The sequence below is a fragment of the Vibrio sp. TBV020 genome, assembly GCF_046056895.1.
In the GTDB taxonomy this organism is placed as follows: Bacteria; Pseudomonadota; Gammaproteobacteria; order Enterobacterales; family Vibrionaceae; genus Vibrio.
This window is the reverse complement of sequence record NZ_JBEEAQ010000003.1, coordinates 3,055,947-3,113,617: the sequence shown is the minus strand read 5'-3', so window position 1 is coordinate 3,113,617 and position 57,671 is coordinate 3,055,947. Positions and strand designations below refer to the sequence as shown.

At 44.1% G+C, this 57,671-nt stretch carries 49 protein-coding genes and 1 pseudogene (2 of these 50 cut by a window edge); 26 read left to right on the top strand and 24 right to left on the bottom strand.

Features of this window, described 5'->3' with window-relative positions:
• The 8 genes in view from AAFX28_RS22245 to tldD are tightly spaced (at most 56 nt apart) and all read left to right on the top strand, a layout consistent with a single transcriptional unit that may run on beyond the window.
• Positions 1–15, top strand: the 3' portion of a protein-coding gene (locus AAFX28_RS22245; protein ID WP_004415753.1) for a rod shape-determining protein. It extends 1,029 nt beyond the left edge of the window; 15 of the gene's 1,044 nt are visible here — the last part of the coding sequence; the start codon falls outside the window, past its left edge; it ends in the stop codon at positions 13–15.
• A 56-nt stretch (positions 16–71) separates the two neighbouring features.
• Positions 72–941, top strand: a complete 870-nt coding sequence (gene mreC / locus AAFX28_RS22240; protein ID WP_408690697.1) for a rod shape-determining protein MreC — start codon at positions 72–74, stop codon at positions 939–941.
• 6 nt (positions 942–947) lie between these two features.
• Positions 948–1,436, top strand: a complete 489-nt coding sequence (mreD, locus tag AAFX28_RS22235; protein WP_408690696.1) for a rod shape-determining protein MreD — start codon at positions 948–950, stop codon at positions 1,434–1,436.
• A 3-nt stretch (positions 1,437–1,439) separates the two neighbouring features.
• Positions 1,440–2,000 (top strand): Maf family protein, encoded by a 561-nt coding sequence (locus tag AAFX28_RS22230; protein WP_408690695.1) that lies wholly within the window; start codon positions 1,440–1,442, stop codon positions 1,998–2,000.
• A 21-nt stretch (positions 2,001–2,021) separates the two neighbouring features.
• Positions 2,022–3,491 carry a ribonuclease G gene (gene rng / locus AAFX28_RS22225; protein WP_408690694.1) on the top strand — a complete coding sequence of 490 codons (1,470 nt, stop codon included), beginning with the start codon at positions 2,022–2,024 and terminating at the stop codon, positions 3,489–3,491.
• Positions 3,492–3,500: 9 nt separating this feature from the next.
• Positions 3,501–7,370: a YhdP family protein gene (locus AAFX28_RS22220; RefSeq protein WP_408690693.1), complete on the top strand. Its 3,870-nt coding sequence runs from the start codon at positions 3,501–3,503 to the stop codon at positions 7,368–7,370.
• Between the two features lie 11 nt (positions 7,371–7,381).
• Positions 7,382–8,200: a carbon-nitrogen hydrolase family protein gene (locus AAFX28_RS22215; RefSeq protein WP_408690692.1), complete on the top strand. Its 819-nt coding sequence runs from the start codon at positions 7,382–7,384 to the stop codon at positions 8,198–8,200.
• Positions 8,201–8,209: 9 nt separating this feature from the next.
• A complete protein-coding gene (tldD, locus tag AAFX28_RS22210; protein WP_408690691.1) occupies positions 8,210–9,655 on the top strand; it encodes a metalloprotease TldD in 1,446 nt (481 codons plus the stop codon).
• Between the two features lie 67 nt (positions 9,656–9,722).
• Here the strand turns inward: tldD and arcA are convergent, their stop codons facing one another.
• Positions 9,723–10,943, bottom strand: a complete 1,221-nt coding sequence (arcA, locus tag AAFX28_RS22205) for an arginine deiminase (RefSeq protein ID WP_408690690.1) — start codon at positions 10,941–10,943, stop codon at positions 9,723–9,725.
• A gap of 565 nt (positions 10,944–11,508) precedes the next feature.
• Between arcA and rraB the strand changes: the two genes are divergently transcribed.
• A complete protein-coding gene (rraB, locus tag AAFX28_RS22200; protein ID WP_053437933.1) occupies positions 11,509–11,919 on the top strand; it encodes a ribonuclease E inhibitor RraB in 411 nt (136 codons plus the stop codon).
• Between the two features lie 128 nt (positions 11,920–12,047).
• A complete protein-coding gene (locus tag AAFX28_RS22195; protein ID WP_408690689.1) occupies positions 12,048–12,848 on the top strand; it encodes a glycosyl hydrolase 2 galactose-binding domain-containing protein in 801 nt (266 codons plus the stop codon).
• On the opposite strand, the gene AAFX28_RS22190 is transcribed toward AAFX28_RS22195, so the two are convergent.
• The 5 genes from AAFX28_RS22190 to argR form a co-directional block, all read right to left on the bottom strand.
• Positions 12,845–13,237 carry a DUF2061 domain-containing protein gene (locus AAFX28_RS22190; protein WP_408690688.1) on the bottom strand — a complete coding sequence of 131 codons (393 nt, stop codon included), beginning with the start codon at positions 13,235–13,237 and terminating at the stop codon, positions 12,845–12,847. The genes AAFX28_RS22195 and AAFX28_RS22190 overlap by 4 nt on opposite strands.
• A 169-nt stretch (positions 13,238–13,406) precedes the next feature.
• Complete coding sequence (locus tag AAFX28_RS22185) at positions 13,407–13,844, bottom strand: universal stress protein (RefSeq protein WP_408690928.1); 438 nt, start codon at positions 13,842–13,844, stop codon at positions 13,407–13,409.
• 101 nt (positions 13,845–13,945) lie between these two features.
• Positions 13,946–16,525 (bottom strand): TRAP transporter permease, encoded by a 2,580-nt coding sequence (locus tag AAFX28_RS22180; RefSeq protein WP_408690687.1) that lies wholly within the window; start codon positions 16,523–16,525, stop codon positions 13,946–13,948.
• Between the two features lie 227 nt (positions 16,526–16,752).
• Positions 16,753–17,721, bottom strand: a complete 969-nt coding sequence (locus AAFX28_RS22175) for a TAXI family TRAP transporter solute-binding subunit (RefSeq protein WP_408690686.1) — start codon at positions 17,719–17,721, stop codon at positions 16,753–16,755.
• A gap of 332 nt (positions 17,722–18,053) precedes the next feature.
• Positions 18,054–18,524 carry a transcriptional regulator ArgR gene (gene argR, locus AAFX28_RS22170; protein ID WP_004415727.1) on the bottom strand — a complete coding sequence of 157 codons (471 nt, stop codon included), beginning with the start codon at positions 18,522–18,524 and terminating at the stop codon, positions 18,054–18,056.
• 330 nt (positions 18,525–18,854) lie between these two features.
• On the opposite strand from argR, the gene mdh reads away from it, so the two are divergent.
• Entirely contained in the window at positions 18,855–19,790 is a 936-nt protein-coding gene (mdh, locus tag AAFX28_RS22165; protein WP_408690685.1) for a malate dehydrogenase, read from the top strand.
• Positions 19,791–19,888: 98 nt separating this feature from the next.
• The gene (locus AAFX28_RS22160; protein WP_171760455.1) at positions 19,889–20,080 is read left to right on the top strand and encodes a hypothetical protein; all 192 of its coding nucleotides are present in this window, start codon (positions 19,889–19,891) and stop codon (positions 20,078–20,080) included.
• A gap of 67 nt (positions 20,081–20,147) precedes the next feature.
• Here AAFX28_RS22160 and AAFX28_RS22155 read toward each other — a convergent pair whose 3' ends face one another.
• The 5 genes from AAFX28_RS22155 to AAFX28_RS22135 all read right to left on the bottom strand — a co-directional run bounded on the left by AAFX28_RS22155 (position 20,148) and on the right by AAFX28_RS22135 (position 24,838).
• The gene (locus tag AAFX28_RS22155; protein WP_004747250.1) at positions 20,148–20,537 is read right to left on the bottom strand and encodes a RidA family protein; all 390 of its coding nucleotides are present in this window, start codon (positions 20,535–20,537) and stop codon (positions 20,148–20,150) included.
• A 136-nt stretch (positions 20,538–20,673) separates the two neighbouring features.
• Complete coding sequence (pyrI, locus tag AAFX28_RS22150) at positions 20,674–21,135, bottom strand: aspartate carbamoyltransferase regulatory subunit (RefSeq protein WP_408690684.1); 462 nt, start codon at positions 21,133–21,135, stop codon at positions 20,674–20,676.
• Positions 21,136–21,152: 17 nt separating this feature from the next.
• Positions 21,153–22,082 carry an aspartate carbamoyltransferase gene (pyrB, locus tag AAFX28_RS22145; RefSeq protein ID WP_408690683.1) on the bottom strand — a complete coding sequence of 310 codons (930 nt, stop codon included), beginning with the start codon at positions 22,080–22,082 and terminating at the stop codon, positions 21,153–21,155.
• A gap of 256 nt (positions 22,083–22,338) precedes the next feature.
• Positions 22,339–23,343: an ornithine carbamoyltransferase gene (locus AAFX28_RS22140; protein WP_408690682.1), complete on the bottom strand. Its 1,005-nt coding sequence runs from the start codon at positions 23,341–23,343 to the stop codon at positions 22,339–22,341.
• Between the two features lie 118 nt (positions 23,344–23,461).
• Positions 23,462–24,838: a PhoH family protein gene (locus AAFX28_RS22135; RefSeq protein ID WP_408690681.1), complete on the bottom strand. Its 1,377-nt coding sequence runs from the start codon at positions 24,836–24,838 to the stop codon at positions 23,462–23,464.
• Between the two features lie 473 nt (positions 24,839–25,311).
• Here AAFX28_RS22135 and rapA point away from each other — a divergent pair, with 473 nt between their 5' ends.
• From rapA to AAFX28_RS22120, 3 genes are all read left to right on the top strand, one after another.
• Positions 25,312–28,221, top strand: coding sequence for an RNA polymerase-associated protein RapA (rapA, locus tag AAFX28_RS22130; RefSeq protein WP_408690680.1), 2,910 nt, complete (start codon positions 25,312–25,314; stop codon positions 28,219–28,221).
• 234 nt (positions 28,222–28,455) lie between these two features.
• Complete coding sequence (gene rluA / locus AAFX28_RS22125) at positions 28,456–29,193, top strand: bifunctional tRNA pseudouridine(32) synthase/23S rRNA pseudouridine(746) synthase RluA (RefSeq protein ID WP_408690679.1); 738 nt, start codon at positions 28,456–28,458, stop codon at positions 29,191–29,193.
• A 37-nt stretch (positions 29,194–29,230) separates the two neighbouring features.
• Positions 29,231–30,193, top strand: coding sequence for a D-2-hydroxyacid dehydrogenase (locus AAFX28_RS22120; RefSeq protein ID WP_408690927.1), 963 nt, complete (start codon positions 29,231–29,233; stop codon positions 30,191–30,193).
• A 29-nt stretch (positions 30,194–30,222) separates the two neighbouring features.
• Here the strand turns inward: AAFX28_RS22120 and AAFX28_RS22115 are convergent, their stop codons facing one another.
• The 4 genes from AAFX28_RS22115 to pepA all read right to left on the bottom strand — a co-directional run bounded on the left by AAFX28_RS22115 (position 30,223) and on the right by pepA (position 36,104).
• Positions 30,223–30,954, bottom strand: a complete 732-nt coding sequence (locus AAFX28_RS22115; protein WP_408690678.1) for a substrate-binding periplasmic protein — start codon at positions 30,952–30,954, stop codon at positions 30,223–30,225.
• 137 nt (positions 30,955–31,091) lie between these two features.
• Positions 31,092–33,965 carry a valine--tRNA ligase gene (locus tag AAFX28_RS22110; RefSeq protein WP_408690677.1) on the bottom strand — a complete coding sequence of 958 codons (2,874 nt, stop codon included), beginning with the start codon at positions 33,963–33,965 and terminating at the stop codon, positions 31,092–31,094.
• Between the two features lie 111 nt (positions 33,966–34,076).
• Positions 34,077–34,526, bottom strand: coding sequence for a DNA polymerase III subunit chi (locus AAFX28_RS22105; protein ID WP_408690676.1), 450 nt, complete (start codon positions 34,524–34,526; stop codon positions 34,077–34,079).
• A gap of 69 nt (positions 34,527–34,595) precedes the next feature.
• Positions 34,596–36,104: a leucyl aminopeptidase gene (pepA, locus tag AAFX28_RS22100; protein ID WP_408690675.1), complete on the bottom strand. Its 1,509-nt coding sequence runs from the start codon at positions 36,102–36,104 to the stop codon at positions 34,596–34,598.
• 191 nt (positions 36,105–36,295) lie between these two features.
• Here pepA and lptF point away from each other — a divergent pair, with 191 nt between their 5' ends.
• Both lptF and lptG read left to right on the top strand, forming a co-directional pair.
• Positions 36,296–37,408: an LPS export ABC transporter permease LptF gene (lptF, locus tag AAFX28_RS22095; protein WP_408690674.1), complete on the top strand. Its 1,113-nt coding sequence runs from the start codon at positions 36,296–36,298 to the stop codon at positions 37,406–37,408.
• Between the two features lie 3 nt (positions 37,409–37,411).
• Positions 37,412–38,482: an LPS export ABC transporter permease LptG gene (gene lptG, locus AAFX28_RS22090; RefSeq protein ID WP_408690673.1), complete on the top strand. Its 1,071-nt coding sequence runs from the start codon at positions 37,412–37,414 to the stop codon at positions 38,480–38,482.
• 68 nt (positions 38,483–38,550) lie between these two features.
• On the opposite strand, the gene mutS is transcribed toward lptG, so the two are convergent.
• Positions 38,551–41,088, bottom strand: coding sequence for a DNA mismatch repair protein MutS (mutS, locus tag AAFX28_RS22085; RefSeq protein ID WP_408690926.1), 2,538 nt, complete (start codon positions 41,086–41,088; stop codon positions 38,551–38,553).
• 126 nt (positions 41,089–41,214) lie between these two features.
• Here mutS and AAFX28_RS22080 point away from each other — a divergent pair, with 126 nt between their 5' ends.
• The 5 genes and pseudogenes from AAFX28_RS22080 to AAFX28_RS22060 all read left to right on the top strand — a co-directional run bounded on the left by AAFX28_RS22080 (position 41,215) and on the right by AAFX28_RS22060 (position 44,627).
• Positions 41,215–41,706 carry a CinA family protein gene (locus AAFX28_RS22080; protein WP_408690672.1) on the top strand — a complete coding sequence of 164 codons (492 nt, stop codon included), beginning with the start codon at positions 41,215–41,217 and terminating at the stop codon, positions 41,704–41,706.
• 192 nt (positions 41,707–41,898) lie between these two features.
• Positions 41,899–42,393, top strand: a pseudogene (locus AAFX28_RS22075) (ATPase domain-containing protein); the annotation flags it as partial.
• A gap of 200 nt (positions 42,394–42,593) precedes the next feature.
• Entirely contained in the window at positions 42,594–43,634 is a 1,041-nt protein-coding gene (gene recA / locus AAFX28_RS22070; protein ID WP_239945067.1) for a recombinase RecA, read from the top strand.
• A 68-nt stretch (positions 43,635–43,702) separates the two neighbouring features.
• Entirely contained in the window at positions 43,703–44,155 is a 453-nt protein-coding gene (gene recX, locus AAFX28_RS22065) for a recombination regulator RecX (RefSeq protein ID WP_408690671.1), read from the top strand.
• 97 nt (positions 44,156–44,252) lie between these two features.
• On the top strand, positions 44,253–44,627 hold the full coding sequence (locus AAFX28_RS22060) for a hypothetical protein (protein WP_408690670.1): 375 nt from the start codon (positions 44,253–44,255) through the stop codon (positions 44,625–44,627).
• A gap of 126 nt (positions 44,628–44,753) precedes the next feature.
• Here AAFX28_RS22060 and AAFX28_RS22055 read toward each other — a convergent pair whose 3' ends face one another.
• The 7 genes from AAFX28_RS22055 to AAFX28_RS22025 all read right to left on the bottom strand — a co-directional run bounded on the left by AAFX28_RS22055 (position 44,754) and on the right by AAFX28_RS22025 (position 49,318).
• A complete protein-coding gene (locus AAFX28_RS22055; RefSeq protein ID WP_408690669.1) occupies positions 44,754–45,476 on the bottom strand; it encodes a hypothetical protein in 723 nt (240 codons plus the stop codon).
• A gap of 77 nt (positions 45,477–45,553) precedes the next feature.
• A complete protein-coding gene (locus AAFX28_RS22050) occupies positions 45,554–45,781 on the bottom strand; it encodes a hypothetical protein (RefSeq protein ID WP_408690668.1) in 228 nt (75 codons plus the stop codon).
• Between the two features lie 187 nt (positions 45,782–45,968).
• Positions 45,969–46,601 (bottom strand): hypothetical protein, encoded by a 633-nt coding sequence (locus AAFX28_RS22045; RefSeq protein WP_408690667.1) that lies wholly within the window; start codon positions 46,599–46,601, stop codon positions 45,969–45,971.
• A gap of 82 nt (positions 46,602–46,683) precedes the next feature.
• Positions 46,684–47,268, bottom strand: a complete 585-nt coding sequence (locus tag AAFX28_RS22040; protein ID WP_408690666.1) for a hypothetical protein — start codon at positions 47,266–47,268, stop codon at positions 46,684–46,686.
• Positions 47,269–47,414: 146 nt separating this feature from the next.
• The gene (locus tag AAFX28_RS22035) at positions 47,415–48,050 is read right to left on the bottom strand and encodes a TIR domain-containing protein (protein WP_408690665.1); all 636 of its coding nucleotides are present in this window, start codon (positions 48,048–48,050) and stop codon (positions 47,415–47,417) included.
• Complete coding sequence (locus tag AAFX28_RS22030) at positions 48,043–48,522, bottom strand: hypothetical protein (protein WP_408690664.1); 480 nt, start codon at positions 48,520–48,522, stop codon at positions 48,043–48,045. Before AAFX28_RS22030 ends, AAFX28_RS22035 begins: the two co-directional genes overlap by 8 nt.
• Positions 48,523–48,553: 31 nt before the next feature.
• Positions 48,554–49,318, bottom strand: coding sequence for a DUF1883 domain-containing protein (locus AAFX28_RS22025; protein ID WP_408690663.1), 765 nt, complete (start codon positions 49,316–49,318; stop codon positions 48,554–48,556).
• 358 nt (positions 49,319–49,676) lie between these two features.
• Between AAFX28_RS22025 and AAFX28_RS22020 the strand changes: the two genes are divergently transcribed.
• The 4 genes from AAFX28_RS22020 (at position 49,677) to AAFX28_RS22005 (ending at position 57,155) form a co-directional block, all read left to right on the top strand.
• Positions 49,677–51,380, top strand: a complete 1,704-nt coding sequence (locus tag AAFX28_RS22020; protein ID WP_408690662.1) for a type I restriction-modification system subunit M — start codon at positions 49,677–49,679, stop codon at positions 51,378–51,380.
• On the top strand, positions 51,370–52,644 hold the full coding sequence (locus tag AAFX28_RS22015; RefSeq protein WP_408690661.1) for a restriction endonuclease subunit S: 1,275 nt from the start codon (positions 51,370–51,372) through the stop codon (positions 52,642–52,644). The genes AAFX28_RS22020 and AAFX28_RS22015 overlap by 11 nt, the downstream gene beginning before the upstream one ends.
• Positions 52,645–52,710: 66 nt before the next feature.
• Entirely contained in the window at positions 52,711–53,892 is a 1,182-nt protein-coding gene (locus AAFX28_RS22010; RefSeq protein ID WP_408690660.1) for a hypothetical protein, read from the top strand.
• A complete protein-coding gene (locus AAFX28_RS22005; RefSeq protein WP_408690659.1) occupies positions 53,889–57,155 on the top strand; it encodes a type I restriction endonuclease subunit R in 3,267 nt (1,088 codons plus the stop codon). The genes AAFX28_RS22010 and AAFX28_RS22005 overlap by 4 nt, the downstream gene beginning before the upstream one ends.
• A gap of 79 nt (positions 57,156–57,234) precedes the next feature.
• Here the strand turns inward: AAFX28_RS22005 and AAFX28_RS22000 are convergent, their stop codons facing one another.
• Positions 57,235–57,671, bottom strand: the 3' portion of a protein-coding gene (locus AAFX28_RS22000; protein WP_408690658.1) for a hypothetical protein. It continues 46 nt past the right edge of the window; only the last 437 of its 483 coding nucleotides appear in the window; its start codon lies beyond the right edge, outside the window — the gene reads right to left on this strand; the stop codon is at positions 57,235–57,237.

Sequence of the window (57,671 nt, the reverse complement as noted above, 5' to 3'; positions counted from 1 at the left end):
TTTAGCGAAGAATAATCGATGCGGCCTCAGTATTGTGCTGAGGTTGGCAAGATACAAGGATCTCACTATTCATGAAGCCTATTTTTGGCCAGGGACCTTCACTTCAGCTACGTCTGTTTTTTGCCGTCATTCTATCAGCCAGCCTTATGCTGGCTGATAGTCGTTTAGGCGCATTTGCTCAAGTACGTTATTTACTCAATAGCATGGTCGCTCCTATCCAATATTTAGCAGACGTGCCAAGAGTCATGTTTGATGGTGCTTATGAACGCTTCAATATCCGTCAGGATTATATGGAAAGTACTCATAGCCTAAAACGCGAAGTGCTGCGTCTTAAAAATGACCTGCTCCTGCTCGACCAATATCGAGAAGAGAATCAGCGCCTAAGAAAGCTATTGGGTTCATCATTTATTCGTGATGAGCGCAAAGTCGTTACTGAAGTAATGGCAGTTGATACCTCTCCATATCGTCACCAAGTTGTGATTGATAAAGGCCAAATAGATGGCGTTTATGTTGGCCAACCTGTCGCTAACGAGAAAGGTATTGTTGGGCAAGTGACGTTCGTATCGGCACACAATAGCCGAGTTCTCTTATTGACCGATAGCTTGAGTGCGATTCCTGTCCAAGTCATTCGAAACGATATTCGTATTATTGCCTCTGGTACCGGTAAGTCTGATCGTATCAACCTTGACCATATCCCAATTAGCTTGGATATCGTAGAAGGCGATTTGCTTGTGACTTCTGGTCTAGGCGGGGTGTACCCTGAAGGCTTCCCAGTAGCCCATGTGGCTGAAGTTGAACGCGACACTAGTCGAGAGTTTGCCCTGATCGAAGCAGAGCCGGTCGTTGATTTTGAGCGCTTGCGTTACCTGCTATTGATTTGGCCGAATGACTCTCGTCAGGAAAAAGTTCAGCAATCTCTGTCTGGAACTATTGAGGAATAAGTAAAAATGGCGAATAGTGTACTAAAAGGCAAGTTTGTCATTGCAGGCTCTTTCCTCGTAGCATTGACACTACAAACAATACCTTGGCCAGGTGTACTTGATATGTTGCGCCCATCTTGGCTATTGCTTGTGACATGTTATTGGGTATTGGCGCTGCCTCATCGAGTGAATGTTGGTACTGCACTGATACTTGGGCTGCTATGGGACCTACTTCTAGGATCGACGCTCGGTATCCGTGGGATGATGATGTCGATCGTCATTTATCTAATAGCGTTAAACTTTTTGGTTATTCGCAACATGGCACTATGGCAGCAGGCTATCCTAATTGGTTTGATGTCAGTTGCTCTCGATGTGCTTATTTTCGGTGGTGAATACCTTATCCAAGATGTGACGTTCAACCCAGTGACAATGTGGAGTGGTTTAATTAACTGCATATTATGGCCTTGGATGTTCCTATTAATGCGTCGAGTAAGACGCCACTGGCATGTGCGATAAATAATGACTAAACCACTGATTTTGGCTTCGGGCTCGCCAAGAAGAAAAGAGTTACTGGCGCAACTGGGTTTTGAATTTTCAGTGTTGAAGACCGACGTTGAGGAGAGTCAAAACCAAGGTGAGACTGCATACAATTATGTCTCGCGCTTGTCGAAAGATAAGGCGATGGCAGCAGTAGAACTTCAGCCAGAATCAGTGGTGTTAGGCTCTGACACGATTGTTGTTTGTGATAACAAGGTGTTAGAAAAACCTGACGACTTAGCGCATGCTAAACAGATGTTATTGATGCTTTCAGGACGAGAGCATCAAGTGATGACCGCAGTAACGGTCGCCACAAAAGAGATTCAAGAAACTGTCGTGGTATCGACAGACGTATGGTTTAAGACCCTGTCAGAGCAAGAAATAGAACGATATTGGCAAACGGGCGAACCATGCGATAAAGCTGGCAGTTATGGAATTCAGGGGATTGGTGGACGTTTTGTAACGCGCATTGAGGGCAGTTACCACGCTGTCGTTGGCCTACCATTGTTTGAAACTGACCAGCTCTTGCACAAATTTTTATAATTTTATTTTTGAGGTGCGCTCATGAGTGCAGAGTTGCTGATCAACGTGACCCCGAGTGAGACTCGTGTGGCCATGATTGAAGGGGGAACCCTACAAGAAATCCATGTCGAACGTGAAGCTAAACGCGGTATTGTTGGCAATATTTACAAAGGAAAAGTCAGCCGAGTGCTGCCGGGCATGCAAGCTGCCTTTGTTGATATTGGCCTAGAAAAAGCGGCTTTTCTTCATGCGTCTGATATTGTCCCGCATACTGAGTGTGTTGCTGATAATGAAAAGCAGCAGTTCCAAGTTCGTGATATTTCCGAGCTCGTCCGTCAAGGGCAAGACATTGTCGTGCAGGTGGTGAAAGACCCACTAGGTACTAAAGGCGCACGTTTAACCACAGATATTACCCTTCCTTCTCGTTACTTAGTCTTTATGCCTGGCGCAAGCCATGTAGGTGTCTCACAGCGTATCGAGAGTGAGCAAGAACGTAACCGCCTAAAGAAGGTAGTTGGTCATTACTGCGATGAAAACGGCGGTTTTATCATTCGTACAGCAGCAGAAGGTGCGGATGAAAAAGAACTTTCCCAAGATGCAGCTTTCTTAAAGCGTTTATGGTCTAAGGTGATTGAACGCCGTAGCAAGTACAAGACACGTGCAACTCTTTATGGTGAGTTAGGTCTGTCACAACGTATCCTTCGAGATTTTGTTGGCACTGAGCTCAATAAAATTCTTGTTGATTCACGTCTAGAGTTTGAAAACCTTAAGGAATTTACTTCTGAGTACGTACCCGAGCTGACGGAAAAACTGGAGCTCTACGAAGGTGAGAAGCCTATCTTTGATATGTACGACACCGAGAATGAGATTCAGCGTTCATTAGAGCGCAAAGTTGAACTCAAGTCCGGTGGCTACCTGATTATTGATCAGACAGAAGCGATGACAACAGTAGACATCAATACTGGTGCTTTTGTTGGTAGGCGCAATCTAGAAGAAACCATTTTTAATACCAATATTGAAGCGACTCAGGCTATCGCACGCCAATTACGCCTGCGTAACTTAGGTGGCATCATCATTATCGATTTTATCGATATGATCGCCGATGAGCATCGTAGTCGAGTATTAAGCTCACTGGAGAACGCATTAGACAAAGATCGCGTAAAAACCAACATCAATGGCTTTACTCAACTTGGCCTAGTGGAAATGACTCGTAAGCGCACACGTGAAAGTATCGAGCATATTCTATGTTCGACTTGTCCTACGTGTGAAGGGCGTGGCAGCGTGAAGACCGTTGAATCTGTGTGTTACGAGATCTTACGTGAAGTTACGCGTGTTAATCGTGCTTACGATGCTGACAAATTCGTCGTTTACGCATCACCAGCGGTAGCCGATACTTTGCAAGGAGATGAATCTCATGCTCTTGCTGAGTTAGAGGTCTTTATTGGTAAGCAAGTGAAGATTCAAGCTGAGCCACTCTATATTCAAGAGCAGTTTGACGTTGTAATGATGTAAAGGCTGTATGTGACTTCGACTGCTACTCGTCTAACCCGATTCCTTCTTTGGCTGACCGTTACTGTATTGGTTGTTTTGGCAATTGCAGTAACGGGTCTGCGTATTGCACTCCCTCAGCTCAATCATTTCCAGCCGCAGATTCAAGCTTGGGTTAACCAAGGTTCAGGGTTGAACTTTGAGATCTCTGGTATTCATGGTTTTTGGCGCAATACCCATCCTTCAATTTCATTACAGGGCGTTAAAGCACAAACCCCAGAGAGCAGTGGTATTCATTTTTCGGCTGAAACGGTCGAGGTTGAAATTGACCTGTTTCAAACCATTATTCAGCGTCAGCCTGTAGTTGCAGATTTAAGTATCCATCAACTTAATTTAGATATTACGTCTGTGAAATGGGCGACTAATGAGGAAAAGTCAGAGCTACAGCCGCAAGGTGAGCAGAAAGGGGTCATGCAGCAGTTAGACCAGTTGCTGTTGAGACAACTCGACGGTTTCACGTTGGCGGACTCTCAAATTCACTTCTTAGGCATTGATGGGAATGAACGTGAGCTAAGTATTGCGAAATTGAGGTGGCAAAATGACGGACGCCATCACCTTGCTGATGGTGAAGTCAGCCTAGTCAATGCACAAATTAACTCTGCACAGGTTAAAGCGAACTTTGTTGATTATGGCTCGCTATCCGAAGTCAGTGGTGAGTTTTACGTTTCTGCGCAAAATGTACTCGTAACGCCTTGGCTGACTAAATACTTAAAGACTGAAACGGGCATTGAAAAGGGACAAGTCAGTTTCAATAGCTGGCTGACGCTTAAGAAAAGCCAGCCAGTAAGTGCTTACTTAGAATTAGAGTCATCAGAGTTAATCTGGCAAGAAGGTGGGCGACATGAGCTATGGATTGAATCTGGCGTCTTAGAGTTAGAGCCGAAAGACAATGGTTGGCAAGTAAATGCTCACTCACTTGAACTACGAACGGATGAGCAAGACTGGCCTGAGCTTGATATGGCGTTTGACTGGCAACCAGAACAGTGGCGCTTAAACATTTCTCAACTGGATATTACCGCGTTAACTCCTTTGGTAAAGTTAGCACCTGACTCTCAATCGACCACGGAATTATTAGAGACTTTCTCTTTGGGTGGTTTGGTTGAAGATATCCGTATTTCTATGGGAGATGGACTAGATAGCCTTAAATACTCTGCAGAACTTTCAGACGGAACCATGTCACAGTGGGAACTACTGCCAGGAGTTCATCATCTATCTGCTTCTATTTCAGGGAACTTGAAGCAAGCACAAGCAAGTGTATCCCTAATCGATGATGTCTTACCCTATGGTGAAGTGTTCCAAGCGCCGCTGAATATTAAGCAAGGGCAGGTGGATATCGTCTGGCAAAATGGAGAGCATGGCTGGAGTTTGTGGGCAGATAAAGTGACCGCGGCAACCCCTGATCTTCAAGTCCTTGGAGCTTTCCGTCTCGACTTTCCTAAAGAAAGAAGCCCGTTCTTATCTTTCTACGCTGAAGCAGATTTATATAACGCTGGTGAAACTTGGCGTTATCTACCGACATTGGCACTTGGCCGCGACTTAACGGATTATCTGAGTACGGCGATCCAAGGTGGTCGGGTCAATACCGCTAAACTACTTTGGTTCGGGGAGTTAGGTGACTTCCCCTATCAAAACCACAACGGCATGTTCCAAGCTTGGGTTGGATTGAAGCAAGCAAAATTCAGTTTTGACACTGCTTGGCCAGCGATAACAGATTTACAACTCGACCTTCTATTCCAAAATGATGCGATGTATTTAGATTCGCATAGCGCTACTTTAATGGATGTGACCGCTAAACGAATTACCGGTCGAATTCCGGTACTAGGACCAGGTGGACACATTGAGATTGAGGCTCAAGCTAGTGCACAGGGTAATGCTGTTCGTGACTACATGACCGCCTCACCACTTGTGGACTCGGTAGGTGCAGCGTTAACGGCTGTTCAGGTAGATGGGCCAGTTACATCAAGCTTCCAACTGAATATTCCATTTGATACCGATAGAGAAGCACGTGCATGGGGTTATGCTGATTTGAGCAAAAACCATGTCACAATAGACGCGCCTCCGATGACTCTCGAAACTGTTTCTGGGCGTATCGAGTTTGATAATGATGTGGTGAGTGCTGCAGGGTTATCGGCAGACTTACTTACTCAGCCTGTCTCGATTGACTTTAACGGTGAGAACATCGACCAAGGTTATGGGGTAGCGATCAATGTCGTGGGTGATTGGGATGCGAGACCATTAGCACCATATCTAGGTAGCCATTGGTTAGAACCTGTAGATGGGCATGCGCCTTGGCAGACGGATATTGATTTGCAACTCAACGATGTCGGCTTTACGTATCAAATAGATACCATTGCAGACCTTAAGTTAGTAAGCAGTAACTATCCGGCACCTCTTGGTAAAAAAGTGGGTGAAAAAGGCAAAGCGCGCTTACAAGCTTCGGGTAACCAAGAGAGCATTACTGCGCGACTCCAGTTACCAAACGCTAAATATCAAACTGAAATTGATATTCGTCCGGATGTACCGGTATTAACTGCAACTAACCTGGTACTTGGTAAAGGCAGTTTTAAAATCAGTCCTATCACCGGCCACCAAGCTCAAGTGCGTTTGGACAACTTCAATCTCGATAGTTGGATTGAACTCGCCTCTAAAGAACAAACGAATTCTTCTGCAGTTTTGGCGCAGATGAATACGCCACAAATCCCATTACCGTCGAGAATCGACCTTGATGTTAAAGAGTTGACTCTGGCAAGTATTGGTTGGAATGACGTGGATTTCAGCGCCAAACGTAAGGGACTAGGTTGGTATATGAACCTAGATAGCCAAGAGGCAAAAGGGGAAGCGACTTACCTCGAACCGTATGATTTGTCTGTCTCTTTAAAACGCTTACATGTTTATGTTCCAGCTCTCGATGAAGAGCTTAAAGACAAAACCATGTTCGACAATGAAAACACCGAAAAGCCGTTGATAGATACATTTGATCGTACTTTCCATCAACAGATTCCAAATATCACCTTAACCATCGATGATTTTTGGTTGCAGGGATACAGAGTCGGAAAAACGCATCTGGATCTGCAACGCCAAGGTGAAAAGATTGAGTGGAAGAAGCTCTCTTTTGAAAGTGGCAGTAATAAGGTCAACATGGACGGTTGGTGGCAGCTCAACGAAACGCAGAACCATACCAAGTTTAATATCACCATGTCGGGTGAGAACAACAGTGATGTGATGGAACGCTTTGGCATTTCGTCTGGTATTCAGCGTGCTCCGTTTGATATCAGTGCCAACATTGAGTGGGACGGTTCACCATGGTCAGGTCGAGTGTCTACTTTGAAAGGGGATGTCAAAACCAAGCTAGGTAAAGGTGTGATTTCTGATGTGAGTGGAGCAGCTAGGTTGCTAGGTATCTTCAGTCTAGACTCGATCATTCGAAAAATGCAGCTCGACTTTACCGATGTATTCGATAAAGGCATGGCATTTAACTCTATCACTGGTAGTGGCTCGATTCGAAACGGCATTTTCCTCACCAACGACATCAAAATGGATGCGGTAGCGGGTGAGATGAGCATTAAAGGATTGGCCAACCTAAATACACGTACGGTGGATGCAGAGGTGAACTTTACCCCAGATATAACATCAGGTATTCCCGTCCTAACGGCGTTTGCGGTAACTCCACAAACAGCGCTGTATGTGTTGGCGATTACTACGGTTATTTCACCGGTTGTGGAAGTCTTTACCCAAGTGAATTACGAAGTGAAAGGTCCCTTGGATGCGCCTATAGTTAAAGAGCTTTCAAGAAGTAGGGGCGAATTTAAGCTACCGCAAAAGCTGCGAGATGCAGCGAAATAGGAGAGTTGCTCATGGAACGAGTTGGACTAATTCAGATGACTTCTGGACCAAATCCTCAGCACAATTTTGCGTACATCCGTGAACAGATTGTCGCGTTGGCCAAAGCCGGCGCGACGTTAATTGTTACTCCAGAAAATAGCCTCGTTTTTGGTAGCCGTAAGGATTATCACGATAATGCTGAGTGTTTAGGAGAAGGGCTATACCAACAGCAATTAGCTAAGCTTGCGAAGGACAACTCTGTATGGCTATTGATTGGCAGTATGCCCATTCAACGTCAACACGGAGTGACCACGACATCACTGCTTTTTTCTCCTCAAGGAGAGCTTGTCGCCCATTACGATAAGCTACATATGTTCGATGTTGATGTGGCTGATGGACACAAACGTTATCGAGAGTCTGAAACTTTTACTCCGGGCTCTCAAATTGTTACTTATCCAACCCCATTCGCGCATCTTGGCTTGAGTATCTGCTATGATGTTCGCTTTCCTACACTGTATAGTGAACTTGCCCGCTTAGGCGCTAACCTTATTGTTGTCCCTGCTGCATTTACGGCTGTGACAGGCCGAGCGCATTGGGAGCCTTTGTTATGTGCAAGGGCCATTGAAACACAATCATGGTTAATCGCTGTGAATCAAGCAGGGGTTCACCCTTGTGGGCGAGAAACTTGGGGGCACTCGATGGTTATTTCTCCATGGGGAGAGATTGTCGGGGCACTATCTGATGAACCAAGTAATTTATTAGTCGAAATTGACCTAGCCCAAGTCGATGAATTGAGAGCCGCAATGCCAGTAAGGCAACACACTCGATTCAGCAACCAGTTACAAAATTAAGAGCAAAGTATGACCATAAATCACGTAGAAGACGCGTTGCTTAAACCAGCCGGACTTAGTGAGCAAGATATTGCAGATACCCTAGCAAGCATTGCCACACGTCAAATCGATTACGCAGATATTTATTTCCAATCGAGCTGGCATGAATCTTTGGTATTAGAAGATAGCATCATTAAAGATGGCTCTTTCAATATTGATTGCGGCGTTGGTGTAAGAGCGGTAACCGGTGAGAAAACAGGTTTTGCTTACTCTGATCAGATTCAACTAGAAGGTTTAAAGCAAAGTGCTGTCGCGGCGCGTGGTATTGCTCAGCAAGGTCAAAACGGTCAAGTTCAGGCATTTAAACGTACAGACAATCAGAGCTTTTATGCAGCTGCTAACCCACTAGAGAGCTGGGAAAAAGAACAAAAGACTCAGCTGCTTAAAGAACTAGATGCTTATATCCGTACTAAAGAGCCTTTGATTAAAGAGGTGTCTGTTAGCCTGAGTGGCGTCCATGAACAAATGCTGGTGGCAGCAACAGATGGAACATACGCAGGTGATATTCGTCCGTTAGTGCGTTTATCTATCAGCGTTCTTGCTCAGAAAGGCGATCGCAGAGAGCGTGGTAGTTCAGGTGGCGGTGGCCGCTTTGGTTACGATTTCTTCTTATCCGATAGTGATGGTGCCAAGGTCGCTTATCATTATGCCGATGAAGCGATTCGAATGGCGCTTGTTAACCTTGAAGCAGATGCAGCCCCAGCAGGTATGATGCCAGTCGTACTAGGATCAGGTTGGCCGGGTGTGTTACTACATGAAGCAGTAGGTCATGGCCTAGAAGGTGATTTCAACCGTAAAGAGTCCTCAGTGTTCAGCGGTAAAGTAGGCCAAAAGGTCACGTCAGATCTATGTACTATTGTTGATGATGGTACTTTGAAAGATCTACGTGGATCTCTAAACGTTGATGATGAAGGCGTAAATGGACAGTACAACACCTTAATCGAAAACGGCGTGCTAAAAGGCTACATGCAAGACAAGCTCAATGCTCGCTTAATGGGCGTTAACCCAACAGGTAACGGCCGTCGTGAGTCTTATGCTCATCTGCCAATGCCTCGTATGACTAATACTTACATGCTGCCTGGTGAACATACTCCAGAAGAGATCATCTCAACGGTGAAGAAAGGTCTATATGCACCGAACTTTGGTGGTGGTCAGGTAGATATTACTTCGGGCAAGTTTGTTTTCTCTGCATCTGAAGCCTATTTAATTGAAGATGGCAAAATCACTCGCCCAGTTAAAGGTGCGACCTTGATTGGTTCTGGTATTGAAGCAATGCAGCAAGTGTCGATGGTAGGTAATGACCTAAGTATCGACCGCGGTGTTGGTGTATGTGGTAAAGCAGGCCAAAGTGTTCCAGTTGGTGTTGGTCAGCCTACACTGAAGCTAGATTCAATCACAGTGGGTGGTACAGAATAAGAACTAAAAAGGGTTGATGCGTAAAACATCAACCCTTTATTATTTCTGCGACTTGCTTAGTGAGGTGTTAAATACCGTCACGCTCAATAGGACAACTCATACAACGAGCACCGCCACGGCCACGGCCTAGTTCATTACCAGGAATAGTTAGCACTTCAATACCTGCTTTGTCGTACTTTTCATTGGTATAGACGTTGCGCTCGTAACCGATAACTACACCTGGCTTAACAGTCAGTACGTTGTTGGCATCATTCCACTGTTCGCGCTCTGCTTCGTAACTATCACCACCGGTGGTAATGATCTTCAAGTAATCTAGCCCTAATGCTTCTTCAATGGCATGAATAAAGCTTGGCACTTTCTCTACCTTCATATCACCATCATCTTTAGCTGATAAGCGCCAAGTGTTGAGATCTTTACGCATGATCTCAGGGTAGACAGAGAAAGTATCGATATCCATATGGGTCATTACCGTGTCTAAGTGCATGCACGAACGGTGCTTAGGTAACTCAATAGCAATGACTTCTTTAGCTTGGCCATGCTTAAACAGATTTGCAGCAAGGTTTTCTACACCTTGTGCCGTTGTTCTCTCTGACATACCAACCAGCACGGCGCCTTTACCGATAACTAATACGTCACCACCTTCAATATTGGCGTTATCGTAATGAAGATCTTCATCACCAAAGTATTTAATAAAGTCTTGGCCGGCAAACACAGGGTGCCAGCGATAAATGGCTCTTAGATGGTTAGTTTCACGCTGACGAGCAGGCTTCATCATTGGGTTAAGAGACACTCCGCCGTACACCCAGCATGACGTATCACGGGTAAAAAGATGGTTTGGCAAAGGCTCAATCACAAAGTCGAGAGGCTGATGCATGCGCGGTAGCATAGAAGACGACTTAATAGGAAGCTCTGAATAAGCAAGGCCACCAAGCAATACTGTTGCTAAGTGTTCATTGTCCATGTCAGCTAAGTAGTTGCGAAGGTCTTTAGCGAAGGTCGGGCCGTAGCGAAAATCAGAAATTTGTGTATTCAGCAACCAAGTTCGTGCTTCCGCAACCTCTAATGTTTCTACCAGTAAGTTGTGCAGTAGTAAAACTTCAACCCCTTGGCCAGTTAATGTCTCAGCAAACTTATCATGTTCCTCACCAGCCGCTTCTACAGCCAGTACATCATCAAACAATAGATCATGACAGTTAGAAGGGGTTAAGTGGGTGAGTGCTCGCTCAGGACGGTTTAATAGTACTCGTCTTAATTGACCAACTTCTGAGCCTACGTACAACTTACTCATTTTGTATCCTTACAATTAATTCCAGAACGTATTTATGACAAGTTTGTTATAAAGATGCAAGTCAACTTAATGGTAAAAATAACTAGCTTTTGTTTCTATTGTGGTCATTTGTTCTGATATTTTTCCTTAATATATAAAATCACCAAATATCTTGTTTCAGGCAGTTTAGTGTAAAGGTGAGTCTATATGCGCTTCATACCAGTTTGGACAGTGCTGAGTTCTATCAAGCTGAAGCATAGCTATTCACTAATTAGCGATTTGTTGTAGATGGCGTATATTTTTATGCATTTGTTCAGTGCTACTTGATATGCAAAGAATGCTGATAAAAACGCATAAATTGAAGTTATCAAAGCGGAGGTGTCTGAAAGAGATAATTCTGAATCGCTTAGTTGATAACGAAATGTTAAATTTTTCATCTTGTGAGGTTGATCTGGTTTGATCTTACCTTTTTAGGGAGAGAAAGATCGTGATCAAGCCACATTCTGGGTAGTAATTTATCTGGATCCATGCGATATTTCCTCGCTGTAAATTACGATCTATTTTGTCACTATCTGGAGCACGACTTATGTCTCACGAAGATGAATATCTATCTGTTGAAGAATTAATTGAGATTCAAAAGGAAGAGACTCGCGATATTATCCAAGCCTTATTAGAAGATGGCAGTGAACCAGATGCTTTGTATGAGATCGAGCACCACCTTTTCGCTGAAGACTTTAACACCCTTGAAAAAGCGGTAGTTGAAGCATTCAAGATGGGCTTTGAAGTATTAGAAGCTGAAGAAACTGAAGATGAAGACGGCAACAAGCTACTTTGTTGTGATGCGACGATGGAGTCTGCATTGAATGCAGAAGCGATCGATGCACAGGTAGAAAAACTGATTCATCTCGCTGAAAAATACGACATCATCTATGACGGTTGGGGCACTTACTACGAAGGCGAAGATGCGCTATATCCTGAAGAGGATGACGAAGAGTAATCGCTTCTCTTTAAGCCTAGATTAGATTTGAGAATGCCAGTCTTAGTGACTGGCATTTTTGTATCTTTATAATAATCACTGGATTATAATCTCTCAAACTTGATCTGGCTCAATTTATAAAAGGGATTATGCAGCTTTCACTTGCCGGTCTTTGGCAGATATCGCCACTTACAGACTTATCTGTCCCACAAGATGACATCACTTTTCCTGCTCCATTAAGTGCTAAACTTCCTGATTCACTATCTGAAGCAGAGATAGCAGCTCAAGAGTGGCACCTAATGCATGATATCGAAGTCGATGAAGCGATGATGGCGTTTCCAAGTGTTGATTTAGTGATTGGTGGCGTTGACTACCATGCTGAAGTTCGCTTGAACGGTGTCGCTGTATTTGACTGTGATGGCAGCCAAGCGGAATATAAAAAAGACATTCGACCTTATATGCAGCTAGGTCGAAATCGCTTTGAGATTCTTTTCTTAGAGGAAGATGAAGATCTTCTATTTGAAGATGATCAATTAGAGCTATGTCCGCTGGGGGAGCAGCCTTATCAAAAGAGTGATAGCCGAATCGGAGTCTGGAAAGAGCCGTACCTGCAGTTCATTCGTAACGTACGATTAGAACATATTACGACGGAACAGATTTGGCATCATGGTGGTGGCTGTGAATTCCTAGTGGATTTACACTATCACACCTATTCTCCGGGGCTAATTTCAGCGGCGGTGCAGTTCAATGGCATGACGTATCACTTACCAATTGATGTTCGAGATACCCATGCAAGTGCATTATTCCAGATTGAGGCACCAATATACGCTGATACCGATAACCCAAACCTGGATGATCTTTACTTGCTGGAAGTAGCTTTAGATGGCCAAACCCGACGTGAATACATCGGGTTGAATAAAGATATGTGTGTGTCGCATTATCCACTTTAGGCGTGAACGCATCCCCAATGTTGTGTCGCTTCTTGCTTACGTAGCCACACCTTTTCATGAAAGTAGTAGGCGAATGTATTGATGGTTGGTTCTATGGCCGCCATCACGCCACCTACAAATACATCTCCTGTCATTAAGTACACAACACCAAAAGCGACACTGAAGTGAACGACTGCAAAGCTGGTGGTTTTTACCTTAGCGGATTGAGCTAATTTTTGTAGTGTAGAACTCTTATACCAAATACGCTCATGGAAGTAGAAAGCGACTGAGTTTACCGTAGGCTCAACCATTGCAATTAGACTGCCAATTAGGATATCACCCGTCAATACATACGCGACTGTGAACGCAATGGTGAAGTGAATAGCAGCGAATGTTAATGTCTTTTTCATGGTAATAACCTAATCTTGGGTAACTCGATATGGTTATTATTGAGAATTATTCTTATTAAAGAAATTGGTTTATGACGATAGTTTTGATAGGTTCTATCTATTGAAATTATGAAGTGGTTAAATAAAAAGGCGCTTAAAGCGCCTTTTTTACTTGAGGGTGGTCAGTGGATTAACCTTGTGGTTTAACAACTAACACATTGATAGGAGAGTTCTGGACTACTTTACTTGCGACTGAACCCAGTACCACTTTATCGATTTTTGAGCGCTTATGGCTTGGCATCACAATCAGATCAGCGCCAAGTTTCTCAGCGTAATCTAAGATGGTTGAGTAAGCCTTACCTTCACCTACGTGTACCTTGTAAACCACGTCATCGTCAATATGGTTGACGGCAAAGTCTTTAAGCTGATTTTCTACGTCAGCTTTCATTTTTAGAGCAGCATCTTTAGGAAAGTAGGTCGCTACCATCGACATGTGAATTCCTGGTAGAACATTAAGCAAATGCACTTCAGCATTCGAGTGTTTTGCATGCCAAACAGCAAGCTCGACCGCCTTGTCAGAAAAGCCTTTGTCGTTTAAATCAACAGGAACAAGAATCTGCTTATACATCATTATTTCTCTTATTGTTCACCTTGAAGCGTGTCTTCAAGGGGGAGTTAATGCATCCTTAGCTTAATTGTAGCCCCACTCTAAGAGCAGGGCTGATTAAGTTACGCGCTCAGCTGTTCCTTTCGAGCTCGTCTTCTCTGGTTCATCGCCAGACCAATAAGAAGGAGTAACGCAGGCACGAATACCCACTCTTTCATTGGACGGTCTGCATCAACAACCACAGAACGAATTTCCCAGTCAAAATCGACGCCTGCTGCTTCTGCAGGACTGCCGAACTCAACCATATCTACTAGCATGCGGCCATTAGCATCGTTAAGCATCAAGCCCATTGACGTAATACGCTCTTCTGCTGTTTTAGCTCGGTCTTCAAATGGCAGACGCACTGTTTTAGAAATATAGTCGCCTTCTAGGTTTTCACCTGCTACTAATAGTTCGATCTCTTCGCCTACTTTCAATTGCTCAGTAATTTGCGCAATTTCTGTACCTGGGTGCATGATCTTCGCTGGGTAGATTTCATCCCACCAGAAACCTGGACGGAAGAAAGTAAACGTCAGTACTAGTAGTGCAACAGTTTCCCACCATTTGTTTTTGGTAAACCACCAGCCTTGAGTCGCTGCTGAGAATATCAGCATCGCAATGACTGAAGAGAAAATGGTCAGCAATAAGTGCCAAATACTATCAATGCCCATCAACAGTAACTGGGTGTTGAAGATAAACATAAATGGCAAGATCGCGGTTCGAATATCGTAAGTAAAGCCTTGAATACCCGTTCGAATCGGATCTGACTTCGCAATTGCAGCTGCAGCAAAGGCTGCTAAACCAACCGGTGGAGTATCGTCCGCTAAAATACCGAAGTAGAACACAAACAGGTGGACTGCAATCAATGGAATGATTAAGCCACTTTGCGCACCAAGGGTAACAATTACTGGTGCCATTAGTGTTGATACTACGATGTAGTTTGCTGTTGTTGGTAGACCCATACCTAAGATCAAGCTGATCACAGCGGTAAATAGCAGCATCAGAATGATGTTACCGCCAGAAATAAACTCAACAAAGTCAGTCATAACCAGACCGATACCCGTTAGTGTTACTACACCAACGACCGTACCAGCCGCCGCTGTCGCTACGCCGATACCAATCATATTACGAGCACCAGACACTAAGCTTTCAGCTAGATCAATAAAGCCTTCTTTAGTTTGGGTCGCTACGCTACCTTCTTTCGATAGAATTGCTATCAATGGACGTTGAGTGATCAAGATAAAGATCATAAACACTGTTGCCCAGAAAGCAGACAGACCCGGAGAGAAGCGCTCTACAGTCAAACACCAAACCAAAACAACGATTGGTAGTAAGAAGTGAAGACCAGATTTAATCGTTGGACCCGGTTCTGGGACTTCAGTTAGCTCTGCATCAATCTCAATTGCGCCTTCTTTAGCGTATTTCGCTGAGATGTTCACAAGTGCAACGTAAGCAATCAGCAAGGCTACAGTAACGATAGGAGTTGCTGCTTCACCAAAGACATCTTTCGTCCAGCCAACACCGTAGTAGACCGCACCGCTTAAAATACAAAGGCCTAAAATGGTGCCAGTAAACGACAGTAGGCTATGAATAAACTTCGGCGTGTGACGACGAGGTAAGCCAGTCATACCCGCTTTACATGCTTCAAGGTGAACAATGTAGATAAGTGCGATGTAAGAGATCAGGGCAGGCAGAATCGCTGCTTTGATTACTTCAACGTAAGAGATACCCACGTACTCAACCATCAAGAATGCTGCTGCACCCATGATTGGTGGAGTTAGCTGACCGTTCGTTGAAGCCGCAACTTCTACTGCGCCCGCTTTAGTACCAGGGAAGCCAACACGTTTCATCAGTGGAATTGTGAAAGTACCTGTTGTTACCACGTTAGCAATCGATGAGCCTGATACTAAGCCAGATAGGCCGGAAGCAACAACGGCTGCTTTCGCTGGACCACCTTTCATGTGACCAAGTAGAGAGAAGGCTACTTTAATAAAGTAAGCACCGGCACCAGCACGTTCTAACATTGCGCCAAATAGAACGAACAAGAAAACAAATGAAGTCGATACGCCTAATGCAACACCGAACACACCTTCAGTCGTTAACCATAGGTGTGACATTGCTTTGTTTAAGCTTGCGCCTTTGTGAGCAATAACGTCTGGCATATGAGGACCGCCAAACGTGTATAGCAAGAAGACTGCTGCCACAACCATTAACGGTGGACCTAAAGCACGACGAGTCGCCTCAAGTAACAACACCATACCTGTTACTGCGATAACAATATCCAAGGTAGTTGGTGCACCAGAACGACCAGCGAGCTCGGTGTAAAAAATATAGATATAAGCAGCAGAAAAGCTACCAGCCAGTGCTAATAACCAGTCCACTACTGGAATACGATCCCTTGGGGAATTCTTTAACGCTGGATACGCAGTAAAGGCAAGGAATACAGCAAACATTAAATGGATGGAACGTGCTTCAGTATCGTTGAGTACGCCAAAATTGAAAATAAACGGTAGAGGGGATGCGTACCAAAGTTGGAACAGTGACCAACATAGCGGCACAAACCATAAGATGCGACCAGAGAGTCCTTGCGGAGCACGCGCACCAGTATCGGATTGAGCTACCATTTCCTGCACATCTTGAGACGGAGTGTTTGTCGTCGACATGTACTTAATCCTTATTATAAATGGTCCGTATATTTATGATTATGAGAACCTTTATTTAGCATCTTTTAGTGTAGTGAAAAGATGAAATATTGCTCAGTTGTGTGGGTTTCTTAGATATAAAATGAGAAAGAGTTTCAATAATGTGAAACTCCAAATAGAGTGTAGTTCTTTGACTACATTGATATTAACTAAGGAGGCGGAGTGCCTCCTTAGTCATCAAAGAGTGCTTACTTAAGTAGGCCAATCTCTTTGTAGTATTTCTCTGCACCTGGGTGTAGAGGGATAGAAAGACCAGCTTGAACCATGTCTTCTTTCTTCAGGTTAGCGAACGCTGGGTGTAGACGTTTAAATGTATCGAAGTTTTCGAATACAGATTTCGCTACGTTGTACGCTACATCGTCAGAAACGTTTGTCGTTGTTACCATAGTTGCAGCAACACCGAAGCTGTTTACGTCTTTGTCAGTGCCACGGTACATACCCGCTGGTACTGTGCTGAATGCGTAGTATGGGTTGTCCGCTACGATTTCATCGATTTTCGCACCAGTTGCAGAAACTAGTTTTGCGTCACACGAAGTCGTTGCTTCTTTGATTGATCCGTTCGGGTGACCAACTACGTAAACAAATGCGTCAATCTTGTTATCACAAAGAGCTTGTGAACGCTCAGAACCTTTTAGTTCAGAAGCCAGTTTGAAGTCATCGTTAGTCCAGCCCATAGCGTCCATTACAACACCCATTGTTGCACGGTCACCAGAACCTGGGTTACCAATGTTTACACGTTTGCCTTTCAGGTCAGAAACGTTTTCAATGCCAGCATCGCTACGAGCGATGATGTTGAACGGTTCTGTGTGTAGAGAGAACACTGCGCGCAGCTCTTTGTATGGGCCTTGCTCAGCAAACTTACTTGTACCGTTGTAACCGTGGTACTGCCAGTCAGACTGAACGATACCGAAGTCTAGTTCGCCTGCACGGATAGTATTCACGTTGTAAATTGAACCACCAGTTGATTCTACTGAACAACGAATGTTGTGGTCTTTACGGCCTTTGTTAACTAGCTTACAAATTGCACCACCAGTAGGGTAGTAAACACCTGTTACTGAACCTGTACCAATTGTGATGAACTCTTGAGCGTTAACTGCGCCTGCGCCCATAACTGCAGCAGCAATAGCGCCAACTTTAATAAGTTTGTTCAATGCCATGAATTTCCCTTCCTTTATTCATTATTAACCCTTAGCAAGTGTAGTTGCTTTGGGCGTTTCCTATTACTGGAAACGGCATCTTTTTCAATCCGTATGTTGAAAAAGTGGCTGAATAATAGCAAAAAATTGGCACATAATTACACGGATGTTAATGAATATAGGCAAAAAGCCTGAATATTAACCTAATGTATTAGGAATATTTCAAGGGTAAAGTTCTTTTAAATCATCGTGTTACGTGGTGGTGTTGGCTGGGGCATGATTTTTTTAAGATGTGATCTCAATCACGCCGCGAATTTAGCGGCGTAATTTATATAGCGTTGTTTTATATGAAACTAACCGGTGTACTCAAACAGGTCACAAACTGAGTTAAATAGCTGCTCTGTGGTAATTGATAACGTCGGAGTAATGAAGATGGTGTCATCACCGGCAACCACACCTAAGATGCCTTCCGCTTTACCTAAAGAATCAAGTAGGCGAGCAATCAATTGAGCAGCACCAGGACCTGTGTGGATGACAACCAGAGCATTGTTATGATCAATATCAAGTACTAACTCTCTCAGCGAGCTCGATACTGTTGGTACACCAAGTTCAGCTGGAAGACAGTAAACCATCTCCATTTTGGCATTACGTGTACGTACGGCACCGAACTTGGTTAGCATACGAGACACTTTCGATTGGTTGATATTATCGAACCCTTCGTTTTTAAGAGCTTCCACAATATCGCCTTGGGAGCCGAAACGTTCTTCTTTTAGTAGGGCTTTGAAAGCACGAACGAGGTTATCTTGTTTTTCTGAATGGCGCATGGTTCTCTTTCTATCTTTGATTTATAAAAAGCAAGTGAATATTTTCGCATAGATATGCAAAATGTGCCAATGCTAAACCTCAAATCTGTCTAGCAAATCACTGTAAAACTGGCAGGATTTATTGACAGAAAACCATTTAATTCTTTGTTCTTAAAAAGATTAAGAACATAATGGCAAAAAGGCGTGAAGCCTGATTTGGTTGGCTTGCGCAAGGTCGCAAAGCTGACGTTAATCATTTGTAATCATCTTGTGATTACTATAGGTTGAACACACCGATTTCAAATCGACCTACAAAACATATATAAGAGAGTCATCTCAAGGAGAACTACGATGAAAGTAGCCGTTATTGGTGCCGCTGGTGGCATCGGTCAAGCCCTAGCCCTACTACTGAAAAACCGTCTGCCTGCAGGTTCAGATCTAGCCCTTTATGACATCGCTCCGGTAACGCCGGGTGTTGCTGCTGATCTTAGCCACATCCCTACGCCAGTTTCTATTAAAGGTTACGCTGGTGAAGACCCATCTCCTGCACTTGAAGGTGCAGATGTGGTTCTAATCTCTGCGGGTGTTGCGCGTAAACCAGGTATGGATCGTGCTGACCTATTTAACGTTAATGCAGGTATTGTGAAGTCTCTTGCTCAGAAAATTGCTGATGTTTGTCCAAAAGCGCTAGTGGGTATCATCACAAACCCAGTTAACACAACTGTGCCAATTGCAGCTGAAGTTCTTAAGAAAGCAGGTGTTTACGATAAGCGTCGTCTATTTGGTGTAACAACACTGGACGTTATCCGTTCTGAAACATTTGTTGCGGATCTAAAAGACAAAGATCCAGGTGATGTACGTGTACCAGTAATCGGTGGTCACTCAGGTGTAACTATTCTTCCTCTACTGTCTCAAGTTGAAGGCGTTGAGTTTACTGCTGAAGAAGTTGAAGCTCTGACTAAACGTATTCAAAACGCAGGTACAGAAGTCGTTGAAGCGAAAGCGGGTGGTGGTTCTGCAACTCTATCTATGGGTCAAGCAGCATGTCGCTTTGGTCTAGCACTAGTGAAAGCGGCGCAAGGTGAAGAAGTGGTTGAGTACGCTTACGTTGAAGGTGACGGTGAGCACGCACCATTCTTTGCACAACCTGTGAAACTAGGTAAAGACGGCGTAGAAGAAGTACTAAGCTACGGTCCTCTAAGCGACTTCGAGAAGTCTGCACTAGACGGTATGCTAGAAACACTAAATGGTGATATCCAAACTGGTGTTGATTTCGTTAATAACTAATACGAAGTTAAATAATGAAAAGCCGACTTTCGAGTCGGCTTTTTTGATCTTGTTATTCACCTCTTCCGTACTCTTCTCTAATACAAAAGGAGAAAGTTATGGACATTAGTGAGATCAAAAAAGGGATGTTGGTAGAGTGCCAACAAGGGGTAGGGAAAGTCCTGGTGGTTGACGCGCAAACACGCTCACTACTCGTTGAACATTCCGATTCACATCAGCAAATGGCGGTTGAAGTGGATGACTTGATTGATAACCCACAATTGCACACTGGTTGCGACAAGTATTATTAACTCAGTATATCAACAAACACAAAAGCGAGCTCATCGGCTCGCTTTTTTCATTCTCACTTAATCGCGCTTACTTACGAACCGCGATTGCTTCGATTTCGATACCGACATCTTTTGGTAGTCGAGCAACTTCAACACATGAACGTGCTGGGTAGTTAGCTACGTTGTGCTCGTCGAAGAATTTGCCATAAACTTCGTTCACAGTGCCGAAGTCGTTTAGGTCTTTTACAAATACAGTCATTTTCACGATATCAGTAACAGACAGGCCAGACGCTTCTACAACCGCTTTAACGTTGTCTAGAGATTGACGAGCCTGCTCTGCGATATCTGCAGATACTTCACCAGTTGCTGGATTTACTGGGATTTGGCCAGAAGTCAGTACCATGTTACCTAGGTCTACACCTTGAACGTAAGGGCCGATAGCTGCTGGTGCTGATTCTGTATGAAGTACTTTAGTCATTATTATGTTCCATCTGTTTTAGGGGGAAATAAGAGGCTTCAGTGTGCCGTGATTTATAGACTGCGTAAAGAAAAAATCCCCACTCAGTTTGAGTAGGGATCACGCTTTTATCTCATCAAGATAGCACAGTTAGCGATTAACGCTCAGTGACGATTTCACGAGAGAAAACTTTTTCGCAGTACTTACACTTGAGGCGAATGTCTTCTTTTTTCTCGAAAACGCTGAAGCTACTTTCAACAGGTTCGTCGTGAGTAATACAGTTGGTATTTGGACATTCAAACACATTGTTTACTCGTTCAGGCAGTTCGAGTGGCAGCTTTTTCACAACTTCGTAGTTTTCGATTTGATTTACGGTTGCGTGAGGTGCGTACAGTGCGAGTTTGCTTGCCTGTTCTTCAGTAATGAAGACGTTTTCGATCTTGAGCAGATCTTTATGACCCAGTGCTGAAGATGGTAGGTTTAAGCCGACTGTGACACGCTGATTCGATTTGTCCATTGAGAATAGTTTGAGGACTTTAATACCGATTTGAGCAGGGATATGGTCGATTACCGTACCGTTTTTAATTGCTTCTACCTGCAATTGAGTTTCTTTAGACATCTTTATTTCTCCCTCGATTACAGTGTTTCGTTTAGAACAAGCGCCAGTAGAGCTTCACGGGCGTAAACCCCATTTTCAGCCTGCTGGAAGTAGTAAGCGTGCGGTGTTTTATCCACATCAACCGTGATTTCATCAACACGTGGCAGTGGGTGAAGTACTTTCAGGTTTTCACGTGCGCCTTCTAGTTGTGCTGCTGTCAGGATGTAAGCTGACTTGATGTGTGCGTATTCAGACTCATCAAAACGCTCTTTTTGTACGCGCGTCATGTAAAGGACGTCCAGTTCAGGAACAACGCTATCCATGTCAGTGTGCAGGCTGTATTCAATACCCGCTTCATCTAGCTCTTCACAGATGTAATCTGGCATCGCAAGGGCTTCAGGTGCGATAAAGAAAAAACGTACGTTGTTAAACTTCGCAAGTGCTTGCGTTAGAGAGTGGACAGTACGGCCATATTTTAGGTCACCAACAAAAGCGACATTCAAGTTGTCCAGACGGCCCTGCGTTTCAGCGATAGAGAATAGGTCGAGCAATGTCTGAGTCGGGTGTTGGTTCGCACCGTCGCCGGCGTTAATGACAGGAACGCCATTTGAAAACTCAGACGCAAGGCGCGCTGCTCCTTCTTGTGGATGGCGCATAACAAACGCATCGACATAAGAAGAGATAACTTGAACTGAGTCAGCCAAGGTTTCACCTTTCTTGGCAAGTGATGTATTACCACCGTTATCAAAACCAATCACACTGCCGCCAATGCGTTGAATCGCCGTTTCAAACGAAAGGCGAGTACGGGTTGAAGGCTCAAAGAAACAGCTCGCAATCACTTTGTTTTTGATTAACTCAGGTTTTTGATCGGCTTTTAACTCACCCGCTGTTTTGACAATCAATTCGAGCTCTTCACGAGAAAGCTCAGGAATCGAGATAATGTGCTTGTTATAAAGCGTGTTGGTCATAATCATCTTCCCATCTGAGTACTAAAATTTAGGCAATAAAAAAGCCCCCCATAACGGGAGGCTTTAGAAATCGATGGAAATAGAAAAAACTAACGCCGATAAGCACTTTGGCTTACCTAGTGTAATACGCTTTGTTGAACACGAATTACGTGGCATTGTTTTACTACCTCCAGACAAATTGCCGAGCATTATACGCTGAAGATTTGTTAACGCAAGCGATTACATCGACGCTTTTTGTGTCGAATATTGACTGTTCTCAGCTACCAAGTGTGGCGACCATCACGGCCTTAATTGTGTGCATGCGGTTTTCTGCTTCATCAAATACAATGGAGTGTTCTGACTCGAACACCTCTTCGGTGACTTCTAACCCGTTCATGCCATATTTTTCAGCGACTTCTTTGCCAACGGTGGTTTCGTCATTATGGAAAGCAGGTAGGCAGTGCATAAACTTCACTAGCGGATTACCCGTTTTCTTAATCGTGTCCATATTGACTTGGTAAGGCGTCATCATTGCGACACGCTCATCCCACGCTTGTGCGGACTCACCCATTGAGACCCACACGTCAGTGTAAAGGTAATCACAACCCTTGACGCCTTCTTCAACGTTCTCAGTCAGGGTGATCTTTGCGCCAGTCTGCTCAGCGATAGTTTGACATTCAGTGACGAGCTCTTCTTCTGGCCAGTACGCTTTTGGCGCGACAAGGCGAACATCCATACCCATCTTAGCGGCACCGACCAACAGCGAATTACCCATGTTGTTGCGTGCATCACCGAGATAAGCAAACTTAATCTCATGTAGCTGTTTACCGCGGCCATGTTCAAGCATGGTTAGGAAGTCAGCCAAGATCTGTGTTGGGTGGAACTCATCGGTTAAGCCATTCCACACTGGAACTCCTGCATATTCGCCGAGCTCTTCAACGATAGCTTGTCCAAAACCACGGTATTCGATGCCGTCATACATTCGACCTAATACACGGGCGGTATCTTTCATTGATTCCTTATGACCGATTTGAGAGCCCGATGGACCGATATAAGAAACTTGAGCACCTTGATCAAATGCGGCAACTTCAAAAGCACAGCGAGTACGAGTAGAGGCTTTTTCAAAGATCAGAGCGATGTTCTTACCAACCAGTTTTTTCTGTTCGGTACCTGCATATTTGGCTTTTTTCAGATCGGCAGAGAGGTCCAACAAAAACTGAATCTCTTTTGGAGTGAAATCGAGTAGTTTGAGAAAGTTTCTGTTGCGTAGATTAAAGGCCATGCTCCCATCCTTGAATGTTCATTCTTGTAATGGAGCTAGTTAAACATATTTAACTAATGGTTGTGAATAATTATTTTAAATAAATGCCAAGATATGAATTATATCTCGGCAAAAGTGATTATAAATTCTCTTCGGCAAACTCGGCCAGACGACTGCGTACCACGCCGTTAAGGTGGATATTAGCGCTACCTTCAAAGTTCTTGAAGCGCTCAACCATATAAGTCAAACCGGAAGTCACAGGGGTCAGATAATGCGAATCGATCTGCGCTAAGTTACCGGAACAGACGATCTTAGTGCCTTCGCCACAGCGGGTAATAATCGTTTTGATCTGCGAAGCGGTGAGGTTTTGACACTCATCGAGCAACACGAAAGCATTTTGGATCGAACGCCCGCGCATAAAGTTGATCGATTTAAATTGAATGTTGGCTTTGTCGCAAATGTACTTAAGTGATCCTTCTGTACAATGATCATTTTTGTGCAACGCTTCTAAGGTGTCCGTGACAGCAGCGAGCCAAGGCAGCATTTTTTCTTCTTCACTACCGGGTAAGAAACCGATTGATTCACCGATATCTGGAGTGTTTCGCGTCACGATGATCTTATCGAACATCCCTTTCTCAATGGTCTGTTCGAGTGCAGAAGCAAGGGCAAGTAAGGTCTTACCGCTACCAGCAGCACCCGTTAAGATCACTAAATCAATGTCTGGATCGAGTAGGGCATCAAGCGCCATTCCTTGGTAGATGTTTTTCGGAGTGATGTCCCAAGCTCGGCGGTGCATCATTCGCTCCCGACTGAGATCTTTGATGGTAATGGAGTCATTTTCGATCTCTTCAACGCGACCAGCAAAGTCACTCTCTTCATCAATCAAATACTGATTAATAAAGGTTGGCTCAAAAGGCTCCCTGTCGAGAGTGTGATAAGTGCGACCAGCAAGGTTACGGCTCTCAACGTTTTGAATTTTGCTCCAAAAGTCCCCGTCGATTTGCTGAAAACCTTTGGTGAGATACTGAACATCATCAATGAGTTGGTCTGTTCGGTAATCTTCGACAAAGCGTACTCCTGCGCCTTTGGCACGCAAACGCATATTGATATCTTTAGTCACTAAGATGACTTCACGGGGAGCCCGTTTATTCTGGAGGTAAAGCACGCCATTTAGGATGCGATTGTCGCCTGCTTTATCTGCGAAGGCTTTGACGGTTTCTTGCAGCTCGAAATCGGCCAGAATTGAGATATGGCCTGTCGATTCGTGCTCTTTATTGATCGGAATACCTTCTGAAATTTCATCAGGTGTTGCGTCCTTGAACATGGCTTCAAGTGCTCGGATAGCGACACGAGCGTCTCTTGCGACGTCTCGCTTGCTGTCTTTAATGCGGTCGAGCTCTTCAAGGACTGTCATAGGAACAACGACATCGTGTTCTTTGAATGAGTAGATGGCTAGTGGTTCATGAAGAAGAATATTGGTATCGAGAACAAAAAACTTCCGGTCTGTATCGCCCATAAGCGTCTCCTTGCCGACGTGCGGCTTGCTTACCCCTCATACTATTGCATGAAGTGGTCTACCTGCGGTTGCGTGCAGAGATGTAGCCTGGTAATCAGAGATCGCTGATGGTTTGACTACAAATACTGCAAACCCGTGTTGATCGTCATCTTAAACAATGCATCTTTTGTACCTACGTTTTTCTGACACAAAAGGTACACACTCATAAATAAGTATAAGCAGGTTTCTCAACACTCTTAGTTAGAAGTGCCACTGATTTCTTACACTTTGATGTCAAGCTCAGCTTGAGCAAAAAATTGTTGTTTTTTGAGGCCTTTGTACGTGACCAATGTCACAGCTTCGAGTAAGATTAGCGACCTTTTTCTGCGCAGCGGCTGACACCTTTTTTCCTCGTCAGTTGCCTTTCAAGTTGCGTAAGAACAGCTAAGATTTATAGACCCATTTTCGAATTAAATAGATGAGGTAGTCGATTCATGACATTTGCTTTGGGCCAGCGCTGGATCAGCGATACGGAAAGCGATCTAGGTTTAGGAACCGTTGTAGCATTGGATGCTCGTACTGTGACACTAATGTTTGCAGCTTCTGAAGAAAACCGAGTTTACGCTCGAAATGATGCGCCTGTAACCCGAGTAACCTTTAATGCTGGCGATGTCGTCGATAGCCAAGAAGGGTGGTCTCTTAAAGTTGAGCAAGTGGTCGAAGACCAAGGGCTATTTAGCTATGTGGGTCAGCGTGAAGATACGAGTGAAGAAGGTGTGATTTTGCGTGAAATCATGCTGAGTAACCAAATCCGCTTTAACAAACCACAAGACAAGTTGTACGCAGGTCAAATCGATCGTATGGACAACTTTGTACTGCGTTACCGCGCTCTGATGAACCAGTATGAGCAGCACAAGAGCCCAATGCGCGGCCTATGTGGTATGCGTGCAGGCTTAATCCCTCACCAGCTTTATATTGCTCATGAAGTCGGTCGCCGCCATGCACCTCGCGTTCTCTTAGCAGACGAAGTAGGTCTAGGTAAAACTATCGAAGCCGGTATGATTATCCACCAGCAGGTTTTGGCGGGTCGTGCTGAACGTATCCTAATCGTGGTACCAGAAACACTACAGCACCAATGGCTGGTTGAGATGATGCGTCGTTTCAATCTGCATTTCTCTATCTTTGATGAAGAGCGTTGTATCGAAGCGTTTGCTGACTCTGACAACCCATTTGATACTCAGCAATATGTGCTGTGTTCGTTAGATTTTTTACGTAAGAGTCGTAAACGTTTTGAGCAAGCTTTAGAAGGCGAGTGGGATCTATTGGTTGTTGATGAAGCGCACCACCTAGAATGGAGCCCAGAAAAGCCAAGCCGTGAGTACCAAGTCGTTGAAGGCTTAGCTGAGCGTACACCTGGCGTGCTACTACTGACCGCGACCCCAGAGCAGCTTGGCCGTGAAAGTCATTTTGCTCGTTTACGCTTACTCGACTCAGACCGTTTCTTTGATTACGAAGAGTTCGTTAAAGAAGAAGAGCAATATGCACCAGTGGCAGATTCAGTGAGTGCATTATTCTCCGGTCAAAAACTAGAAAATGAAGCGAAAAACCAGATCACTGAACTACTTTCAGAGCAAGACGTAGAGCCACTGTTCCGTATTATTGAGAGTGACTCAGAGGAAGACGCTAAGGCAGCTGCTCGCCAAGAGTTGATCGATAATTTAATGGATCGTCACGGCACCGGTCGCGTGTTGTTCCGTAACACACGTGCAGCGATTAAAGGCTTCCCTGTTCGTAACGTAAACTTGTTACCTATGCCTATCCCTCAGCAATACACCACCTCAATGCGTGTATCAGGCATGATTGGCGGCAAGATGAGCTCAGAAGCTCGCGCGCTTAAGAACCTTTACCCAGAAGAAATCTTCCAAGAGTTTGAAGGAGAAGATTCAAGCTGGTGGCAATTTGATAGTCGCGTTAACTGGTTGCTTGAAAAGATCACAGAAAAGCGTAGCGAGAAAATCTTGGTTATTGCTTCTCGTGCAAGTACAGCGCTGCAGTTAGAACAAGCTTTGCGTGAGCGCGAAGGTATCCGTGCCACAGTATTCCATGAAGGGATGTCGATTCTTGAACGTGATAAAGCTGCTGCTTACTTCGCTCAAGAAGAGGGTGGTGCTCAGGTTCTTATCTGTAGTGAAATTGGTTCAGAAGGGCGTAACTTCCAATTTGCTAACCAGCTAGTTATGTTCGATCTGCCGTTTAACCCGGATTTGCTTGAGCAGCGTATTGGTCGTCTAGACCGCATTGGTCAAAACCGTGATATCGACATTCATGTGCCATACCTACAAGGGACATCACAGGCGATTCTTGCTCGTTGGTTTGATGAAGGCCTGAATGCGTTTGCTGAAACTTGTCCGACTGGTCGCACTGTTTATGACAAGTATTCTGATCAACTGATCGAGATGCTAGCGTCGGGTGATACTACTGAGTTAGATGACGTAATTGCTGAGTCTGCTGCGATGAACAAAGAGTTGAAAGCGCAGTTAGAGCAAGGCCGTGACCGTCTTCTAGAGATGCACTCAAACGGTGGTGAAAAAGCACAAGCGATCGTAGAGAAAATTGCTGCAACAGATGGTGATACTAACCTTGTGACGTTTGCTCTTAGCTTGTTCGACACGATTGGCTTAGACCAAGATGACAAGGGCGAAAATGCCCTAGTAGTGACACCATCTGAACATATGTTAGTACCAAGCTACCCAGGTCTACCATACGAAGGGGCAACGATTACGTTTGATCGTGATACGGCACTGTCTCGCGAAGATATGAACTTTATCAGCTGGGAACACCCAATGATTCAAGGTGGTATCGATTTGCTGATGAGTGAAGGCGTGGGTACGACGGCGGTATCGCTACTCAAAAACAAAGCACTGCCTGTAGGTACGATGCTGCTGGAACTTGTTTACAAAGTGGATGCACAAGCACCAAAACGTAGTGGTATCAGTCGTTTCTTGCCAGCAACACCTATTCGTCTAATGATGGATGGCAAAGGTAATGATCTGTCTGCACAAGTTGAGTTTGAAAGCTTCAACCGCCAGTTAAGTCCAGTTGGCCGTCATATCGCGACTAAGCTGGTGGCATCGGTTCAAGCACAAGTGCACCAGATGATTGAAGCAGGTGAGAAGCTGATTGTTGAGAAAGTTGAAGCTATCCGTAACCAAGCACAGCAAGAGATGCAAGCTAGCCTGAACTCTGAGTTAGAGCGCTTACAAGCTTTGAAAGCGGTTAACCCAAACATTCGTGATGAAGAGATTGAAGCAATTGATGCCCAGATTAAAGAGCTAAATGGCTACATAAGCCAAGCTCAGTATCAATTGGATTCATTACGTATGATTGTGGTTTCTCACAACTAATTTTCGTTATTCACGTCATTCCTGAATTGAGGAACGAGATGTCAGGAATCTCTTCAATCGTTAGAGATTCCCGACTACACTCCTTCGTCGCTATCGGGAATGACCTAAATGCGTCATTCCTGAATCGAGGAACGAGATGTCAGGAATCTCTCCAAATCGTTAGAGATTCCCGACTATACTCCTTCGTCGCTATCGGGAATGACGTTTTAGTTTCTATGGTAGAGAGAGCCTCTTATGGCAATGCTGGAATATAACCCGCCGACAGAACCATGGGTTGATATCGTATTTGAAGATCAGCACATCTTAGTGGCGAACAAGCCTTCTGGACTACTCTCTGTTCCAGGGCGTTTGGCTGAGCACTATGACAGTATGTGGTCACGTCTGGTCGAGAGCTATCCAGACATTCAAGTAGTACATCGGCTCGATATGGATACCTCTGGCTTAATGCTGTTTGCCAAGCATAAAGACGCTGAACGTTCTTTGAAAAAGCAATTTCAGTATCGCTTAACACACAAGGTTTACTATGCACGCGTGTGGGGGCACCTAGAGCAGCAAGAAGGGGAAGTCGATTTACCATTGATTGGTGACTGGCCAAATCGTCCTAAACAGAAAGTGTGTTTTGAAGATGGTAAGCCATCCCAGACTTTATATCAGGTGGTTAAGCAGGAAGAGAAAACCACTATTGTTCGTTTGCTACCTATTACTGGGCGCTCTCATCAGTTAAGAGTTCACATGCAGGCACTAGGGCACCCGATTGTTGGGGATGAGTTCTACTCTGAAGGTGAAGCGTTTGAGTTTTCTGATCGCCTTGAGCTGCATGCTGCTGAGCTGAGTTTCTATCACCCCGATAGTGAGCGACTGCAAAGTATCTTCGTTCCATGTGACTTCTATCTTGAAGCAGAAAGTGTAATCTTTAACTATTTCAATCCTGTGCGAGAATTACCCGATTACAAAAAGCTGCCTCGCCAATAGAAAGTACGGAGAACTTATGGCAGCACAAGGAGATCTTATGTCGCTGCCAACTGTTGTTTTTCTCGATCGTGCTACGATCCCAACACAAATTGAATTGCCACACCTTCCTTTCGATCATCAATGGATCGAGTACGACTTCACTTCACCTGAACAAGTAGTTGATCGCCTACAAGACGCACAAATCGTGATCACCAATAAAGTCGTTCTTGATCGAGCGGTTCTAGCTCAGTTACCACAAATCGAAATGATTGCGGTGGCGGCGACGGGCTTTAACAACATTGATGTTGAATCGTGCCGCGAGCAGGGAATCGCCGTTTCGAATGTTCAAGGCTACGCAACACAGTCAGTACCAGAGCACGTTGTCGCAATGATGTTTGCCTTGAAGCGTAACCTTAAGGGCTATCACAACGATATTGCTGCAGGAGAGTGGCAACGCAACAAACAATTCTGCTTCTTCACTCACCCTATTAGCGACACCGCTGGATCGACTCTGGGTGTGATTGGTAGTGGTGCATTAGGCCAAGCAACCGCCACTTTAGCTAAAGCGCTGGGTATGAATGTCTTGTTTGCAGATCGAAAAGGGGCGGCTAAGTGTCGAGATGGTTATGTTCCCTTTGAGCATGTATTAGCCGTTTCAGATGTATTAACGCTGCACTGCCCACTTAACAAAGATACTCATCACTTGATTGGCTGCGATGAGCTTGCTGCAATGAAAGCGAGTAGTATTGTTATCAATACAGGCCGAGGTGGTTTGATTGACGAAAAGGCGCTGGTGAATGCACTTAAAGGTGGTGTGATTGGTGGCGCAGGAGTGGATGTGTTTACTGACGAGCCAGCCGATGAAAGCAATGCGCTTATTGCGAATATGAATCTACCAAATTTATTGCTCACACCACACGTGGCTTGGGGAAGTGATTCCTCTATACAGAATCTCGCTACAATATTAATGGATAATATCGTAGCGTTCACTGAAGGAAGAAAGCAAAATCGGGTTGTCTAGGTCACTTGAGCACCAACGGTGAACAGCCCTCAATACTTTGACTCGCTCGCTTTTAATTGTTTGAGCCCTTGGTTGAAAATTTCCATTAGCTCTTGTGCTTGCGGGTGAGCTTTAGAGAACATTAAAAAGCTGTCATTAGACAAGAACGGTTTTGGATGAAAGGTGATCTGTGACTGTGTTTCTATCGGTAGCTTATTGAGTGAGAACATCCCAATGTGCTTTTCTTCCGGTACGAGTTCAACACGACGATATCGGAGTAATTGAAACGCTTTAAGTGGATCTTCTACACGGTTCATTTCAATTTCCCCGTTTTCAAGTAGAGCGTCGAGTTGTGCACCGTAACTGTAGCCTAAACCGCCACCTAGTAGCTTACCTTTGAGATCATCCAGATTAGTCCATTCAAATGGTGTATCTCGTAGATGAAAAAAGACGAACTGTTCTTGGGCAACGGGATCACTGAACCAGAAGAACTCTTGACGCTCTTCGGCATACATCCACACGGCTGTGGCAACGAACTTTCCTTCACTGGCTTTTTTATAGGCACGTTTCCACGGAAAGAAATGAAACTCGACTTGATAGCCTTGTGCGGAAAACACCTTTTCGATGGTTTGCCCGACATGGCCAAACCCTTCGAGTTGCTGCCCAATAAATGGCGGCCATTCACCCGCAGCAATTCTAACGACTTTGTCGTCGGAGGAGGCAAAGCTGTTGAGTGAGGCAAAAAGAAACAGCGTAGTCAGTGTATTAATGTACTTGTTCATAATCCTTTGTCTTTTCTATCCTTAAATTAACCCTAGAAGATAGTTACGGCAGAGCACAAGCTTATAGATACAAAAAAGGCTGGTCATCTTGACCAGCCTTTATTTTATCTTGTTATGCTTTTATAAAACAATTCGACTTATAGCGCAGCAATTGTTGCTTTCTGTTCTTCAAGCTTCGTTAGTGTCTCTTGGTAGCCTACTAGCTTCTCACGCTCTTTAGCGATAACCGCTTCAGGTGCTTTAGCAACGAAACCTTCGTTACCTAGCTTGCCTTCGATACGCTTGATTTCGCCGTGCGTTTTCTGCACTTCTTTATCAAGACGAGCAAGTTCTGCATCTTTATCGATAAGACCTGCCATTGGGATCATCAGCTCAGATTGACCAACTAGCTTAGTCGCACATGCTGGAGTTTCAGCGTTATCTGCAAGAACAGTTAGGCTATCTAGCTTAGCAAGAGAGTTCAGAACTACCTTGTTCGCTTCGATACGCGCCGCGTCTTTCTCGTTAGCAACTTTGATCATTACTTCTAGACCTTTGCTAGGTGCAATGTCGTACTCTGCACGTAGGTTACGGATAGCAGTAATGAAAGTCTTAACCCATTCGATGTCTTCTACGATCTCAGCGTTGAAGCTTTCTTCGTTAAACTGAGGAAGCGCTTGAAGCATGATAGTTTCGCCCTCAACACCGTCTACTAGTGGCTTAACGCTCTGCCAGATAGATTCAGTGATGTAAGGAAGCACTGGGTGAGCAAGACGTAACGTCTTCTCTAGAACAGTGATCAGCATGTAGCGAGTTGCTTGCTGCTGAGCTTCTGTACCTTTCCAAAGAACAGGTTTCGTTAGCTCTAGGTACCAGTCACAGAATTGGTTCCAGATGAATTCGTAAAGCGTGTTCGCAGCCATATCTAGACGGAAGTTGTCTAGGTGAGCGTTAAACTCTTTCGCTGCTAGTTCAAACTGAGATTCAATCCACTTATCCGCTAGAGAGAATTCCATGTTTGCACGTTCTTCAGCTGATAGTGACATGCCACAATCGTGCTCTTCTGTATTCATCAGTACGTAACGGCTTGCGTTCCATAACTTGTTACAGAAGTTACGGTAACCTTCAAGACGCTTCATGTCCCAGTTGATGTCACGGCCAGTAGAAGCCATAGCAGCAAGAGTGAAACGCAGTGCGTCAGTACCGTATGGTTCGATACCGTTTTCGAACGTCTTACGAGTGTTCTTCTCGATCTTCTTCGCTAGCTGAGGTTGCATCATATTGCCACAACGCTTCTCTACTAGAGACTCAAGATCGATACCATCGATCATGTCGATAGGGTCAAGAACGTTACCTTTAGACTTAGACATCTTGTCGCCGTTTTCGTCACGGATAAGGCCCGTTACGTAAACTGTCTTAAATGGCACTTGCGCTTTACCATTTTCATCTTTGTTGAAGTGCATGGTCATCATGATCATACGTGCAACCCAGAAGAAGATGATGTCGAAGCCCGTTACTAGAACGTCTGAAGGGTGGAATGTCTTCAGGTCTTCAGTCTGCTCAGGCCAGCCTTGAGTCCCGAAAGTCCATAGCGCAGAAGAGAACCATGTATCTAGTACGTCGTCGTCTTGGCGAAGAACCACCACGGGTGCAAGGTTGTTGTTTGCACGTACTTCTTCTTCAGTACGACCTACATAAACATTGCCATCGTTGTCATACCATGCAGGGATACGGTGACCCCACCAAAGCTGACGAGAGATACACCAGTCTTGAATGTCACGCATCCAAGAGAAGTACATGTTTTCGTACTGTTTAGGAACGAATTGGATTTCACCATCTTCAACTGCTTTAACTGCAGGCTCAGCAAGAGGTGCAGCGCGCACGTACCATTGGTCAGTTAGCATTGGTTCGATAACCACACCACCACGGTCGCCGTAAGGAACAGTTAGGTCGTGATCTTTGATTTCATCAAGAAGACCTAGTTCTTCAAACTCAGCAACGATCGCTTTACGTGCAGCAAAACGCTCCATGCCGTGGTATTTAGCAGGTAGCTCAGTTGAGTAAACATCGCTAGCTTCACCGTTAGTAGTGAAGACTTCAGCCGCATCACGGATGTCTGCGTTGAAAGTTAGGATGTTGATCATTGGTAGGTTGTTACGCTTACCAACTTCGTAGTCATTGAAATCGTGCGCAGGAGTGATCTTCACACAACCTGTGCCTTTTTCCATATCTGCGTGCTCATCGCCTACGATAGGGATTAGACGGTTAACGATAGGAAGCAGGATCTCTTTACCGATAAGATCTTTGTAACGTGGATCTTCTGGGTTTACAGCAACACCAGTATCACCCAGCATTGTCTCTGGACGAGTTGTCGCAACAACAATGTAGTCTTTACCTTCAGCTGTCTTTACGCCGTTTGCTAGCGGGTAGCGGAAGTGCCACATGTGGCCTTTTTTGTCTTTGTTTTCAACTTCAAGATCAGAAATTGCAGTGTGCAGTTTTGGATCCCAGTTTACTAGGCGCTTACCACGGTAGATTAGGTCTTCTTCGTATAGACGAACAAACACTTCTTGAACAGCGTTAGATAGGCCATCATCCATAGTGAAACGCTCACGGTCCCAGTCTACAGAAGCGCCTAGGCGACGAAGCTGCTTAGTGATTGTGCCACCAGATTCGTTTTTCCATTCCCAGATTTTGTCGATGAAAGCATCACGACCGTAATCGTGTTTAGTTTTGCCTTCTTCTGCAGCGATCTTACGCTCAACAACCATCTGAGTTGCGATACCAGCGTGGTCAGTACCTACTTGCCAAAGAGTGTTTTTACCCTTCATACGCTCAGCACGGATCAGAGTATCCATGATCGTATCTTGGAACGCGTGGCCCATGTGTAGGCTACCAGTGACGTTCGGTGGCGGGATCATGATGCTGTAAGCTTCTTTAGTCGTGTCACCGTGTGGCTTGAAGTAGCCTTTCTCTTCCCAAGCTTGGTATAAAGCTTGTTCGATTGAAGTTGGGTTGTATGTCTTTTCCATAGTACTCATTTACTGGATACGTTGATGGTAATCGTAGTCAATCATTATAAGTGAACTCTCTAAGTGGAGAGCTTAACTATAAGGATTGACCGGTTGCATATTTTGTTGCTGCTAGCTGTGCGCGATCTCGATCGTTTGTAGCTGGTAGCCCGCTTGGCGGTAGATTTTATATCTTTCTCGCGCCAGTTGCTTGGCTTTTTCTTCGCAAGGGACGAAGTCTACCACCTCAGCAAACTTGTTCGCAAAGGTTGTATCATTTTCCGCCAAATTTATTACCAACTGCCTATTCCAAGAAGGTCGCACTCCTTGGTAGCCAATCTCAATGTTGGTTGCATATTTCGGCCCTTCGCCAACTAGATTATGAGCGATAAATTCTTTGGCATCGACTTGCCAGAATAATTCAGCAATTTGTTCGGCATGAGCTTTGTCATGACAGTTGAGGTAAACCTTAGCGTTTTGCTTGGCAAAGTGCTTAGCAAGAAACAGCACATACTCACCAAACCCTTCAGCATTCGCTTGAGGAGAATCGGGAGTGATGATGTAAAACGTTGCGTTTGCCATGCTTGTCTCAGTCTACTTAATCGAGAGATACAAAAAAGGGCCTTGCGGCCCTTTTTAAGATTGTGAGGATTATTCCTCTGTCTCTTGGCCACTGCGGTTAAGCAGGAATTGGACAAGCATTGAGACTGGACGGCCTGTAGAGCCTTTCGCTGCACCTGACTTCCACGCAGTGCCTGCGATGTCGATGTGCGCCCAGTGGTATTTCTTAGCAAATTTCGATAGGAAACAACCCGCAGTGATTGTGCCACCTGGGCGACCACCAATGTTTGCCATATCAGCAAATGGGCTCTTTAGCTGCTCGTGGTATTCGTCAGCCATTGGTAGACGCCATGCACGGTCACTTGCTTGCTCAGATGCATTCACTAGCTCATGAGATAGTGGGTTGTGGTTCGAAATAACACCGCTGATGTGGTGGCCTAGTGCGATAACACAAGCACCTGTTAGCGTTGCTACGTCAACAACACACTCTGGCTCAAAACGCTCAACATAAGTCAGTGCATCACAAAGAACAAGACGACCTTCAGCATCTGTGTTTAACACTTCAACTGTTTGACCAGACATTGTTGTTAGGATGTCACCTGGGCGGTAAGCATTGCTACCTGGCATGTTTTCACAACCAGCAAGAACAGCAACAACGTTGATTGGTAGGTTCAGTTTAGCTAGCGCTTTCATTGTACCGAATACAGATGCTGCACCACACATGTCGTACTTCATCTCATCCATGCCTTCGCCTGGCTTAAGTGAAATACCGCCTGAATCGAAGGTTAGACCTTTACCTACAAGTACAATTGGTTTCGCTTCTGGATCAGGGTTACCCTTGTATTCCATGATAGACATCATAGATTCGTTCTTAGAACCACGGCCTACCGCTAGGTATGAAGTCATACCCAGTTTTTCCATCTCTTGCTCACCAATGATTTTCGTCGTTACTGTCTCGTAGTCGTCAGCTAGGCGGCGAGCTTGAGAAGCAAGGTAAGCAGGGTTTGCGATGTTTGGCGGCATATTGCCAAGGTCTTTCGACGCTTTTACACCAGAAGAGATTGCTAGACCGTGTGCGATTGCTTTCTCACCTAGGTTTAGCTCACGACGCGTTGGTACGTTGAATACCAGCTTACGTAGTGGGCGACGCGTTTCAGGTTTTTGACTCTTGAATTGGTCAAATGTGTAAAGACCATCTTTAGTCGCTTCAACCGCTTGACGCACTTTCCAGTATGTATCACGGCCCTTAACGTGTAGTTCAGTTAAGAAACATACCGCTTCCATAGAACCTGTTTCGTTAAGTGTGTTGATGGTTTTTTGAATAATTTCTTTGTACTGGCGCTCGCCTAGTTCACGTTCTTTACCACAACCTACTAGTAGAACGCGCTCTGATAGTACACCTGGTACTTGATGAAGCAGTAGCATCTGCCCCGGTTTACCTTCCAGATCACCGCGGCGCAGCAGTGAGCTGATGTATCCATCACTGATTTTATCTAGCTGCTCGGCAACTGGAGAAAGGCGACGTGGCTCGAACACGCCTACGACGATACATGCGCTGCGCTGTTTCTCTGGACTGCCACTTTTTACACTGAACTCCATGCGTACTCCTACATCCTGAAGACAAATAGAACTAAATGTTAGATAATGACGTCTTACTTGTTGATTCCTTACTCGGAACTATCTTTAAATAAGCGTATTAACAGTTAGCCAAAAAATTTAAAAATAAAAGGTTCAACGGGAAATTATAGTGATTCAATTAAAAAAACAAGTTTTGTATAGGTAATTTCAGCGTGATTATTGTTAGATATTTGATCCGCGAGACACTGAAGAGTCAATTAGCGATATTTTTTATCCTTTTTTTAGTGTTCCTCAGCCAAAAATTGATCAAAGTACTGGCTGATGCCTCAGATGGTGATATCCCTGCAAGTTTGGTCATGCACTACGTCGCATTGAGCATGCCATCGATGGGTCTTTTAATGCTGCCATTGAGCCTTTTCTTAGGGATTTTGCTGACATTTGGTCGTTTATACGCGGAAAGTGAGATCACAGTAATGAATGCCACAGGGATTGGTAATAAATTCCTGATCCGTGCAGCATTGTATTTGGCCGTGATCACTGGCTTGTTTGCTGGATTTAACTCGTTCTACTTCGCACCATACAGCCAAGATAAGCTGGTGCAATTGCAAGAAGAAGTGGAAGCAGAGAACACGGTTGACCTTCTTAAGAAAGGGCATTTCCAAGGAACCCCTGATGGTTCATCGGTGGTTTTCATTGATGATATCGACGGCAAACAGCTAAAACATGTGTTTGTAGCACAGATGCGCCCACGAGATTCAATTTTGCCGAGTGTCTCTTTTTCTCAATCTGGTGAAGTCAAAGAGCTAAGTGATGGTCGACAGGTGATCCGTATGTACGATGGCACCCGCTATGAAGGTGTGCCAACACGTGTGGATTACATGGTGACGGACTTTGACCAATACGAAGGCCTTATCGGTCAGCGTGATGTGAAACGTAAAGGACGTGATTGGGAAGCGATTCCTACCTTAGATCTTGTTAGTAACCCAGACCCTAGAGCTCAGGCTGAACTCCAATGGCGTATCTCGTTGGTTGTCTGTACCCCGTTATTGACCATGTTGGTTGTGCCGTTGTCAGCGGTTAACCCTCGTCAAGGTCGCTTCGCTAAAATGGGACCAGCGATTTTGATCTACTTAGCTTATTTCTTATCGATCAGTGCCACTAAGTCGGCGCTGGAAGATGGTTCAATACCAACGATGGTGGGTATGTGGCCAATTAACGCCGCACTGTTGCTGACCGCAATCGGTATTAACTCGATGGACAGCATTCCTGTTCGCCGCTTTAAAGACAAACTAAGACAGAAAAAACAGAATAAGAAGGCAGCGTAAGTCGTGTTTAAAATTCTCGATCTTTATATCGGCAAAACCATCATTGCCACAACATCGCTGGTGCTCGCTACGTTTGTAGGTCTGTCTGCGATTATCAAATACGTGGAGCAGCTACGTAAAGTAGGGCAAGGAACTTACGACTTGCTGCAAGCCTTGTTCTACGTATTACTGAGTATTCCTCGTGATATTGAAATGTTCTTCCCGATGGCGGCTCTTTTAGGTGCTCTGATTGGTCTTGGTATGCTCGCGTCTAGCTCTGAGCTTGTTGTTATGCAGGCCGCAGGTTTCTCGAAGCTAGACATCGGTCTATCAGTACTTAAGACAGCAGTGCCACTTATGATTATGGTGACACTTTTGGGCCAATGGGGTGCGCCACAGGCACAAAAAGCAGCCCGTGACTTACGAGCGTTTTCAACTTCAGGCGGTGCTATTTTATCGGTACGAACCGGGGTTTGGGCACGCGACGCCAACGATTTTATTTTTATCGGTAAAGTGGAAGACGAAACGATTTATGGCATGAACATGTGGCGTTTTGATGAAAACAAACAGCTAGAGACAGTCGTTCATGCCAAGAAAGTTGATTACGTGTCAGACAACACTTGGATGATGAAAGATGTTCAAGTGACAGAAATGGTTGATGAGGTTGAGATCTCTAAACAGAGCCTGCCTGAATACAGTTGGACGACATCTTTGGCGCCGGACAAGTTGGCCGTTGTAACGGTTAAGCCTGAAGAGCTGTCTCTAGGTGGGTTATACGATTACGTCACCTACCTTAAGGCTTCTGAGCAAGACCCATCCCGCTATGAACTCGCCTTTTGGCGTAAAGTAACGCAGCCATTTTCTATCGCAGTAATGATGTTGATGGCATTATCGTTCATCTTCGGTCCACTGCGTAGTGTGACTATGGGTGCACGTATTCTTTCTGGTGTGATAGCTGGCTTTACTTTCTACATTTCGAGTGAGTTCTTTGGTCCGCTAAGCTTGGTTTATAATATTCCACCAGTATTTGGGGCAGTGATGCCAAGCGTTGTGTTCCTCTCTATTGCTTTGATGCTCTTGAGAAGAAAGCTCTAGCGAAGAAAAAGACGATAAATAAAAGCGGCAACCTCATATGGTTGCCGTTTTTGTTTCAACTGAATCAGTTAGAGTAGTTTTTTCAAGCGATAAAGCTCTTCAAGTGCCTGACGAGGAGTAAGGTCATCTGGATCAATATTCGCTAACGCTTCTTCGACTTCACTTGGTTCAGGAATCAAACTTAGCTGGTTAGCAATATCTACCGCACTGCTTGGTGCTGATGACGCTTCGCTTTGGCCAATTTGCTCAAGTTGGGTCAGTTTGGCGCGTGCATTCTTAATTACACTCTTTGGTACGCCAGCTAAACCTGCTACTGCAAGGCCATAAGATTTGCTCGCGGCCCCCTCTTGAACTGCATGCATAAAGGCAATGCTGTCACCGTGTTCGACTGCATCTAAATGAACATTGGCTAAGTGAGGGATCTGATTTGGTAGCTCCGTGAGTTCAAAGTAGTGCGTAGCAAATAGTGTCATTGAACCCAGTTCTTTGGCTAGCCACTCTGCACTTGCCCACGCTAAAGAGAGGCCGTCGTAGGTACTGGTACCACGACCTATTTCGTCCATTAACACTAAGCTGTTGGCTGTCGCGTTGTGTAAGATATTCGCAGTTTCAGTCATCTCAACCATGAAGGTTGAACGCCCAGATGCAAGGTCGTCCGATGCGCCAATGCGAGTAAAGATACGATCGACAGAGCCAATGTTTGCAGATTCTGCCGGCACGTAAGAACCGATATGAGCCATCAATGCAATCAGCGCAGTTTGGCGCATATAAGTCGATTTACCACCCATATTTGGACCAGTAATAATCAGCATCTTACGCTGCGGATTAAGATCAATCGGGTTAGCGATAAACGGCTCATCCATCACTTGCTCAACCACAGGGTGGCGACCCGCTTGAATATGAATACCTGGCTCTTTAGTTAAATTAGGGCGGCAGTAATCAAGGCTATCTGCGCGTTCAGCTAGGTTCTGTAGTACATCGATTTGTGATACCGCAGACGCTAAATTCTGTAACTGTTCAAGGTGAGGTAGAAGTAAGTCAAATAACTCTTCCCACAGCTGTTTTTCTAGCGCGAGTGCTTTTGACTTAGAGTTGAGTACTTTATCTTCATGCTCTTTGAGCTCAGGAATGATGTAACGCTCGGCATTCTTTAGGGTCTGACGGCGTACATAATGAGGTGGTACCAAATGGCTTTGACCACGACTGACTTGGATGAAGAAACCATGGACATTGTTATAGCCCACTTTGAGCGTATCGATGCCGTGACGTTCACGTTCATCCTGCTCCATCTGCTCTAAGTATTCAGTGGCACCATCAGCCAGTTTGCGCCACTCATCCAATTCAGCGTTATAACCTTCTGCAATTACACCGCCATCTCGGATAACTACTGGTGGGTTTTCTTTGATTGCGCGTTCTAGGAGTTCACAAACCTCATCCATAGGCGCTGCATATTGTGCCAGCTTAGCTAAGTATGAATGATTGAGTGACCCCATTAGTTGAGACAGTTCTGGCAGTTGCTGCATTGCAAAGCGTAGTCGAGCCATATCTCGAGGGCGCGCACTGCGCAGAGCAAGGCGTGCCAGAATACGCTCAATATCACCAATTTGCTTTAGAACAGGATGTAAGTCGCCAAATAAAGCTTCGTCTTTAAGCTCTGAAATGGCATCAAGACGATGGTTCAAAGTATCGATGTCTCGCATTGGCTGATGTAGCCAACGTTTTAACATACGGCTACCCATTGCTGTCGCAGTATGATCGAGGACTTCAGCAAGTGTGTTATCAGTGCCGCCAGCAAGGTTTTGCGTGATCTCTAAGTTACGGCGAGTTGCCGCATCGAGGATGACTGAATGATCTTGGCGATCAAAAGTCAGAGAGCGAATATGTGGCAAAGCTGTACGTTGTGTATCTTTTACGTACTGGATCAAACAGCCAGCAGCACACAAACCAAGCGTCGCTTTTTCAACGCCAAAGCCAACTAAGTCACGAGTACCGAACTGTTGGTTGAGTTGTTGTTTGGCTGTATCGAGCTCAAACTCCCACACAGGGCGACGACGGTTACCATTGCGTGAAGACATAAGGTGTACCGGCTCAAAGTCTTCAGGGAAGAGTAGCTCGCGTGGGGAAGTTCGCTGTAGCTCTGCTGCCATCGCCTCTTCAGTTTCTGGCTCCATAAGCTGGAAACGCCCAGAGGTAACATCTAGGGTCGCGTAGCCAAATTTACCGTTATGGTAGTAAATTGCTGCAATCAGGTTATCTAAACGCTCTGATAAAAGAGCTTCGTCGGTAACCGTACCTGGTGTCACAATACGTACGACAGCGCGCTCAACAGGCCCCTTGCTTGTTGCAGGATCGCCGATTTGCTCACAGATCGCGACAGACTCACCAAGCTGAACTAGTTTCGCTAAGTAACCTTCAACAGCATGAAAAGGTACGCCGGCCATAGGGATTGGTTCACCTGCTGACGCGCCGCGTTTGGTCAGTGAAATATCGAGTAATTGAGAGGCGCGCTTGGCATCATCATAGAAAAGTTCATAGAAATCTCCCATGCGATAGAACAACATGATGTCGGGGTTCTCAGCTTTGAGCTTGAGGTACTGCTGCATCATGGGAGTATGTTTTTGCTTTTCTTTCTCAGGTAACGCTTTCACAGGCAAAATCTTTCGTTTATTTCTATTGCGGCTTAGGATACGTGAATAGCCAGTGAGCGAAAAGATGCAAAAGGGGATTTGAATATGGAATCAAAGCAAAATCAGGCAAAGCAACTAGGAAAATTCCTCGAGCAATATGAATTAGTGATGACCACTGCTGAATCTTGTACTGGTGGTGGCGTAGCTGCGGCCATTACCGACATCGCTGGTAGCTCAGCATGGTTTGACCGTGCTTTCATTACCTATAGCAATGAAGCAAAGATGGAAATGCTTGATGTAGAAGCAGCCACACTTGATCAACACGGTGCGGTGAGTGAGCAAACAGTGATTGAGATGGTTCAAGGAGCTCTGAGAAACTCTAGAGCGTCTATTGGTGTCTCTATCAGTGGTATTGCTGGCCCTGGAGGAGGAAGCGAATTAAAACCTGTTGGTACAGTTTGCTTTGCTTGGGCGGATAAAAAAGGCTGGCAAAAAGTGTCAACCCACTGTTTTTCTGGGGATAGGGCAGAGGTGAGAGAGAAGGCGGTGGAATGTGCGCTAAAAGTACTGTGTGAAGAACTGTCCAGTCGTGCTTGAAAATAGCCTGTTGAATTTTAAATGTTGAAAAATCAGATGGATATCATTAAAAAACAAAAAAAAACCATACAGCTATAGACACTGTATGAATCAACAGTATAATGACTTTCATTGATTGTTCAGAGAAAAAGACTGAACAGAAGAGTTTAGATTGATAATCATCAGCACACGATGAATCATTTGGAGAAAGTGATGGACGAGAACAAACAGAAAGCGCTCGCCGCTGCGCTAGGTCAGATTGAAAAGCAATTCGGTAAAGGCTCAATCATGCGCCTTGGTGATAACCGCGCAATGGATGTAGAAACAATCTCTACAGGTTCACTTTCTCTTGATATCGCACTAGGTGCTGGTGGTCTACCTATGGGTCGTATCGTAGAAATCTACGGTCCAGAATCATCAGGTAAAACAACGCTTACCCTTGAATGTATTGCAGCTGCGCAAAAACAAGGTAAAACGTGTGCATTTATCGATGCTGAGCACGCTCTTGATCCTGTTTACGCGAAGAAGCTAGGTGTAGACATTGATGCGTTGCTTGTTTCTCAGCCTGATACAGGTGAGCAAGCTCTAGAAATCTGTGACGCGCTAGCACGTTCAGGTGCCATCGACGTAATGGTAGTTGACTCGGTAGCGGCACTAACTCCTAAAGCTGAAATCGAAGGCGAAATGGGTGACAGCCACATGGGTCTTCATTTTATCGGAGAGAAATTAGCAGCTTAAGTATAAGGTAGAAATATAGATTAAAGGTTAGAAGTTCAAAGACTTCTTTTTAAACCTATTTATTAAGTAGAAATTAGAACATTTGAATGTTTATTCACTTTAGATTTGATTAGAAGACTAAAATGAATATGCATTGAGACATAAAAGAACAGATTAATTTTGAGGCAGAAATGGACGAGAACAAACAGAAAGCGCTTGCCGCAGCATTAGGGCAGATCGAAAAGCAATTTGGTAAAGGCTCTATCATGAAGCTTGGTGACAACCGAGCTATGGATGTTGAAACCGTATCAACCGGTTCATTATCTCTGGATATTGCACTTGGTGCTGGTGGTCTACCAATGGGACGCATTGTTGAAATCTTTGGTCCTGAGTCGTCTGGTAAGACTACGTTAACTCTTGAATGTATTGCTGCTGCTCAAAAGAATGGTAAGACTTGTGCTTTCATCGATGCCGAGCATGCTCTTGACCCTATCTATGCACGAAAGTTAGGGGTGAATATTGATGAGCTTTTAGTATCTCAGCCTGATACTGGTGAGCAAGCGTTGGAGATTTGTGATGCTCTAGCTCGCTCTGGTGCTGTTGATGTGATTGTTGTTGACTCTGTAGCAGCTTTGACTCCAAAGGCGGAGATTGAAGGTGAAATGGGCGACAGTCACATGGGGCTTCAAGCTCGCCTTCTGTCTCAGAGCATGAGAAAAATGACGGGTAATCTCAAAGCATCAAACTGTATGTGTATCTTCATCAACCAAATCCGTATGAAGATTGGCGTGATGTTTGGTAACCCAGAAACAACAACGGGTGGTAACGCACTTAAGTTCTACGCATCGGTTCGTCTTGATATTCGCCGTACTGGTTCAATCAAAGAAGGTGATGAAGTTGTCGGTAACGAAACTCGCATCAAGGTTGTGAAGAACAAGATCGCTGCACCATTTAAGCAAGCTGAAACACAAATTCTATATGGCCAAGGCTTCAACCGTGAAGGCGAGCTAATTGACCTAGGTGTTAAGCACAAGCTAATCGAAAAAGCGGGTGCATGGTACAGCTACAATGGCGATAAGATCGGTCAAGGTAAAGCGAACGCAGGTAAGTTCCTACGTGAAAACCCTGAAGCAGCACAAGCTATAGAAAGTAAACTACGTGAATTGCTATTGACTCCAGTAGCAGTTGAAGAGAATGAGTCAACAGAAATTCCATCTGAAGAAGAATTCTAAACACCTCCTTATATCGAAAGCCCTACTTTTTAAGTGGGGCTTTAACTTATCTACCTCATTTATGCTCTATGTACCGACAAAAGCTTTCTTCATTTTCTGCTAAGGATGCCGCCCTTCACTTACTAAGTCGCCGAGACCATGGAGTACATGAACTCCAGCAGAAATTAACTTTCAAAGGATATGAAAGTGAGGAAATAGAAGAAGTTATACGATTCTGTCTTGATCACAGATACTTAGACGACTTACGCTATGCTAGGAGCCAGATTCGTCAGCATGTCAATAAAGGTCACGGAGAACAACGAGTTAAACAAGAGCTATATCAAAAGCGAGTTTCAGAGTTGATTGTCACTCAAGCTATTGAGTGTGAACCTCAAGATTGGTTTGAGTTAGCTAGGCAAGCAGCAGAGAAGAAATTTAAAGGCCAAAAAGCGGCAGATAGAAAAGAGTACGCGAAACAAGTAAGGTTTATGCAGTATAGAGGTTACACCTTTGAGCAAATTAGCTACGCGTTAGACTTTTAAACTACAGGTGCTATTACACATATTGAGCAATTGAATGTATGTCAGGCCTTACAATAGCGAGTGGATTAAAACGAACTTGATATAAGGAAAACCGGTGATGCCACCACAAGATGCTTTTGAGCGATTGATTTCCCAAGAGCCGATGAATGCTGATTTTGAGGATTTAAAGCTGTTAGCCCTAGCTGTGTGGTACGAAGGGTTCACTCCCGATGTGGCGTCTGTTTCTGGATATGAAGCGCAGGTGACTTGCTATTTGTTGGAGCGGCTGATTAGATTCAATTGTGTTAGTGACAATCGCTATGTTGAGATAGAAGGTATCATAAAGCGAATAGAAAATGATTTAATCATTCACCGTACTAACGACCATCACATTTCCAAGCTTGCGAGAAAGTGGGGGCTTAACAGCGATATGAATGCACTCACAGGCAAACTCCTTCCCTACCAGACAAGGCATTATCGACAGGAGTCCTGATTACGGCTAGCTGAGTAGAATGAGCTAGGTCTTAAATTGAATGACGTCGACACTACTTAGGTGGAGATGAGAGACCGTCGAAGCGTATTTAATGCAGCTGTACCAACCTCTAATCTTAATCGGACTTTATGCAACCTCTCTTATATCTTCGTCAGAATCGTTCACCGAATTAGGCTGTTCTTCTGGGCCTTCGAGTTGCTGAATAGCTTCATATGCAACCAAATCAAAGTTTTGATAAGACGTTATCTCTGACGTCGGTATTAATATGACAAACTCACCAATGTGTACATTCTCTTCAAGAAAGTAGCTTTCGTAATTATTGGTGATGACTAGGTTTAGGTTATCTTTGTCGCGAAACCCGCTTCTAATCGGGATTATGCCTACATGTTCTAAGTTCCCGTGAAGTACATTATTACCGCCGACACAGAATCCAATGTAAACCTTTCTTGAGGAGAGTGTTATACACACTACTTGTGAGTCCTCATCGTCGTTTACGAAAGACAATGTGGCTTTTGTTATAAATGACTCTAGTGGGTTTTCTCTTACAACATGCTGCAGCATGTTAAGCTTACGAACTCGGTCCACATTATATTTTCTCGACTTAATCCAAGCCACAGCATAGGAAAAAAATACTGTGAAAGCAGCCCAGACCAAGAGCTTAAGATCGCTATGAGAAAAGGGGATTTGTATAAAGTCTGGTCTATACATTAATCCAGTGGTTTTCTTTAAAACGTCGCCAATAACGTCGGAGAAATCAATCAGTACACATATAAGAGCAGAGCCGATCGATAGCTCAAATCCTCGACGAGCAACCTGAAAATATAGGTCCCATCCATCTGATTTTGCCATCTTATATCGTGAGGGAAGATGTTTGCTCGAATAAATATAGCCTGACGTAAGGATTACGATTAGTAGTACAGCGAACATTAAGCCTCAACGTACTTTTTTATTGAATCAGCCGCCGCCTTTGCTTGAAGAGCTCTTCGCTGAATCTCTCTTTTTGAACGAATCTTTCTTAGCTGCTTCAAGAACTCATTTTTGAAATTCTCATCTTCAACGTTAACTGTCAAAACTCCGTTCCTTGAAACGTGGTACGCTTCACCAACTTCCTTATTGTAGTTCACTAGATCGGCATTTTTCTTTGCAGTAGTCATGTGAATATCCTCCAACTTCTAGTCAACGATACCATGCAAGTTTAGTTCAGAATATGCACTTGGTGTAAAATTGTTCACTTCGTCGCTTTAGATTGGAGTTCTGATTGCATAACAAACGACGTATAAGGCTTAAGGTACTTTTTCTATTCTGGACAGAAACGTGCTAGAGCTTTGGGACAGAAGCGACTTAGGGCTCTCGCTCGCTTGATAAAGACTCATTGTCAAAGTATGGGCCATGAGCCAGCATGCCACGTAGGACTTCTCGCTCAATGATAATCATCATGTTGTAACCTAGCAACATAGCCGCTTCTGTCCTCAACTCCTCACAAGCGAGTTGTGCGTTAAGGTTATTTGAACCTTTTAACCCCTCAAGATTTGAGAAATATATAGTAGCTGCTGAGAAAAAACGTTGATTGACGGGCATACCTAAATAGGACGCAACATCTTCCTGCGTACCGTTGTTGATGATAGAAAGTAAACCATCAATAACAGTTTGATTATCCATGTTCTTTTCTTGAGAAATTTCTGCCATGTACTTCAATGCTTTCTCACCACCCTTTAGGCTTCGATCTATAAACCAAGATATTTGGTTATGGTGATCAACCTGATTTTGTCGATATAATTGAAGACCTAAGAGCATAAACGTAAATAAAGAGAGAATTGGAGTATAAAGACCTCCAATAGCGCTGCCCATTTGACCCCAGTCATCATTGCTTTCCCAGATGCCAAAGCCAAAGGTATAAATATAAAAGGTAATGGGGCTAATCAATGCTCCCCAAAAAATCACAACAATAATTAGGTGTTGCCAATTGAGTTTCATTTAGTTTCTTCTAGTTTTCGGTCAGAGGTGTTGTTATTTATTGAGTCGACGTTTCGGGATAAAAGCAAACCTAGTTACATATTTAATTTTTACTAGCAAAAGCTAGCTCTTCATTAAGAAAAGCCGCTGTAGCTTCTAAAGCAGTGATATCGACGCATGTGTGGTTGTCTAGCTTTACTTCCTTGGGATGCTTAGGATAGAGGAATCCTCTATCAGGTTGCGGTATTGAATGATCTGCTTGGTAAGGGTATCGCTGATTCGTAAATACATTCGCATTTCTTGTTAGGTCATCACGTAAATTTCTTTTATAGCGAATCTGGTACTGATCGATTAGATAGAGGGCATCACGGGGGTGTTTACTGCTCAAACTCGAAAAGAGTTGTAATAAATCATGCCCTTTTTCATGCATAACACCCACACCTCTACCGCCGCTCCAGTATGTTTTGGTTCGTATACTCTTTAGGTAGCACTCTATTGATAGTGATAACAGCACAAAGTAGGGAGTGCCAGTTACTTTGCTTTTTTGTAAGGCCATTGCTGCATCATAGTAATCTTGGCCCTGAGAGCTAAACCCGAAGTCGACGATCTCATTAGTAGCAATAATGGAGCCGTTATCAAGCGCATCATTCCATTGTTTTTGAATTTTTGTCTGAGTCTTGTTTTTCATAGAGTCTTATGGATTTGTGATGCTGTATGGACAAAAGAGACCTAGTGTAATTCGAGCCCCGAAGCGAACCATATGAACGGTACCTAAATTAAGTACCGAGCTTTAGGTACTAATGAGTTTTGGTCCATACCTTATCTGCGACTACTTTAAATCAGAGAAGATAGAGCCCCTGAGTTAATGCGTCGCATTGGAGTGCTTAGGTCGTATGCTGCATTCGCCCTATCCTCAAACGTCCACTGGATTAATTTCGTCATAATATCAACAGAGCTTGTGAACTTTTCCCAAGATACAACTGAAATATTTGCAGAGTTATTCTTTAGATTGTCGATAATACGTTTTGGTGCGCAAGGGTATCTTTCTTTTAGAGTGCTCTCTGAGTCGATACTAATCCACGAACCAATGTGGGGGTAAAGTAATTCTTTTTCTTTGTCACCATGAGCTGCTCGGAAATTGTCGCAATTGGTGGAAGGAAGCATTACAACCAAAATCCCTGATTTTTTGTTAACTTGTCCGTCGTACATACTTGAGTACAACTCCCAGTCCACATGTTTTCTGTATTTTGTATCGGTTCCAACAAGTAAGATTGTCACCGTGGAGTCTTTCAAATAATCATCTCTAATTTTGGTTCTTATAGATTGATCTGAAAGGTTCGAGTCAATGTCGCCAGTGTCAACTGAAGCATCGATGAAGATGCCATAAGTTTTATTAATCTCTAACAGCGTTTCTTTATACTGCTGGTCATTATGATGATGATAACTAATAAAAACCTTATGTTTATTCATTAAGAGACTCCAACTTTGTAATATCCTCAACACCTGCCATTTCGGCGAGCATACTGGCATAAATAGTAAGTTCGAATTGTAGTGTCGTTAGCTCAGTTCTGAATTCTTTACATTTATCTTCACTTTCGAATGCATCGTTAATTGAGAGTTTGTGCCACTTTGCGGTGAACGGTCTAATCTTCTGATTGAGCACTATTATTGCTATTTTTGTAAATTCTTTGCAATCACGACCATGGGACTTAATCACGCTTCGGGTGGTGCCGAATAATGAATAAATGCTGTCAAGAGCACCCCTTTCGTCACCATGTTCTGCTGGTAAAGACTGAGTAGTGACTCTCGTAAGCAGCTCAATATACATATCCCATGCAGCATCTTTATCTGGTTCAGATGGGTTCCAATCCATTTCTAAGAATCCAACGTTAACCTTCAGTGAGGTCATATCCCAGTTTTCTAACCATTTTTGCCACTTCATGATAAGTCCTTACAAAACAATTTGGTGAAAGCTAACTTGTTTTTAGCAATTCAGCGATCTCTGCTGAAATCTCTTCAATAGTGTGCGTTGCTGTGCTTCTCGCTACTTTGTCTGCTAACGATGGGCTAAAATCAACAACTTCTTGCTTCGTAATATTATGCCAGATTGGTAACAAAATTTGTTCGCCAGAGATTGATTTAGTTACCATTCCATCAAGCTCGTAGTTGGTCCACCCTTTTTTGATAAAAGATGGTGATAACACGACTAAACCTACACGGCTATTAGCCAGTCCTTTATCGATTTTTTGTCGTAAACTGTCACCAATTTTTAATGTCATTTCATCATACCAAACATTCAGACCATGCTTTTTTAATGCATCAGCGAAATCTCTTACAAAATGCTCTTTATCTTCTGAAGCATGAGAAATAAACACATCATATGTTTCATCATTAGTCTGGAGAGAAGGTGGGATATTGTCTCTAACAAGACTAGGTACTTCAGATAAAGGTTTTTCGCGATATTCAGGTAAAGGTGCAGGTAAAACTCGAACACTTGATTTTGTGCTCCCGCGCAGCCCTTGCATGTCTATAGCTAGATGCCAACGTCCAGAGCTTGGAATTGTTAAAAGTAGAGGGGAACGTTTAGCGAGTCCGCCAAAATATCGATGTTTCCGACCGTTCTTGTAAGCATTGAAATTACTATTATCCATTAGACGGACATTAGCTCCATTGGTCAAAGAGACTTCTACGAGCTCCCCTTTACTCCGACTACCTAAATCTGTGTGTATAAATTGCAATACTTACTCCTTTTAGGACTATGATAAAAATCAGCAATGATTACATCTTACAATCGCTCGAAATTTTCAGTATGCCCCCAATTTCAATGTCTTCAATTACACTTGCTAACTTAGCATGACCCAGAAGTAACTGAGTAGCTCGTAAATTATTAGTTTTGTCGTAAGTCATAAAAGCCTTGGTTTCGGCGTAGTGAATGTGTTGAATTACGTTTTTCTGACCAACTTGTTTACCTCTGATCCAAGTTACCATAGTATGCTTATAACTTCATAAGGTTCGGGTATAAAAAGGCGTAAATCAAGGACTTTTAGCTCTTGAGTGGTATTATGCCGAAAACTTGTCAAAATCAAGAAAATCAAAATGAACCAACAAGAACAACTATTCCTGAAAGAGCTTGAAAGCAAGCTCTGGACAGCAGCAGATAAGCTACGTTCCACTCTCGATGCAGCGCAATACAAGCACGCTGTACTTGGCTTAATCTTCGTTAAATACGTATCTGATGCATTTAAGCTGCGTCAGGATGAGATTAAAGCTGACCTTGCTAACCCTGATCACGATTACTACCTAGATCCAGCGGACTTCTCAGAAGAAGAGTTGGCAGCCGAGGTCGTAATTGAACTTGAGCAACGTGACTTCTACACAGAGAAAAACGTGTTCTGGTTGCCTACGGAGTCTCGTTGGCAGTTTCTACAAGATAACGGCCCATTGGTTATTGGCGGTGCTGATCTTGAAGTGGATGGCAAGATCAAAAAGATTACTTCGGTTGGTCACCTAATTGATAACGCACTTGAGGGCATCGAGCGTGACAACCCGAAACTGAAAGGCGTACTTAACAAATCATACTCAGGCTTAAAGATCGATCAGGCTAAGCTAAATGAGCTTATCAACCTGATTGCAACGATTCCTTTTGACCATAACTCACTAAACAGTAAAGACATCCTCGGTCACGTATATGAATATATGCTTGGTCAGTTTGCATTGGCCGAAGGTAAAAAAGGTGGTCAGTTCTATACGCCAGCATCAATCGTAACGCTAATCGTTGAGATGATTGAACCGTTTGAAGGCCGTGTCTATGACCCTGCAATGGGTTCTGGTGGTTTCTTTGTACAGTCAGAGAAATTTATTGAGCGTCATGCCAACGAGAAGAAAGTTGATGCACTAACTCAGAAGCAAAAAATCTCTATCTATGGTCAAGAGTATAACCACACGACGTGGCAGCTAGCGGCGATGAACATGGCGATCCGTGGTCTTGATTACGACTTCGGCAAAGAGCCTGCAAGTACCTACACCAATGTACAGCATCCAGATCTGCGTGCTGATTTCATCATGGCAAACCCTCCATTCAACATGAAAGAGTGGAACACGGGTGTTGATGATAACGATCCTCGCTTCAAATACGGCCAACCGCCAGCAGGTAACGCCAACTTCGCATGGATGCAGCATATGCTTCATCACCTCGCTCCTGATGGCTCTCAGGCGCTTCTATTGGCAAACGGCTCGATGAGTTCGACAACCAACAATGAAGGTGAAATCCGTAGAGCGCTTATCGAGAACGACCTTATTGAATGTATGGTGGCGCTACCCGGACAACTGTTTACCAACACACAGATCCCAGCATGTATCTGGTTCTTAACCAAGAACAAGACTGCTCGTACTGATAAAGCGGGTCGCAAACTGCGTGCTCGTAAAGGTGAAGTGCTGTTTATTGATGCGCGTAACCTTGGCTACATGAAAGACCGTGTTCTGCGTGATTTCAGCCGAGATGATATTCAGAAAGTCGCTGACCTTTACCATGCATGGAAAACAGGCGCAGAAGTGAATGGTATTGCTTATGAAGACCAAGCGGGTTTCTGTAAATCAGCAACCCTTGAAGAAATCACCAAGCACGATTTTGTACTCACTCCGGGGCGCTATGTAGGCGCGACTGAAGAGCTAGACGATGGCATCCCATTTGGTGAGAAGATGGCTGCGCTAACCGCTAAGTTGAGCGAGCAGTTTGCCGAGTCAGCAACGCTAGAAGCAGAGATCAAGAAGAACCTAGCGGGGTTGGGTTATGAGCTGTAACACGACTTCTTATGTTTTAGGTGATCTTGTTGAGCTTTCTCAAGGTCTTGCTATCAATGTAAAAACTAAGCATGTCCTAAGCGAAAGTGGTTTACCGCTTCTACGTATAGCTGATCTAATTTCTAGGCAGTATTGCCAGTTTGTTAATCCAGAATTAGCACCTAAAAAATGCCTCGCAGTTAAAGGGGATTTGATTTACACCAGAACTGGTCAGGTTGGTTTGATTTTTAGAGATCAAGCAGGAGTCATACACAATAACTCCTTTAAGGTAATACCTGATGAGAGCAAGGTGAGAAAGGATTTTCTGTACTGGTTTTTGTCTCAAAGTAAAATAAAAGCATTAGCCAACGATATTGCATCAGGCTCAGTACAGAAAGATTTAAATCATTCTGCATTTAAGAGTATTGCCATCGAATTACCTGATTTTGATGCTCAGGATAGAGCTATAAAAGTTCTCGACTCGATCGACCAAAAAATCACGTTAAATACTCAAACAAACCAAACTCTAGAACAAATGGCGCAAGCCATCTTCAAGTCATGGTTTGTCGACTTCGACCCAGTAAAAGCCAAGATGAATGGCGAGCAACCAGAGGGTATGGATGCGGGAACTGCCTCGCTATTCCCAGAAAAGCTAGCTGAGTCTGAGCTTGGTTTGATCCCTGAAGGTTGGGAAGTTGGAGAGCTATCTGATTTGATGGACTTCAATCCTAAACGCACTCTCAAGAAAGGTACAGTGGCTCCGTATCTTGATATGAAAAACATGCCAACAGCAGGTCACCTTGCTTTAGATATCTATGACCGAGAAATGGGTAGTGGAACTAAGTTCGTTAATGGTGATGCACTACTTGCTCGTATCACACCATGCCTTGAGAACGGTAAAACTGCTTTCGTAGATTTCCTTGAAGATGAACAGGTTGGCTGGGGTTCTACGGAATACATTGTCATGCGTTCGAAGTCTGACAGATACAAATACTTCAGCTATTTTATGGCAAGATTCGAGCCGTTCAGAAAGTTTGCTATTCAAAGCATGACGGGTACTAGTGGTCGTCAACGAGCACAAGCCAAAACTGTTCAAACCATGCCTTTTGTTATTCCACCGCTTTCTATTCTTGAGAAATTCGATGAGTTGAACGCTGCAAATATGAAATTGATTAAGCGTCATGGTGATGAGAATAAGACGCTAGCAGATCTACGTGACACGCTGCTTCCTAAATTGCTTTCCGGCGAAATCGAGTTAGAAAAATGCGAACACATCGTTAATTAGTTTAGGTAAGGCATGCCTCAAATGGCGTCATCGTCACCATTTGAGGCATAAAAACGGAATCAATGAATGGAAAGTTTACTTGTCAACGTCAGTAAATATGCGGCTAGTCATCAAACGTCACCAATAGAGAACTTTATTACTGAAGCCTTTGCTTGGTTACTTAAGTATGACGAGCATGTAAGAAAAGCATATTTAGAGTTATTAGCAGAGAAATCATCACAGTATCAAGTAGAGATAGCTGGGTTGCTTTCCTCTACTGACCTTGAAACACAAGTTAACTTCGGTGGTAAGTACCCAGACTTACTGTGGAGTTCTGATAATGAAGATTTTTGCTTAATTTTTGAGCACAAGGTTTGGTCGGAATTACATCATAATCAATTGAGTAATTACCGGAAATTTGGCACTACCACCTTAGATAAACCATTTCTGATTGTACTTGTTACCGCTCATTCTGCACAGCATCGCCAGTCACCGGACATCGCATTGTGTTGGTATGAAGTTGCTAAGTTAATCGAAGATATTGCAGTTGATAATGATAAAGAAAGCTGGTTGCGCATTGAGTTTGTCAATTTATTGAAAAGCAATGGGCTGGTTAACTCAACCCCATTAAATCCTTTAGCGATAGCTTATTACAATGACGTCAAAAATATTGATAAGCAGCTTTACGAAATTGTCAGACGTTCAGTACACCAATTATGGCCGGCGTGCTTCGAAAACAATAAGGTCAAATTTAAATCGCCACCAATACATAGAAGTGCTCGTGGGCGTTACGACGCTTTCGGGCGGATTGGCTTAGAGTTTTCTTCTATACATTCAACAAATGATGAAAGTGGTTGGACTCCCGGTTTATTCTGTGGATTTATTATCGATGGACATGATCATCAAGTAGATGACTTACTTGAGAATGGTCCAGTAGCAGCTTTGGTCTTAAGTGTAGACAAAAGCGTTCAATCCAAATTTAAGTCAGAGGGTCATTATGATCTTCTAGTCCGTGATATTAAGGCTAAATTACCAGCCAATTGGAAGTTGAGTGATAGAACGGAATCTAAACATAAACTCAACCCATGGCATCCTCTTATTGTCTATCGTGATTTGACGAGCTTTGTCCAAGGAGTGCAAACGTTAGATCAACAACAAGAAGTGTTTATTGCTGAAATGATGCAATTGCAGAACCTATTTATTAAAAACGAGGCATTCATCGGCTTTTGTGAAGAAATGCAGCGTTTAAGTTGTAAGGATTCAATGTGATCACAGAAGACCAACTAGAGCAGCTCTGTCTTGACTGGTTTACAGACCAAGGCTACCTATACAAAAATGGCTACGACATCGCACCAGATGGCGACACTCCAGAGCGTGATGACTATCATCAAGTGGTGCTCAAAAAACGTTTGCTTAATCAGTTAGAGATCCTAAACCCTGAACTGCCGGAAGAGACTCTCAATCAGGTCGTGAACACGGTAAGCACCCCTGAAACTCCGGTATTAATAAAAAACAACCGAGCATTCCATAAGCTATTGATTGAGGGGGTGCCCGTTGAATACACCGTCATTGAAGATGGTCAGCCAACCCCAAAGCACACCCATGCCCGTTTGATGGATTTCACTAATTCAGATAACAATGAGTTTTTGGTGGTTAATCAGTTCACCATCACAGGTACTAAAGGCAATCGTCGCCCAGATGTGGTGGTGTTTATTAACGGTCTTCCTATCTCAGTTGTAGAGCTAAAGAACCCAGCGGATGAACATGCTGACATTTGGAATGCCTACAACCAGTTACAGACCTACAAAGATGAAATTGGTGAGTTGTTTGCGTTCAACGAAGCCTTAGTCATTAGTGATGGTTGGACAGCTCGTGTTGGCTCGCTCACCGCCAATAAAGAACGTTTCTTACCTTGGAAGACGGTATCTGGTGAAGATGATAAACCGCTGCTGGAGTTCCAATTAGAGACAATGGTGCGTGGTTTCTTTAAACCTGAGCTCCTATTGGACTACATCCGCTACTTTATTTTATTTGAAACCGACAATGACAAGATCATTAAAAAGATCGCTGGTTATCACCAATTCCATGCGGTTCGTGCCGCTGTCGAAGCAACAGTAAAAGCGAAACAACTTGATGCCGACTTACCGATGGTGGCAGACAATGTTGCCAGCTATGTTGGTAAAGGACAGGTTCAAGCGACAAAATGGTTAGACAAAATTAAACCCGGAAGCGGCAAAGCAGGGGTAGTTTGGCATACTCAAGGAAGCGGCAAGAGTATTTCAATGGTGTGCTACGCAAGCAAATTGCTTCAGCAACCGACTATGAACAACCCAACAATTGTTGTTGTAACTGACCGAAATGATCTTGATGGTCAGCTCTACAATACCTTCGGTATGGCGCAAGAGACATTAAAACAGATCCCACAGCAAGCCGATGATCGTGATGCGTTACGAGATTTACTGTTAAATCGCCAATCTGGTGGCATTGTTTTTACCACTATCCAAAAATTCGCTCTGTTGGCCGATGAAACTAAGCATCCTGTTTTATCTGAGCGAGCGAACATTGTGGTGGTGTCTGATGAAGCGCACCGAAGCCAGTATGGTAATAAGTCTAAACTTGTTGAAGTCAAGGGCGAAAATGGCGCTGTAAAAGCCCACAAGTACGTTTACGGCTATTCCAAGTATCTACGTGATGCTTTACCTAACGCCTCGTTTATCGGCTTTACAGGGACGCCTATCGCGATGGATGACAAAGATACTCGCGGTGTATTTGGCGAGTACGTATCAATCTACGATATTCAAGATGCGGTCGACGATGGCGCGACTGTGCCTATTTATTATGAATCACGTCTGGCGAAGCTCGATATTAATCAAGACAAAATAGAAGAACTTAATGATGATGTAGAAGAGGAAATCGGAGAAGACGAAGAGACCGCTGACCGTGAAAAAATAAAATCGCAGTGGGCAGCTCTAGAAAAACTTGTCGGAGCCCAGCCTCGTATTGAACAAGTCGCTCAAGATTTTGTGACGCATTTTACCACTCGCACCGCAACACTCCCCGGCAAGGCGATGGTTGTCGCAATGAGCCGTGAGATCTGTGTGGATCTGTACAATGCGATTGTGGCGATAAAGCCGGAGTGGCATCACGACGATCCTGAAAAAGGATCAATCAAAATTGTTATGACCGGCAGTGCATCAGATAAGGAAAAGATGCAGCCTCATATTCATGATAAGAAGACTAAGAAGCTGTTTGAAAAGCGTTACAAAGATACCGAGGACGAGCTTCAACTGGTCATTGTGCGTGATATGTGGTTGACAGGTTTTGATGCTCCGTGTTGTCACACGATGTACATCGACAAGCCTATGAGAGGCCACAATTTGATGCAGGCGATTGCTCGCGTGAACCGAGTATTTAAGGATAAACCGGGCGGTTTAGTGGTGGATTATATCGGTATTGCTAACGAGTTGAAAAATGCCCTTAAGACTTATACTAACAGTCAGGGTAAAGGTCAGCCAACTGTAGACACAGCAGAAGCCTTTGCGGTGTTGATGGAAAAGGTTGATATCATTCGAGGCATGTTCGCCACACCCGTTGATGGTGATCCCTTCAACTATCGACCTGACTTTGAAACCGATGCCCTTCGATTACTACCCGGAGCCGTGAATCACCTATCGGGGTTATCTCATGTAGATGGGAATGGCAAAGAAGTTAGAGATGGGAAACGTCGTTTCCTTGATGTGATGGCTGCGTTAACTAAGGCTTTCTCCTTATGCAATACCATGGATGAAACCAGTGGTTATAAGAATGAAATCGCCTTTTACTCAGCGATAAAAACGGCTTTCATTAAGCATTCTACGGTTGATAAAAAGCGTACTGATGAAGAGCGTAACACCGCTCTGAAACAGATATTAGATAACGCTGTCGTTGCTGATGGTGTGGATGATATTTTCTCTATGGTTGGCCTTGATAAGCCTAATATTGGGCTGTTGTCCGAAGAGTTCTTAGAGGACGTGAAGAACGTGAAAGAGAAGAACCTTGCTGTGGAGCTACTAGAAAAGCTGCTCCGCGATGAGGTTAAAGCTCGAATGAAGAATGATGTCGTTCAGGAGAAAAAATACTCTGACCGTATCATGACGACGCTTCAAAAGTACCACAACCGCAACATTGAAACGGCCCAAGTTATTGAAGAGCTGATCCAATGGGCAAAAGAAATGCAAGCCGATGCCGAAATGATGGATGAACTCAATCTATCTAAGGATGAAATTGCGTTTTACCGTGCATTAGTTGAAAACGAAGCTTCTGTTCGTGCGCTTGGTGACGACAACCTGCGAAAACTTGCTATTGAGCTAACTCAACAATTGCGTAAATCTGCGACGGTTGATTGGCAAAAACGAGAAAGTGTTCGTGCCCGTATGCGTAACCTTGTTCGTCGATTGCTTCGCCGTTGGAAATACCCACCAGATGCGGCAGAAGAAGCCATTAAGCTTGTTCTTGAGCAAGCAGAAGTGCTGGCCGATGGATGGTATAGGTAATGGGTTAGATAGAGGAATGGCGGCATATGGTGCTGCCATTTTTTGTAGTGGCTAAAAACTGGGCTTGTGTCAGAACTACTTACCTTTCTGCGAGTTTGACAGCGTAATGTTTCCTCATTGTGTTAACTAATTTAAAGGGGTTCTTCTTAGAGAATGTATTAAGCAAGATCGGTGTCATTTTCCAGTTGTCTTGATGTGTTACCCAATGCTGAATCCAAGAGCTATTAATTTCGGAAATACACAAATGATGTGTGGGAAACTGCTTCCCAATTTCATTCATAAATGTAGAGAAGAAACCTTGATTTCGAAAGCGTTCGCGCACCCCAATGTTACGAATGCATATTACGTCTTCATATGAGATCGGCTTTATTTCTTTTGTGATTATTCGCATCAGTGTTTCAGGCTCCTCTCCGTACAGAGCAACTTCAATTAGATAAGTTTGAGGGTATCCAAGACGAAGGTGCTCTAGTATTTCGTCTTCATAGTGGAAGTCTTCATTGGGATAACTTGAGTTTT

Coding starts and splice junctions, on each gene's coding strand:
- mreC (WP_408690697.1), top strand. CDS start 72: ATGAAGCCTATTTTTGGCCAGGGACCTTCACTTCAGCTACGTCTGTTT.
- mreD (WP_408690696.1), top strand. CDS start 948: ATGGCGAATAGTGTACTAAAAGGCAAGTTTGTCATTGCAGGCTCTTTC.
- AAFX28_RS22230 (WP_408690695.1), top strand. CDS start 1,440: ATGACTAAACCACTGATTTTGGCTTCGGGCTCGCCAAGAAGAAAAGAG.
- rng (WP_408690694.1), top strand. CDS start 2,022: ATGAGTGCAGAGTTGCTGATCAACGTGACCCCGAGTGAGACTCGTGTG.
- AAFX28_RS22215 (WP_408690692.1), top strand. CDS start 7,382: ATGGAACGAGTTGGACTAATTCAGATGACTTCTGGACCAAATCCTCAG.
- tldD (WP_408690691.1), top strand. CDS start 8,210: ATGACCATAAATCACGTAGAAGACGCGTTGCTTAAACCAGCCGGACTT.
- arcA (WP_408690690.1), bottom strand. CDS start 10,943: ATGAGTAAGTTGTACGTAGGCTCAGAAGTTGGTCAATTAAGACGAGTA.
- rraB (WP_053437933.1), top strand. CDS start 11,509: ATGTCTCACGAAGATGAATATCTATCTGTTGAAGAATTAATTGAGATT.
- AAFX28_RS22195 (WP_408690689.1), top strand. CDS start 12,048: ATGCAGCTTTCACTTGCCGGTCTTTGGCAGATATCGCCACTTACAGAC.
- AAFX28_RS22190 (WP_408690688.1), bottom strand. CDS start 13,237: ATGAAAAAGACATTAACATTCGCTGCTATTCACTTCACCATTGCGTTC.
- AAFX28_RS22185 (WP_408690928.1), bottom strand. CDS start 13,844: ATGTATAAGCAGATTCTTGTTCCTGTTGATTTAAACGACAAAGGCTTT.
- AAFX28_RS22180 (WP_408690687.1), bottom strand. CDS start 16,525: ATGTCGACGACAAACACTCCGTCTCAAGATGTGCAGGAAATGGTAGCT.
- AAFX28_RS22175 (WP_408690686.1), bottom strand. CDS start 17,721: ATGGCATTGAACAAACTTATTAAAGTTGGCGCTATTGCTGCTGCAGTT.
- argR (WP_004415727.1), bottom strand. CDS start 18,524: ATGCGCCATTCAGAAAAACAAGATAACCTCGTTCGTGCTTTCAAAGCC.
- mdh (WP_408690685.1), top strand. CDS start 18,855: ATGAAAGTAGCCGTTATTGGTGCCGCTGGTGGCATCGGTCAAGCCCTA.
- AAFX28_RS22160 (WP_171760455.1), top strand. CDS start 19,889: ATGGACATTAGTGAGATCAAAAAAGGGATGTTGGTAGAGTGCCAACAA.
- AAFX28_RS22155 (WP_004747250.1), bottom strand. CDS start 20,537: ATGACTAAAGTACTTCATACAGAATCAGCACCAGCAGCTATCGGCCCT.
- pyrI (WP_408690684.1), bottom strand. CDS start 21,135: ATGTCTAAAGAAACTCAATTGCAGGTAGAAGCAATTAAAAACGGTACG.
- pyrB (WP_408690683.1), bottom strand. CDS start 22,082: ATGACCAACACGCTTTATAACAAGCACATTATCTCGATTCCTGAGCTT.
- AAFX28_RS22140 (WP_408690682.1), bottom strand. CDS start 23,343: ATGGCCTTTAATCTACGCAACAGAAACTTTCTCAAACTACTCGATTTC.
- AAFX28_RS22135 (WP_408690681.1), bottom strand. CDS start 24,838: ATGGGCGATACAGACCGGAAGTTTTTTGTTCTCGATACCAATATTCTT.
- rapA (WP_408690680.1), top strand. CDS start 25,312: ATGACATTTGCTTTGGGCCAGCGCTGGATCAGCGATACGGAAAGCGAT.
- rluA (WP_408690679.1), top strand. CDS start 28,456: ATGGCAATGCTGGAATATAACCCGCCGACAGAACCATGGGTTGATATC.
- AAFX28_RS22120 (WP_408690927.1), top strand. CDS start 29,231: ATGTCGCTGCCAACTGTTGTTTTTCTCGATCGTGCTACGATCCCAACA.
- AAFX28_RS22115 (WP_408690678.1), bottom strand. CDS start 30,954: ATGAACAAGTACATTAATACACTGACTACGCTGTTTCTTTTTGCCTCA.
- AAFX28_RS22110 (WP_408690677.1), bottom strand. CDS start 33,965: ATGGAAAAGACATACAACCCAACTTCAATCGAACAAGCTTTATACCAA.
- AAFX28_RS22105 (WP_408690676.1), bottom strand. CDS start 34,526: ATGGCAAACGCAACGTTTTACATCATCACTCCCGATTCTCCTCAAGCG.
- pepA (WP_408690675.1), bottom strand. CDS start 36,104: ATGGAGTTCAGTGTAAAAAGTGGCAGTCCAGAGAAACAGCGCAGCGCA.
- mutS (WP_408690926.1), bottom strand. CDS start 41,088: ATGATGCAGCAGTACCTCAAGCTCAAAGCTGAGAACCCCGACATCATG.
- AAFX28_RS22080 (WP_408690672.1), top strand. CDS start 41,215: ATGGAATCAAAGCAAAATCAGGCAAAGCAACTAGGAAAATTCCTCGAG.
- recA (WP_239945067.1), top strand. CDS start 42,594: ATGGACGAGAACAAACAGAAAGCGCTTGCCGCAGCATTAGGGCAGATC.
- recX (WP_408690671.1), top strand. CDS start 43,703: ATGTACCGACAAAAGCTTTCTTCATTTTCTGCTAAGGATGCCGCCCTT.
- AAFX28_RS22060 (WP_408690670.1), top strand. CDS start 44,253: ATGCCACCACAAGATGCTTTTGAGCGATTGATTTCCCAAGAGCCGATG.
- AAFX28_RS22055 (WP_408690669.1), bottom strand. CDS start 45,476: ATGGCAAAATCAGATGGATGGGACCTATATTTTCAGGTTGCTCGTCGA.
- AAFX28_RS22050 (WP_408690668.1), bottom strand. CDS start 45,781: ATGACTACTGCAAAGAAAAATGCCGATCTAGTGAACTACAATAAGGAA.
- AAFX28_RS22045 (WP_408690667.1), bottom strand. CDS start 46,601: ATGAAACTCAATTGGCAACACCTAATTATTGTTGTGATTTTTTGGGGA.
- AAFX28_RS22040 (WP_408690666.1), bottom strand. CDS start 47,268: ATGAAAAACAAGACTCAGACAAAAATTCAAAAACAATGGAATGATGCG.
- AAFX28_RS22035 (WP_408690665.1), bottom strand. CDS start 48,050: ATGAATAAACATAAGGTTTTTATTAGTTATCATCATCATAATGACCAG.
- AAFX28_RS22030 (WP_408690664.1), bottom strand. CDS start 48,522: ATGAAGTGGCAAAAATGGTTAGAAAACTGGGATATGACCTCACTGAAG.
- AAFX28_RS22020 (WP_408690662.1), top strand. CDS start 49,677: ATGAACCAACAAGAACAACTATTCCTGAAAGAGCTTGAAAGCAAGCTC.
- AAFX28_RS22015 (WP_408690661.1), top strand. CDS start 51,370: ATGAGCTGTAACACGACTTCTTATGTTTTAGGTGATCTTGTTGAGCTT.
- AAFX28_RS22010 (WP_408690660.1), top strand. CDS start 52,711: ATGGAAAGTTTACTTGTCAACGTCAGTAAATATGCGGCTAGTCATCAA.